Genomic DNA, 55,546 nt, shown 5'->3' with positions numbered 1-55,546 from the left:
GACCGAAAATGAACGCGATCTCGCTCGACGCCACCGATTGCCGTATCTTGACGGTGCTGCAGCACGAAGGTCGAATCAGCAATCTTGATCTGGCGGAGCGCATTTCGCTGTCGCCTTCCGCCTGCTTGCGGCGGTTACGTCTGCTTGAAGAACAGGGTGTCATCGAACGCTACCGCGCATGCCTGAACCGCGAAGTGCTGGGGTTCGAACTCGAAGCGTTCGTGCAGGTTTCGATGCGCAACGAGCAGGAAAACTGGCACGAGCGTTTCGCGGAATCGGTGCGCGACTGGCCGGAAGTGGTTGGCGCCTTCGTCGTAACCGGCGAAACGCATTATTTGCTGCGCGTGCTCGCGCACAACCTCAAACACTATTCGGATTTCGTGCTGACCAAGCTGTATAAGGCGCCCGGCGTGCTGGATATCCGCTCGAACATCGTGCTGCAGACGATGAAAGAAGATTCGGGTGTGCCGGTGAGCCTGGTGCCGGGCGCGAAAGGGTAGGCGCGCGAAGAAGCCGGTGCGAGCCGGTAGCGCAGGGTGCGCGTGGTGCCAGCCGTTCGCCGTGCCGTTTGCCGTTTTCCAGACCGCGGCCGCGCGGCGTCCGCGTCCATGGTCGATCGCGGTCCAGCGGGGCTGCCTAGTCGCTGCTGCGCCGTCGCTCAGATCTCAGAGCGGCTTGAGCGTATGAAATCCGCCGTTCTGAAACACCAGCGGCGCAGCCTCCGCGGTGGCGTCGTGCACGCCGCAGCGCTCCACTTCCCCGACGAAAATCACGTGGTCGCCCTCTTCATAGCGGCTGCGGTTGTGGCATTCGAACCACGCCAGCGCGCCGTCGAGCACCGGCATGCCGCTGTCGCCGGCCGCATGCGACACGCCTTCGAAGCGATCGCCCTTGACGGTCGCGAAGCGTTTGCACAAGTCGATCTGCGACGCGGCCAGCACGTTGACCACATAATGACTGTTGCTCCGGAACACCGGCATCGATGCCGAGCGTGTGGCGAGACTCCACAGCACGAGCGGCGGCGTCAGCGATACGGTATTGAACGAGCTGGCGGTGATGCCGATCAGCGCCCCCGAAGGCGCGCGCGTCGTAATGACGGTGACGCCGGTCGCGAACTGGCCGAGCGCATGACGGAAAGCGGCGGCGTCGAAGTTGGGCGGCTCAGCGCGCTTCATCGTGCGTGATGCTCCTGCGGCAGCGGGTTGACGAAAGAGCGGGCTGCGCCGATGGCAAGAATGGGATGGAAAGTCATGTAGAAATTTGACGAATTGGCCCAATTTTAGCGGAATCGCAGATCGGCCAGGACAGTGACCAGCGCTTGGCATAAGGCGGTTGCAAGCTGCGGGCTATGCGGTAGCGTGCATTGCCGCATGGTATGGATGGTGCATCGGTCGCGAGACGGACCTTATCAAGGAGCGAGCAGCATGAGTCAGACAGTCGAAACCGCCACCCTTGGCGGCGGATGTTTCTGGTGTCTCGAGGCGGTTTATCTGGACGTCGACGGGGTCACCGCGGTGGAATCCGGCTACGCCGGCGGGCAGGTCGATCGACCTTCGTACGAACAGGTCTGCGACGGCAACACCGGCCACGCGGAAGTCGTGAAAGTGGAGTTCGATCCGTCGCGGATCAGCTATCGGGAGATTCTCGATATCTTCTTTGCGATCCACGATCCGACCCAGCTGAACCGTCAAGGCAACGACGTCGGAACGCAGTACCGTTCGGTGATCTTCACGCATTCGGATGCGCAGCGCGATACCGCGTTGCAGGCGATTCGCGAGATCGGCGAACAGCGCATCTATGATGCGCAGATCGTCACGCAGGTGCTGCCGCTGGACGGCAATTACTTTGCGGCCGAAGCCTACCATCAGAACTATTTCGAGCAGCATCCGAACCAGGGGTATTGCTCGTTCGTGGTGGCGCCGAAGGTCGCAAAATTCCGCAAGACGTTTGCGCACCGGATCAAGAGCGCGCGGGCGTGATGCGGGTATGAAGCGGGTATGAGGCCGGCGGCGCGGCGCGAGTGACGGTGGATTTCACCCCGTACGGCGCGGGGTGAGTGGCGGTGGGTTTCACCATGGGGCGAAGCGCGAGTGGCGTTGGTTTTAACGTACCGCGCGGCGTCAGCGGACTCGGATGTGACTAGGCGCACGCGGCTGCAATGGCCGCGGCGCCTTTTTCGTTTTCATCGCCAGGCCGCGCACAGGCTGCGGCGATTTCGCGGGCAAGCTGCACGCAGGACAGCGGCGCCGACCCCTCCGCCTTGTTGTTGACGGCGATCAGCACCGGCTGACCGGCTATCGCATAGCGTGCGGCGAGTTCGGCGAGCGCGGTGCGGGTGGCGGGGTCTTCGTCGACCAGTTTGTCGAACGGCTCGTATTTGGCCTTGGCCTGCTCGTACTTGAAGCCGCTATGCAGACTCCAGCGCACGATCAGCGGCCCGGCGGGCGTTTCGTCGAGTAGCGCCAGCGCCGCGGCTTGCCGCAGCGGGTCGGGCATGCGCGCATGCAGGCCGACGCAATAGCGCACGCCGGCTGCTTTCAACATGCGGATGAAGCGTGGCGTCAGCAGGCAGGCGTCGCGGATTTCGATCGCGTAGCAGGTGCCGGACGACGCAGCGCCGGATGCCCCTTCGGCGGTTCCCCCGGAGGCGCCTTCGGCTAGCGGCGGCAGCGCGGCGAAGAATGCCGCCAGCTGTGCGATGAATTCAGCGGGCCGCGCGAGCAGCGTGTCGGGCAGCGGCGAGAACTGGAACACCAGCGCGCCGGCTTTCGCACCGAGGCCATCGAGGCACGGCCGCACGAATTCGTCGGTGGCCATCTGCGCGTTCAGGAAGCACGGATTCGGCGATACCGGCTCGCCGCGCTCGGCACGCACGGTGGCGTCGGTGATCAGGGCCGGCGCCTTCACGATAAAGCGAAAATGGTCGGGCACCTGCTGCGCATAGCGCAGATATTCGCTCACCGTCAGCGATGAATAGAACGACCGGTCGATGCTGACCGTACGCAATAGCGGATGCGCGCCGTAGGCAGTCAAGCCTTCGCGCGACAGCTTGCTGTTGCTGTATTCGTCGCCATAGACGATGCCGTGCCAGCCAGGAAACGACCAGGTCGACGTGCCGAGGTGGACGTTCGGCGGCAACTGGGCTGCGAGCGCAAGTGCTTCGTCGGAGGGTTCGGCAGCGGTTACGCCCTTGCTGCGGCGTTTCTTTGCGGGCGCGGTGGGTGTGGTGGGTTCTGCAGGTTCGATGGCTGCGGCTGCGGATGTGTTGCTGGCCGTGCTTGTGCCCGGCATCGCTGCGCTTTCAGCCGGCGCAAGACCGGGCGCTCGAAGCGCAGATTCTGCTACAAGGTCGTCTTGCCACAACGAAGCAGTTGCCGCAGCCCGAGCCTTCGGTTCGCCCGCTTCGCGAAGCGGGGCGCTCGCGCGAGGCGATGCTGACGCCTGAGCCTGATCGTGTTTCAGCGGCGGCGTCGAAGCCGCGGCGCTGTCGTCCGCCGGTTCGCCGAACATGTCGAGCTGTTCGGCCGGCACGTCGCGGTTATGATCGCGGCGTTCTTCCATCGCTTCCCTGGGTTGTTCTTCTCAACGCGGCGTTGCGCCCGGCTGCCGCACAGGCAGCCCGCACAACGCCGGGCGCAGGCAGTTTACCGCGGCTGATCGTAAATATAGCGGCGCGACCACGGCAAGGTCGTCGCGCTGCGGCCAGCCTTGCGACAGACCACCTGGTAAATCGACACGTCGTCGTTCTCGAACGCGTACGCGCAGCCGGCCAGATACACGCGCCAGATGCGGAATTTCTCGTCTTCGACCAGCTTCTTCGCCTGTTCCGCCTTGGCTTCGAAGTTGTCGGTCCAGATGTCGAGCGTGCGCGCGTAGTGGCGGCGCAAACTTTCGACGTCGAGCGCCTCGATGCCGCCACGCTGCATCGCCTCGAGCACGAGGCCGATGTGCGGCAGTTCGCCATCCGGGAACACGTAGCGGTCGATGAACTCGCCGCCGCCGAGCGAGGTTTCGCCGCTGTCGGCATCACTGGACGTAATACCGTGATTCATCGCGACGCCGTCGTCGGTCAGCAGCTCGCGGATCTTCTTGAAGTAGCCCGGCAGGTTCTTGCGGCCGACGTGCTCGAACATGCCGACGCTGGTGATGCGGTCGAACTGGCCCTGCACGTCGCGATAATCCTGCAGGCGGATCTCGATCTTGTCGGACAGGCCCGCCGCCTTGACGCGCTCGGTAGCCAGATCGAACTGGTTCTGCGACAACGTGACGCCGACGCACTGCGCGCCGAACTTCTGCGCCGCGCGCAGCACCAGTGCGCCCCAGCCGCAGCCGATGTCGAGCAGTTTCTGGCCGGGCTGCACCTGGATCTTGCGCAGGATATGGTCGATCTTCTTCAGCTGCGCGGTGGCGAGGTCTTCATCGCCGTTCTCGAAATACGCGCACGAATACACCATGTTCTCGTCGAGCCACAGCTTGTAGAACTCGTTCGAGACGTCGTAGTGATACTGGATGGCTTTTTTGTCCGACGACTTCGTATGATTGAAGTAGCGCGTCACGCGGGCGAGCTTGCTGGCGCTGGTCACGGTGCTGCGCGCCAGCGAATAGCTGACGTTGATGATGTCCGAAACCTTGCCCTCGATATCGATCTTGCCTTTGATATACGCTTCGCCGAGATTGTCAAGGCTCGGATTGAGCAGCAACGGCAGCGCCGACGCGCTATTCACCTTCAGTGTGACTTGCGGCTCCGCGAATTGCCCGAAGTCGTGCTTCTGGCCATCCCACAGAACGAGACGGGCGGGCAGGTTCGCGTTGGCCCGGACTTCCTCCACCCATTGCGCCAGCTTTTTCTCCCAGAACATTCGATCTCTCCGTTAATTCAAAAAAATCAAAGCCAAGCCTGGCGAATTGGCGCACCCATTGGTAGTGCTTCGCGTGGCGCGGGTGCGCCGGATCCGTTTGGCGCATGCGGCTCAGCGGAGCCGCGCAGTCGCCGGTGTCGTGCCGGTATTCGGTCTTACGGCGACAGGCGCTCGATTCGCCAGGCGCCGCCTGCGCTGCGTATGAAGCGCAGGCGGTCGTGCAGCCGGGAAGGGCGTCCTTGCCAGAATTCGATTGCGTCGGGTTGCAGGCGATAGCCGCCCCAGAACGGCGGGCGCGGCGGATTTTCGCCGTACTGCGCGCGGATCTCGGTCTCGCGCGTCTCGAGCACGGCGCGGCTTTCAATCACCTGACTCTGCGCTGAAGCCCACGCACCGATGCGCGACGCAAGCGGCCGCGACGCGTAGTACGCATCGCTCTCTGCGGCGTCGGTCTTGTCGATGCGGCCTTCGATGCGCACCTGGCGCTCGAGCTCGACCCAGTGGAACAGCAGGCTTGCGCGCGGATTGACGGCGAGCTCTTCGCCCTTGCGGCTCTCGTAGTTGGTGAAGAACACGAAGCCGCGCTCGTCGACGCCTTTGACCAGAACGATGCGTGCCGCCGGGTAGCCACGCGCGTCGACGGTGGCGAGGGTCATCGCATTGGGCTCCGGCAGCCTGGCGTCGACCGCTTGTGCGAACCATTTTTCGAACTGGCGAATCGGGTCGCGGTCGATGTCGGCTTCATCTAGTGAGCCGAGCGAATAGTTTTTGCGGAGTTCGGCAAGGGAGCTCATGTTCTTATGCAAGCGCTACAGTGGGGCCAGTATAGCGAATGACGCGTTTTCTTGCGCCGGATGTGCGGCGCGCCGGTTGGCGCCATCACACGCTATACGGCCCGGCACGATGGGCCGGACAGACCGGAGGTAGTACGGCAACAAGCTGGCAACTAGCTGGCGGGAAAGCGCCGTCGTGCAATCAGGCAAAATAGAGGCTTCGCTTTTGCGGCCATCGCCGCGCCTGCCTCACCCAAGCCACCCATCATGCAGACCGATCACGCCGCCGCGCCTTTCGATGTTACTACCAGCCACAGCAGGAATGAAGCGGACCGCGCGCGCCGCTTTGGCGGGGTCGCGCGGCTGTATGGGCCGGCGGCGCTCGCGGCCTTCGAGCGGGCTCACGTTGCGGTGATCGGCATCGGCGGCGTCGGCTCATGGGCGGTCGAGGCGCTGGCGCGCAGCGCGATCGGCAAGTTGACGCTGGTGGACCTCGACAATATCGCCGAGAGCAACACGAACCGGCAGATCCATGCGCTAGACGGCAACTACGGCAAGGCGAAAGTCGACGCGATGGCCGAGCGCATCGCGTTGATCGATCCGCAGTGCGAGGTGCACGTGATCGAAGACTTCGTCGAGCCGGACAACTTCGCCGCGGTGCTGGGCGGCGGCTTTGATTACGTGATCGATGCGATCGACAGCGTGCGGACCAAGACGGCGCTGATCGCGTGGTGCGTCGAGCGTGGGCAGCCGCTGATCACGGTTGGCGGCGCGGGCGGGCAGCTCGATCCGACGCGCATTCGCATCGACGATCTGGCGCAGACGATTCAAGACCCGTTGCTGTCGAAGGTGCGCGGACAACTGCGCAAGCAGCACGGCTTCCCGCGCGGGCCGAAGGCGAAGTTCAAGGTGAGCGCAGTGTATTCGGATGAACCGCTGATCTATCCGGAAGCGGCCGTGTCCGACAACGATGCGCAGGCTGACGAGGTGGTTGCGTCACCGGGGCCGGTCGGGCTCAACTGCGCGGGCTTTGGTTCGAGCGTGTGCGTGACGGCGAGCTTCGGACTTGCCGCGGTCGCACATGTGCTGCGGGAGATTGGGCGGCGCGCGGTGGGGTGAGCTTGCGCTCTTTCGTTCGCTTGTCCGTTCGTTCGCGTAAGTGCCGGAAAGGGCCGTTTGCGGAAGCGGTGCGCGGAGATGGTGGGCGGCGGGACCTGCGTAGTGTGGTTATGCGGCCACGCGGCTTTGCGGATATATGCTCATGCAGCCATGCAGCCATGCAGCCATGCAGCCATGCAGCCATGCAGCCATGCAGCCACGCAGTTGCGCAGCCATCCGGACGTGCGGCGCTGCCGGTGTTTCGGCATACGCCGCACGCCTTGCTGCTTGCCAGGCGGCCTGGCCTAGTTCAGCGCCGCGCCCAGTGCGCGCCGCCACTTCGACACGAGCTGCGGATTGTGCGCGGCCAGGTCGAACACCGACAGCATCGTCTTGCGGGCGATATCGTCGCGGTACGTGCGATCGCGCTGCACGATGGCTAGCAGATGCTCGAGCGCGCCTTCATATTTGTGCCGTGCGATAAACGCGCTGGCCAGGTCGAAGCGGGCATCGAGGTCGTCCGGATGCTCGGCGACGCGGGTTTCGAGCGCGTCGGTGGGCGGCAGGTCGGACGCTGCGTCGACCGCATCGATGCGGGTCTTGATCGCGTTAAAGCGTGCGTCGATGCCTTGCGTGGTCTTCGGCGACAGCAGTTCGACCTGCGCTTTCGCTTCATCGATGCGGCTGTCGGCAAGCAGCATTTCGATCAGATCCATGCGAGCGTCGTCGAAGCCGGGGTCGAAGGCGAGCGCTTCTTTAAGTGAGTCGTAAGCGTCGTCGCGCCGGCCCTCGGCCAGTGCCTCGCTGGCGGCTGCGCGCGCTGCATCGGCGCCGTCCGGCACCAGCCGGTCCAGAAACTCGCGCAACTGGCCTTCCGGCAGCACGCCGATAAATTGATCGATCGGCCGCCCGTCGGCAAACGCGACGACGTGCGGGATGCTGCGCACCTGGAAGTGCGCGGCCAACTCCTGGTTCTCGTCGACATTGACCTTCACGAGCTTCCACTTGCCTGCGTATTCAGTCTCGAGCCGCTCGAGCATCGGACCCAGCGTCTTGCACGGGCCGCACCACGGCGCCCAGAAGTCGACCAGCACCGGCGCGAGCGTCGATGCGGCGATCACGTCTTTTTCGAATGTGGCCAGGGTGGTTTCCATTGCAACCTCTCGTCAAACAGTCAGGCGGGGTAAATAAGGGCAGGTGCCGCGAGTTCAATATAAGCGAAGTGCGGATGGAGCGGCGGAGCGAGCAGTGCGGTTAGTGGCAGACCCGCGTCAGCTCATTGCAGCCCGCGGCCGATCACTGCGGCTTGCGTTCCGGCAGCGGGATCCACTCGGTCTCGCCCGGCACCTTGCCCATTTGCTGGTTCGTCCACGCTTCTTTCGCGTGTTCGATCTTGTCGCGCGTGCTGGCCACGAAATTCCATTCTATAAAGCGCTCGCCTTCGAGCTTCTCGCCGCCGAGCACCATCACCCGTGCGCCGTTGCTGCTGGCAAGCGTGACGGTTTCGCCGGGCGTCAGCACCGCCATCGTGGCCACCTCGAGCGGTGTGCCGTCGATCGACAGGTCGCCGTCGACCAGATAGACGCCACGCTCGTCGTGCTCCGGCTCGAGCGCGATCGCGCTACCCGCTGCGAATTCCGCGGCCACGTACAACGTGCCGGAAAAGGTGCGGGCTGGCGCAGTATGGCCGAAGGCGCTGCCCGCGATCACGCGCAGCGTGACGCCGTTGCGCTCCAGCTGCGGTAGCGTGTCGGCCGCATGATGCTCGAACGACGGTTCGGTGTCTTCGTCGGCAAGCGGCAGCGCGACCCACGTCTGGATGCCATGCACGGTCGAGCTGTTGACGCGCTGGTCTTCCGGTGTGCGCTCCGAATGGACGATGCCTTTGCCCGCGGTCATCCAGTTCACGTCGCCGGGGACGATTTTCTGCTCCGACCCGAGGCTGTCGCGATGCATGATCGCACCTTCGAACAGATAGGTGACCGTCGCGAGGCCGATGTGCGGATGCGGGCGCACGTCGATGCCGATGCCGGCGGGCAGCGTGGCCGGACCCATATGGTCGAAGAAAATAAATGGGCCGATCAGACGCGCGGCCATCGCAGGCAGCACGCGCCGAACCGTCAGATTGCCGATGTCGCGCAGATGAGGCTTCAAAACCGCTTTGATCGATGAAGACATGACGAGGCTCGGGGCAAGTGGGGCTGGATGGCCATTCTAACTGCCCGTTGCGAGCGGCGCCTTTTTAGCTGGCTGCGGCGTGCCTGTGGGCACCGTGCCGCGCGGCCGTCAAGGTATGACCGTGCGGTCGAGCCAGCCGATCGACAGATGCGTATGCAGCAGCATGACGGCGAGAATCAGCAGCGTGCAGAGCGATTGCGCAACCACCGCGCGGTGCAGCCGGTCTGCCTGCGCGCGCCACCCGGCCGCGCCGGGCTGCAGGCGTTGCAATGCCGCGCTGGCGGGTTCGCGCACGCGCTTTTCGATGATCGACTCGACCACGAAAACCGCCACGCTCAGCACAAACCAGCCTTGCAGGGCCGCGTGCCAGCCGGCGAGCCAGAACAGCACGAGGCCGGTGAGCAGGACGAGCCAGCCCGACACGTTGTAGCAGGTATCGGTGGCGTCGAGCCCTTTGAGCAGCAGGGTTTGCGTGCCGGGCTCGCAACGCTTCAATCCGGCCGACAGCCACGGCGCGAAGATCAGTGGACCGGCCGCGGCGACTGCGGCCAGCGCATGCGCGAATTTGACGAGAGCGTAGTTCAAGGCATTCCTCTTCAGTACGTGACGAACGTACCGAAGATACCGATGCGGTGTCTTGCCGCACAGCGGGGAACACGACAACGCATCGAATGGGGCCGACAAGCGTGTTGTGCTATGACGCTGGGCTATGGTCGTCGTCATGGGCTTCGACGACACCTGCATCGTTTGCATGATGCGCATCGTGCGTGCCACGCGCCGGTCTCAGACGCTTGCGTACCCGGCTTGGACATTCGTCGCTGAAGCGCCGAAACCAGTGGCCGAACGAATCGCCGGACGCGAAGCCGAGCATCGTCGCCAGTTCTTCGTTCGATGCGCCCTGCGCGAAGCCGCGCCATGCTTCGGCGAGCAGCAGCCGGTTGTGCCATTCGCGAAACGTCAAACCGGTATCCCGGCGCAGCAGCCGGGCCAGCGTGCGGTCGGTCGCGCCGACCAGACGCCCCCAGTCGGCGAGGCTTCTGCGCTGTGCGGGATTGGCGATCAGGCTGTCGGTGACTTTCTTCAGCCGGGCGTCGTGCGGCAGCGGCAAGGTGAGCGTGCTGCGCGGTACGCACTGGAGCTCGCCGAACAGCACGTCGAGCATGCTGTTGCGGCGCGCCGGCGTGAGCGCCGCATGCGGATCGGCGAGCCGTTCGCACAGTGCGACGATCAGCGGCGACGCATCGATCAGCTTGATGCCCGGCTCGAAGCCGTCGCAGGCCGCCGCGGGGATGTACAGCACCAGCAGCTCGACCCGCTCGTGGGCCGCGCCCCAGTGCACCGTTTCGGGCGGAATCCACACGGCCATGTCGCGCTTGAGCAGCCAGCGCGCGTCGCACGTATGGCCGTAGAGCACGCCATTTTTTACCAGCACGAACTGCCCGAGGCGGTGTTGATGCGGTTCGCTATCCTGTTCCGAGAAGCGGTCGAGCGTGCGCGTGACGATTGTGACTTCCTGCTGCCAGTCTTTCCAGTCCATGTGTACCGCTAAGCATGATTCATGTCGTACCGCGCCGGCAGCAGAAGGGCGGCCGCGAGGCCGGCCAGCATCAGCGCACCGAGCATGGTAAAGCATGTCTGAAACGACGCCCCGCCGGCGATGCGCAGTTGCAGCGTGCCGAGCGCGTTGATCCCGAGCGCCGCGCCGAAGTTGCGCAGGAACTGGATGGTCGAGGTCCACGTGCCGAGGCGTGGCGCGGGCGCGCGGTTCTGTGCATAGACGAGCGTGGTGGTGGCGGTGAAGCCCATGCCGAGGCCGATCAGGGCCAGTGCGGCCGCGCTCAGCAAGACCAGCCGATGCGACAGCGCGAGCGGCATCACGAGGCATCCGGCGCCGAGCAACAACATGCCGTACGACGCCATCCTGCGATAACCGGCGCGGGCAAGCCGGCCGCCGCACACGGCAGCGCCGACCACCCAGCCGAGCGCCGCCATCATGATCAGCATGCCGATGGAAAGCGAACCGCCGGCGAACTGCTGCAACGCGAGCGGCAGCAGTGTGACGGACGCGTAAAGCCCGGCACTGGACAACAACACGAGCGCGCTGGCTGCCAGCAGCGTGCGCTGCCGCAGAAACTCGAGCGGTATCGGGCTGAGTTCTGCGCGCGGCCGCAGGCGGGCCACCAGCAGAATGCACGCGGCCGTCGCGGCGACCAGCAGGCCGAAGCGCCACTGCGTGGCGTGAGCCGGTTCGGTGATCAGAAGCAGCGCGCTGCATAGCAGAACCATCAACAACGCTTGCGCGGGAAGATCGATGTGCGTGCTGCCGGCGCGCTTGCCGACTGGCGGCGCGAGGCAGAGCATCAGCAGCGCGGCAAGCCCGACCGGCAGATTGAACCAGAAGATCGCGCGCCAGCCGAACCCGGTGGCGAGCAGGCTGCCGAGCAACGGACCGGCCACCGCGGAAAGGCCCCACACGCTGCTCAGCATGCCTTGCATCTTGCCGCGGCGTTCGGCGTCGAACAGGCTGCCGAGCAACGCATACGACAGCGTGATGATCGCGCCGGCGCCCGCGCCCTGCAGCACGCGTGCTGCGATCAGCAGCGGCATCGACTGGCTGAGCGCGGCACCTGCGGAGGCTATGAGAAACAATGCCAGCGCCGCTTTCAGCACGGTCGAGATGCCGAGCCGGTCCGCACATGCACCGGCTAGCGGCGCAACCAGCGCGACCGGCAGCAGGAAGCCGGACATGATCCACGGATAAAGCTCGGGGCGTCCCAGTTCGCTGCTGATCGACGGTAGTGCCGTGCTGACGATCGTGCTGTCCACCGCAGCGAGGAACAGCGCGACGACGACGGTCGCAACGCTGGATCGGCTGCCCCGGTCGCTGGTTTTCTGGATATCGAGAGCGGCTTCTTTCATGGTCATCGGTCGATATCAGCCTGCATGCACGACGGACGACGACGCAAAGCCTCGCAGGATCGCGGCGGTTTCGTCGTCGAGGTGCTCGTCCACTTTGCGGATCAGGTCGCCGGATTGCACGAGCTTGCGAAACCGCAGCGTGATGTCGAGCTGGGTTTGCGCGGCGGCGTTGTTCTCGGTGTAGTCGAGGTCGAAGGCAGCCTTCACGGTGGCCGCGCTCGCGATGGCCAGCTGCGTATTCAGCGCTTCGGTTTCGTCGATCAGCTGGTGCATACGCGCGCGTTCCACCGTGCTCAACCGGGGCACGATTTCGTCGAACACCGCGTGGTCGCACTGGATGTGGCGTGCTTCGTCGAGACCGTGAAAATGCAGTAGCTGGGTCAGAAAGCGGCGTTGCAGCGGGTCGGCCAGTTTCAGCTTGCGCTCGAATACGGTGATCACCGATTCGCCGACGTACGCGGCCGAGCACAGCGCGGCCAGCTTGACGAGCGGCGCATCGTTGCCGCTGTACAGCTCGACGCGCTGCCGGAACAGGTTGTCCGGCAGCTTGATATCGCGTCCTGCGAGGTGACGTACATATTGATAGAAGCTGTTCGCGTGATTGATTTCTTCGGCTGCGAAGCACGACAGCGCGTGATAGAGACCATCGCCGGCGTTGAACGGCGTGCGCTCGGACTGCAGTTCGCAGGCAACGCGGCACAGCACGGTGGCGACGTGCATTTCGAGCTCCGCCAGCTGCGCTAGCTCCTTGTACAGGTACGCTACCGCCTTGCGTTCCTCACCGGCTTGACCGACCAGCACGCGCGACAGAAAGTCCAGCTCCTCAGGAACGGCTGCGCGTTCCCAGGGCATGCGGTTCGGATGCAGATAGTTCAGGTGCGCGTTCTGGTTGATGTCTCTGAATCGGTTCATGGCAATACCTGCTTGATTTGGGCTCACGAGCGCGCGTACGAAAGCGCGTTGAAAATGCTGCGCGATCGGTCTTCGATCGCGCGCCGGCCGTGCATCACACGTGTGTTGTCGATCAGCACGATGTCGCCCGTTTGCCAGCCGATCTCGGTGGTAAAGCGTTCGCATAGCGCTTCCGTTTGCTCGAGCAGCAGCGCGGGAATCGCGCAGCCGTCGGCAAAGGTGATCACCGGTTTCTCGTAGTGATTCGACGGGCCGAACAGGCTGTTGGCGAAATTGCGGCTTTCGCGCGGGTTGATCCGGCTGGCACGGATTGCCGGCGTGCGAAAGCGGTAGTGAATCGAGCCGTCGTCGTTCGGTACGACCTGTGCGGTGCCGGGCTGCTCGATCAACGCGAGCAGATCGTCGAGGCTTGCGTCTTCGACGCGCGCGAGCGTGCGGCCTCGCGATGCCAGCGCGTGAAACACATAGGTTTTCCAGCGCAGCGCATTGACTCGCCGCGTGTACACGATGTCCTGCGCGCCGAACGCTTCGCGCTGTGTGGCGTTCATGTGTTCATAGACGAGCTTGCCGTCGCAGACGGTGGTTTGCGACCCCTGACTCGGCGCTGACTCGCAATAGAACCAGCACAGGTCCGGCCAGAACGGGCTGTTGCCATTCTCGCAATGCAGGCCGACCGCGTCATATCCGGCGTCGACTTTCTGCGCCGTGTCGCCGTCGAACTGGCGTGCCGGATCGAGACTGATCGTGGTGCTCGTGCAGCGCACCAGCTGCGAAAAATGCCCGATGCCGCGCTGAAAACCGCGCAGCACCAGATAGCCGTGTTCGGCGAGCTGATCGAGCAGATAGGTGGGCGTGAGCCGGCTTGCGTCGCCTTCGTTCAGCGACGTGAGGACGGCACCCGAGCCGGCGTGCGCGGTTTCACGAATGTTCATCGAGTGGCTGGGCCTTGTGGTGAGAGGACAGGAATGAGGCGACCGCATCCCGGCGCGGCCGCCCGGTGACCGTAAAAAGCTGTTCCATCACTTGCGCGGTGTGCTCGACCAGCACCGGCTCCGGGATCTGTTCGATCTCGTTCAGATGCTCGCGGGCGTAGGCGGCGATGGCCTGCTTCGTCTGCTGCTCGTGCGATAGATCCGCGACGACGAAGATGCCGCCGAGAAACTGCTGCTGGTCGCCGTGAACGATCACGTGCAGCACGCCGGGCACCGACCGGTACGCGGACTCCAGCCACTCCGGCGAGATGTTGCGGCCGTTGGCGGTGATGATCAGCGTCTTCTTGCGGCCGGTGATCGTGACGAAGCCGTCGCTGTCCAGCCTGGCGAGATCGCCGGTGTGCAGCCAGCCGCCATCGTCGACCACGCAGCTGCTCGGGTCGTCGTTCGAATAGCCGGCGAAGAGCGAGCTGCTGCGCAGGCAGAGTTCGCCGTCGTCGGCGATGCGCACCTGCACATGCGGCAGAGGTTGGCCGGCGGTCCCGATGCGGTTCGCGCCGCGGCGGTTCCATGTCGCGACGGAGCTGTTTTCGCTAAGGCCATAGCCCTGGTAGACAGGAATGCCGCAAGCCTCGAGCGCGACGAGCGCCGCCGTGCTGACCGGGGCGCCGCCGGCGGCGAGCAGGGGCGCGCTCGGGCGGCCGAACAGCATTTGCATGGGATCGGTTTGCGCCTCAGGCTCACGTACCCTGGTGGCCATCGCTTCGACGAGCGCGGGCGTCAAGGTCAGTGCCGATGCGCGCGCTGCGCGGATCAGTTCGAGCCGATCGGCGGCGACGACGCCCGGGCTGCCGAGCGGCGGCATATCCGCCGGCGGCAGCACCAGTGCACCGCCGGACGTGAGCGGCATGTAGATCGCGGTCACCTGCTCGATCAGCAGGCTCAGCGGCACGAGGTTCAGGTAGCGCTGGTAGTCGTCTCTCGCCGCGCAATGCCACAGCGAACCGACCAGTGCGTCGAGGCCGTGGCGGCGGATCTGTACGCCCTTCGGCTGCGACGTGGTGCCCGACGTGTGCACGATCTTGACGATACAGTCGCGCGCGGCTTGCGGCAGCGGCAACAGTTCGCTAGCCGGCGTGCCGGCGGGTTCGTTCAAGGTCAGGTTCAGGGTGCGCAGCGGCGGGTACGGGCCGGCTTGTTGCCCCGCTTGATGCCCCGCGTGTTGCCCCGGTTGTTGCCCTACTTGTTGCCCGGTTTGCCGCCACTCGTCGATGCGCGCCGCCCCGGCGGCATCGGTGAGTACGATCTTGCAGTGATGCAATAGCCACGCCGCCTGCTGCGCGGAAAAAGCGAGCGGCACCGGAACCTCGATCAGCTCGCCGAACATCAGCGCGAGGTCGGCCAGCACCCATTCGGCGCTGTTGCCGGCCACGAGGCCGATATGCGAATGCGGACCCGCGAGCTTGCGCAGCTTCGCGGCGAGCTGCCGCGCGGCTTCGGTCAGGCTCTGGTACGTGTACATCACATGCTCGTCGAAGCTGCCGTCGCCGCGCGCCTGCAACTGGATCACTGCCGGCGCATGCGGCGTGCGTGCCGCCTGGCGGACGAATTCGTGCAGGACGTTCATGCCGCCGCCTGCGCAAGCAGTGCTTGCGGTTGACCGAAGCGCGCGAATTCGGAAAACACCAGCCGCCCGCAATGCTGGCTGAACAGATGGCCGCAGCGCTCGAGCAGGATCACACCGGTTTGCGGCGCCTGATCGTAATAGCTGCCCCACGCCGCTTTCTCGTCGGCGGAAAGCCGTTCGACTGACGCATTCGACAGGATGTCGAATGGAATCTGATGAAAGCCGAATAGCTTGCGCAAGCGAGATGTAGCGGTGCAGACGATCGCCTCTGCGCCCATATGCCAGACGACGATCGGCAGCAGCCGGATCAGATCCGCAGCGGCCGCCGGCCGGTTCGACGCGAGCGAGCCCACTTCGACGAATTGCTCGCGCGCCAGCTTGCGCTGCGTCAGCTGGAACACGCTGTCGGCGAGCGGCACATCGATATAGCGCTCCGAAAACAACCGCTCGCGCTGCGACGCGAACGAGATGCCGGCGCACGCTGCGAGCTGCCCCGACTCCCTTTGCGTGCTGGCGATAATCACATCCGGGTCTGGCTGGATGCTCGCCCGGTAATTTTCAAGGTAAATGCCCGCGATAAAATCGCAGGCGCTTTGTGCGGCCGTATTTCCCCTGCCGATGACATCGAGTTGCGTGGAATACGCAAGCTCGTGTCGTTGCTTGTGCAGAAAACTGCTCATCTTTTATTGCTCTCCGCGGTTGGCTACTTGATCGCGAGGAGAGACTTTAGATGTGCACGGGAGGCCGAAGAATGTTCGGTAACGACAAAACCCCGAGCAGGACGGACACGCTCGAAGCGGATGACAGAAAGTACAACGGCCGCGTCAGCGGCCGTCGCATCGCTTGTCGGAAGCGCGCGTAACACCTGCGCGCAAAACCTGCGGGTTACGTCATGCGGCTCTTCGCGAGCGGTGGGTTCGCCGCGAAGTAGCGCTTGATGCCGGTCATGATCGCGTCGGCCATGCGCTCGCGGTACGCGTCGTCGTTCAGGCGGCGCTCTTCGTCCGGGTTGCTGATGAACGCGGTCTCGACGAGGATCGACGGAATGTCCGGCGCCTTCAGCACGGCAAAGCCGGCCTGTTCGACCGATCCCTTGTGCAGCTTGTTGACGCCGCCCACTTCCTTCAGCACGAAGTTGCCATAGCGCATCGAGTCGCGAATCTGCGCGGTAGTCGACATGTCGAACAATGCGCGGTTCACTGCTGCGTCGGCGGTCTTCACATTGATGCCGCCGACGCTGTCCGACGAGTTTTCCTTGTTCGCCATCCATTGCGCGGCGGCGCTCGATGCGCCGTGCTCGGACAGCGCAAACACCGACGAGCCGCTCGCTTGCGGCGTGGTAAACGCGTCCGCGTGGATCGACACGAACAGATCCGCGTTCACGCGGCGCGCCTTCTGCACGCGCACGTTGAGCGGCACGAAGAAGTCTGCGTCGCGCGTCATCATCGCGCGCATGTTCGGCTGCCCGTCGATCTTCGCGCGCAGCTTCTTCGCGATGTCGAGCGCGACGTGCTTCTCGTACGTGCCGCTGCCGCCGATCGCACCGGGGTCTTCGCCGCCGTGGCCGGGGTCGATCGCGACCGTCAGCAGGCGTACGGTTTTGCTCTTGCTGCCTTTGGGCGCAGTGAACGAATAGGTGTCGTTGTCGTCGTCGCTATCGTCGTTGCGGGCGATGGCGGGCGGAGCGGGCTGGGGCTTGCCGGTCGGCGTGCGCGGGACGGCCGGAGCGGTGGGCGCGGCGCCTGCATGCAGCGGTGGGCGTGCAACGGGAGCGGCCGGGGCGCCACCTGCGTTGTTGGCGGAATTCGCGCCGGCACTATTGCCAGCGCCGTTGCCCGAATTCGCCGCTGCCTGCGCATCGTTCTGCGCGTACCTTTCAAAGAACGCGTCGCTGCTGTCGCCAGGCGGCGCGGACGGCCCGTTCAGCGTTGCATTGGGCGGCGTGTTCGCTTCGTTGAGCCGCTGTTCCTTGCGCTCGCTTTGCGCGAGCAGGTCCATCAGCGGATCGGGCGCCACTGCCGGATACAGGTCGAACACGAGCCGGTACTTGTACGAACCGACCGGCGGCAGCGTGAACACCTGCGGCTTCACGGAGCCCTTCAGGTCGAACACCATGCGCACCACGTGCGGCTGATACTGGCCGATCCGCACCGACTCGATCTGCGGATCGTTCGGCGCGATCTTCGATACCAGGTCCTTCAAAGCCTGATCGAGATCGAGGCCGCTCAGGTCGACCACCAGCCGGTCCGGACCCTGCAGCAATTGTTGTGTGTTCTGCAGCGGCTGGTCGGATTCGATCGTCACGCGCGTATAGTCGCGCGCCGGCCACACGCGCACGCCGAGCACCGAACTGGCCCACGCGAGGCGCGGCGCGACGAGGCCGAGCACCAGCGTCGAGGCGCCCGCGCGCAGGATCTGGCGGCGCCGCCAGTTGTGCGTGGCGCCGGCTGCGGCTTCAATCGAGCGGAACGGTTTGATCAACATCTTTCGAGACATGCTTTTCCTGATTCGCTATACGCCCGGGCCGTCAGCATGCGCCCCTCGCCGTCGACATCGACAGTGAACACCAGATCCGGCACACCCAGCAGCGTGCCCGCGCGCTGCGGCCATTCGACGAGGCAGATCGCGCCGCTGTCGAAATACTCGCGAAAGCCCGCGTCGGCCCATTCGGCCGGATCGTTGAACCGGTACAGATCGAAGTGATAGAGCTCAAGTTCCCCATCGGACCTCGGTACCGCATAAGGTTCGACGAGCGTGTAGGTTGGACTGCGCACGCGGCCGGCGTGCCCGAGGGCGCGCAAGGTGGCGCGCACCAGCGTGGTCTTGCCGGCGCCGAGGTCGCCGACCAGATGCACCTGCAGCCCCTTGAAGCCCTCTTTGCCGTGGGCGTTGCGCTCGGCTTCGAGCGCCTTGGCGAAGCGTGCGCCGAACGCCGTGGTGGCGGCTTCGTCCGCGAGCGGCACGTGGCGCTCGAGCAGGACTTCGGCGGCGAATTGCGTCGCGTGGTCGGGATGGACAGGCATTCTCGTAAAATGACTTGATGAACCGAAGCCCGCAGCACCCTGTTTCCATGCCCGACTCCACCGGCAAATCGTACGATTCGCACGACGCGCACTCCGCTGCGCCGCTGCACGCGCCGTGTCTTGACGATGCGGCGCTGGCTGCGCTCGCGTCGCGCATCAAGACGTGGGGGCGCGAGCTCGGATTCGGCGACGTGGGTATCAGCGATACCGACCTCGCGGATGCCGAAGCGGGCCTCACTGCATGGCTGGACGCGGGTTGCCACGGCGAAATGGATTATATGGCCAAACATGGGCTGAAACGCGCGCGGCCGGCGCAGCTTGTGGCCGGAACGCTACGCGTGATCTCGGCGCGGATGGCTTATTTGCCCGCCGGCACGGGCGCTGGAAAGGGCCTTGAAAGCGCAGCGGCTGATGTGTCGGACCCGCTGCGCGAGTCGCCCGACGCGCTGCAGCCGGATGATTGGCGCAGGCGCGAGCACGCTCGGCTGGAGGATCCGGCTGCTGCAGTGGTGTCGATTTATGCGCGTGGCCGCGATTATCACAAAGTGATGCGTAATCGTCTGCAGCAGCTCGCCACGCGCATCGAGGCGGAGGTCGGTGCGTACGGCTACCGCGTGTTCACCGATTCGGCGCCGGTGCTCGAAGTGGCGCTCGCGCAGAAAGCAGGGGTCGGCTGGCGCGGCAAGCACACGCTGCTGCTGCAGCGCGATGCGGGCTCGCTGTTCTTTCTCGGTGAGATTTACGTCGATCTGCCGTTGCCGACCGATGCGCTCAGTGCGCCGGAACGCGCGCCGCAAACCGAGGGCGCACACTGCGGCAGTTGTACGCGCTGCATCGACGCGTGCCCGACCGGCGCGATCGTGGCGCCCTACAAGGTCGATGCGCGGCGCTGCATTTCGTATCTGACGATCGAGTTGAAGGGCAGCATTCCGCCGGATCTGCGGCCGTTGATCGGCAATCGCGTGTACGGCTGCGACGATTGCCAGCTGGTGTGCCCGTGGAACAAGTTTGCGAGCGCGGCGCCGGTGGCGGACTTCGACGTGCGGCATGGGCTCGACCGTGCGTCGCTTGCCGAACTGTTCGACTGGAGCGAGGCCGACTTCGATACGCGTATGCAAGGCAGCGCGATCCGGCGCATCGGCTATGAGTGCTGGTTGCGTAATCTGGCGGTCGGGATCGGCAACGCGCTGCGCGCCGACCCGGCGGCCCTTACGCCCGACGCACGCGCCGCGCTCGTCGCTGCGCTGCGGCGCCGCGCGGATGACCCGTCGCCGCTGGTGCGCGAACATGTGCAATGGGCGCTCGATGCCGCGTAAAGTGGCGTAAATTTCCGACGGCTCTGTGGGCTTGTGCGGCAGCCGGTTTTGAAAGGAGATGCAGATGAAGTTCAATGCCGTGATCGATGCGCCGTTCGGCAAGGTCGGCATTCGCGTCGAAGGGGCGAGCGTGCGCGAGATCGTTTACTTGCCCGACTCGATACCCAATGTCGAACCCGACTCACCGCTCGCGAAGCAGGCGGTCGAACAGATCGAGCAGTACTTCGAGCGTGCGTCGGCGAGTTTCGAGCTGCCGCTCGCGGAGATCGGCACTGCGTTTCAGCGGCGCGTATGGCAGGCGATCTGCGAGATTCCGCCCGGCGCCGTGAAGACCTACGGGCAACTCGCGAAGGTAGTCGACAGCCATCCGCGCGCGGTGGGCCAGGCGTGCGGCTCGAACTTCTTTCCGATCGTGATTCCGTGCCATCGGGTGGTTGCATCGAGTGGCATCGGCGGCTTTGCGCATCATGGCGACGACGGTTACTACCGTAACGTCAAGCGCTGGCTGCTCGCGCATGAAGGCGTGGCGGGCTACGCATGAGCGATACGTTGAACGACGATGCACCGGTGAGTTCGCCGCTGCTGGAGGCGAGCGGCGCTTCGATCGACGCGTTCTGCGACGCGTTGTGGCTCGAACACGGGCTGTCGCGCAACACGCTCGACGCGTACCGGCGCGACTTGCGCCTGTTTGCGCAATGGCTGGCGGCGACCCGCAACGGCTCGCTCGATACCGTTGGCGAGGCGGACCTGAATGCCTATAGCGTGGTGCGGCAGCAGGATAAATCGACTTCCGCGAACCGGCGCCTTTCGGTGTTTCGCCGCTATTACGCGTGGGCGGTGCGCGAGCACCGCGCGGTTTCTGACCCGACGCTGCGCATTCGCTCGGCGAAGCAGCCGCCGCGTTTTCCGAAGACGCTGACGGAAGCGCAAGTCGAGGCGCTGCTTGGCGCACCCGATATCGATACGCCGCTCGGCTTGCGCGACCGCACGATGCTCGAGCTGATGTATGCGAGCGGCCTGCGGGTGACCGAGCTCGTGACGCTGAAGACCGTCGAGGTCGGCCTGAACGAAGGCGTGGTGCGCGTGTTGGGCAAGGGCGCGAAAGAGCGGCTGATCCCGTTTGGCGAAGAGGCGCATGGCTGGATCGAGCGCTATCTGCGCGACGCGCGGCCCGCGCTGCTCGGGGCGCGGGCCGCGGATGCGCTATTCGTGACCGCGCGAGGCGAAGGCATGACGCGCCAGCAGTTCTGGAACATCATCAAGCGGCACGCGGCTGCCGCGGACGTGCGCGCGCCGTTGTCGCCGCATACGTTGCGACACGCGTTTGCGACGCATCTGCTCAATCACGGCGCGGATTTGCGTGTCGTGCAGTTGCTGCTCGGACATACCGATATCTCGACGACGCAGATTTACACGCACGTGGCACGCGAGCGGCTGCGGGCGCTGCATGCGGCGCATCATCCGCGTGGGTGAGGGCGGGCGGTGGATGCGTTGTGTGCGCGTGTGCGTTCCTCGTGTGTGTTGCGCAGCATCGGACGTGCTTGCGCATGCACTGGGTGCTGCGCATCACCTGCGCGGGCGGTGTTGCAGCCATGTCGCGCGGCAGAGCGGACCTCGCTTATACGAGCTCCCGTAACTGGTGCTTCAGGATCTTGCCGGTGGACGCGGCCGGTAGCGCAGCCAAGATCCGCACTTCGGCGGGCCGTTTGTAAGGCGCGAGCCGTGCGGCGCTCCACGCGATCAACTGTTCGGGCGACAAGCGCGCGCCCGCCCTCAGTTCGACGAATGCGATCACCTCTTCATTGCCCTCGACGTTGCGCCCGAGCACGGCCGATTGCACGATGTCCGGATGCGCGTTCAGCGCCTGCTCGACTTCGGCCGGGTAGACATTGAAGCCCGAGTGAATAATCAGTTCCTTGCTGCGCCCGACGATGTACAGCGCGCCGTCCGGGTACTGCTGCGCGAGGTCGCCGGTTTTCAGCCAGCCGTCGGGGGTCACGGCGGCCTCGGTTTGTTGTGCGCTCCGATAGTAGCCGAGCATCACATTCGGCCCGCGCACCCATAGTTCACCAATCTCGCCTGGCGCGACGTCGATGCCGTCCGGTGCCACGAAGCGTACTTCGATGCCGGGAATCGGCGTGCCCACCGAGCAATCGGCACGCGGTGCATCGAGCGACGTTTGCGCGACGGTCGGGCTGCTTTCGGTCATGCCGTAGCCGTTGTGCAGCGTGACGCCGTACACGCTTTCGACGCGCGCTTTCAACGCGGCATCGAGTGGCGAGCCGCCGGTGTATGCGAAACGCAAGTGCGGCGCCGACCATGGCAGGCGTTGCGCGTGCAGGTATTCGAGCAGTTTGGCGTGCATGGCGGGCACACCCTGGAAGATCGATACGCGTTCGCTGGCCAGCGCCGTGCGTACTGCTTCGGGCGAGAAGCGCGGCGCAAGTCGCAGCGTCGCGCCGGCATGCAGGCTGCCGAGACACACGGACGCGAGTCCGTACACATGCGAAACCGGCAGCACGGTGTAGACCACGTCGTCGGGCCCGACGCGACGCAGCATGCTGGACGTTGCCGCGATGAACAACAGGTTACGGTGCGACAGCATCACGCTTTTCGGCGCGCCGGTGGTGCCTGTCGTATAGATCAGCGCGGCGCATTGGCGCTGCGGCGCGGCTTCGACCGGTTCGGCGTTCGCCTGCGCATCGAATGTGTACGACCATGCGCCGATGTCGACGACGTCTGATTCTTCTGCCGCCAAGGTGTCGAGTGCCGGCGCGGGTCGTGCGGCGCAGCGCTGTGCATGCTGTGCCGCATCAGGTGAAGTCTCCGTGAGGTACGCGACAATGCGTGGCCGCGCGTGCGTACCGATCGCGTCCAGTTCCGGCGCCGCAAGCCTTGCGTTGCACAGCAACGCCCATGCGTCGAGCCGCGCCGCAGCAAACAGCAACACGATCTGCGCCACGCAGTTTTCCGCGACGATCATCACACGGTCGCCGCCGCGCACGCCGAGCGAGCGCAGCAGCGCGGCGGCGGCGTCGACTGCGTCCGCCAGTTGTGCGTAGGTGAGGCTGCGTGCGTCTTCGATCAGCGCGACGTGTTGTGGGTCGCGCACGGCGCCGAACACCGGTATGTCGGCGATCCGGGCCGACAAGGACGCTTGCAGGACATCGGCATTGACAGCGAGTGCTGCCCGGTTTGGCGATGGTGTCAATGCGATCTCCCTGAACGGCTGTGAAACGTGTGCACAAAGCATGCAGCGGTCCGGCACGTGCATGGGTGGGCGCTTGGTGATTCGCGAACGATCGTGCCACAGCCATGGCGTGCGCACAATCTGCCGTTTGGCGGATGGCGCGCCACGGTGCCCGGACATTACAATGCGCCGATGAGCAAATCCAGACATGTTTCCGAGACGCCCGCCACGCAGTTCCTGCGCCGCCACGGCGTCGCTTTCGGCGAGCACCCGTACGATTACGTCGAGCACGGCGGCACGGAGGAATCGGCGCGGCAGCTTGGCGTCGACGAGCATCAGGTGGTGAAAACGCTCGTCATGGAAGACGAGCACGCCAAGCCGCTGATCGTGTTGATGCATGGAGATCGCACGGTTTCCACCAAGAATCTTGCGCGGCAGATCGGCGCGAAGCGCGTCGAGCCCTGCAAGCCCGAGGTGGCGAACCGGCATTCGGGCTTCCTGGTCGGCGGCACCTCGCCGTTCGGTACGCGCAAGGAGATGCCGGTGTACGTCGAGTCGAGCATTCTCGAACTCGACACGATCTGGATCAATGGCGGCCGGCGTGGGTTTCTCATCAGTATCGCGCCGGGCGTGCTGACCGAATTGCTGGGCGCGAAGCCGGTGCAGTGTGCGAGCGTCGATTGAACACCGTTGCCGCTGCGGGCCGGACCACGCGTACAGACCGGCGCCCGCAGCCTGGTTAAAATGTGCGCCGTCGCGCGCACGACGCTAGAAGCTTCGTCGGTCTGCAACCCATACTTATAAGAGTTTCGACATGGAAAACCTGATTGTCGCCGTCGTGGCCTATCTGATCGGCTCGGTGTCGTTCGCCGTGGTCGTGAGCGCCGCGATGGGGCTCGCCGATCCACGTTCGTACGGCTCCGGCAACCCGGGCGCCACCAATGTGCTCAGAACCGGCAACAAGAAGGCCGCGATCCTGACGCTTATCGGCGACGCGCTGAAGGGCTGGCTCCCGGTCTGGGTGGTCGATCATTTCGGCGCGCGCTATGGGCTGGACGAAACATCGGTTGCGATCGCCGCCATCGCGGTGTTTCTGGGCCACCTGTATCCGGTCTTCTTTCGCTTCAAGGGCGGCAAGGGCGTCGCCACGGCCGCGGGTGTGCTGCTGGCAATCAACCCGATACTCGGTATCGCCACGCTGTTGACCTGGCTGATCGTCGCGTTCTTCACGCGTTATTCGTCGCTGGCGGCGATTTGCGCGGCGATCTTCGCACCGCTGTTCGACGGCTTTCTGTTCGGTGCGAATGTGGTCGCGCTGGCGGTCGTCGCGATGAGCGCATTGCTGATCTGGCGGCATCGCGGGAACATCGCGAAGCTGGTGGCGGGGAAGGAGAGCAGGATCGGCCAGAAGAAGAAAACAGCCGACGGTGAGACGGCGGAAGGCGCGGGTCCGAAGCGCTGAGCGAGGCTTGGGCGCGGCTCGGTGAACTGCGAGAGCTGACGGCGGCCCGAGGGCGCTGCGTGTGCACCCGCCCGCGGGTGGATTGACCGTTGCGGCGATGCCACCCACACCAAGGCTCGGAGGGCTCGTGCGCTTGCAACTGTGGGATGCGTCGCGCCCCGTTGAACGTGCGCAACTGCCGGGCGCGGGCGAGATCTATCGGCCGCCGCTGCGTAGCTGCTCGGGCCGCCGTGCGTAAGCTGTGTGCGCAACGACATGCATAGCGGCATGCGAACGCCGTGCGAAACCCGCCGGCCGCACGCCGCGTCTGAACCGCCGCCTGACTCAGTCGCGGAAATTATTGAAGTCGAGCGGTGTATCCGTCACGTCCTTGCGCAGCATCGCAATCACGCTTTGCAAGTCGTCGCGCTTGGTACCTGTTACGCGTACCGCGTCGCCCTGGATGCTGGCCTGCACCTTGATCTTGCTGTCCTTCACGAGCTTGACGATTTTTTTCGCCAGGTCGCCCGATACGCCTTTTTTCACGGTGACGATCTGCTTCACCTTGTCGCCACCGATCTTCTCGATCTTGCCGTAGTCGAGAAAACGCACGTCGACATTGCGCTTCGCCAATTTGGACAGAAGTACGTCTTTCACCTGGCCGAGCTTGAAGTCGTCGTCGGCGAACATCGTCAGTTCGCGTTCTTTTTGCTCGACGCGGGCGTCGGAGCCCTTGAAGTCGAAGCGCGTCGAAATTTCCTTGTTCGATTGCTCGATCGAATTCTTGACCTCGATCATGTTCGCTTCGCTGACAACGTCGAACGATGGCATTTTTCTCTCCCTTAGTGCCGCGGTGCGGGCGCCGCCCGAAGGGCGCGCAACTGCACTCGCTATAATCATGAACCGGACGCCATTTTACCGGCGCCATATCTTTTGCCCAAGGACCGCACACGACTTGTGCGGTTTTCCGAAATATTGCACCGCGCCGCGGTCTGCCGATACTCCAGCCGATGTCCCTGTCCGTTCCTGTTTCTTTCATTGCTGACTATCCGCTGCGGGCACATAACAGCTTCGGTTTCGATGTACGCGCGAAGTTCGCGTGCCGCATTGAATCCGTGGATCAGTTGCTCGCGGCTGTGCGCCATCCGCACGCGGCAGGTCTTGCGCGGCTGGTGCTCGGCGGCGGCAGCAACGTCGTGCTGACGCGCGATTTTGCCGGCCTCGTACTGCTGGTGGCGCTGCGCGGCCGGCGCGTCGCGCACGAAGACGATGCAGCGTGGTACGTCGAGGCGGCAGCCGGTGAAAACTGGCATGAGTTCGTCCAGTGGACGCTCTCCCAAGGGCTGCCCGGGCTTGAAAACCTCGCGCTGATTCCCGGCACAGTGGGTGCGGCGCCGATTCAGAACATCGGCGCGTACGGGCTCGAAATGGGCGAGCGCTTCGCATCGTTGCGCGCGCTGGAGCTGGCAACCGGCGAAATCGTCGAGCTGGACGCCGCGGCCTGCCGGTTCGGCTATCGCGACAGCTTCTTCAAACAGGAGGGGCGCGACCGCTTCGTGATTACGTCGGTGACGTTCAGGCTGCCCAAAGCGTGGACGCCGCGTGCGAACTACGCGGACCTCGCGCGCGAGCTGGCGACAAATGACACAAGCGGTACAGGCGGTACAGGCGGTACAGGCGGTACAGGCGGTACAGGCGGTACAGGCGGTACAAGCGGTACAAGCGGTACAAGCGGTACAAGCGGTACAAGCGGTACAAGCGGTACAAGCGGTACAAGCGGTACAAGCGGTACAAGCGGTACAAGCGGCGCCGCCGCACCGACCGCGCAGGCGATCTTCGATGCGGTAGTGCGTGTGCGGCGCGCGAAACTACCCGATCCGCTTGAAGTCGGCAACGCCGGGAGTTTCTTCAAGAACCCGGTGGTTGACGCGGCACAATTCGATGCGCTGCGCGCGCGCGAACCCGAGTTGGTCTCGTATCCGCAGCCGGATGGCCGCGTGAAGCTCGCGGCGGGCTGGCTGATCGACCGCTGCGGCTGGAAAGGGCGCGCGCTCGGCGCAGCGGCCGTGCATGAGCGTCAGGCGCTGGTGCTCGTAAATCGGGGCGGCGCGACCGGCGGCGAGGTGCTGGAACTCGCCCGGGCGATTCAGCGCGACGTCGTGCAGCGCTTCGGCGTGGAACTGGAGCCCGAGCCGGTTTGCCTTTGACCCGAATGGCTGGTTGTTGGTGCGGGCAGCGCGCCGCCAAACAAAAAGCGCCGGGCATGTTTCCATGCACCGGCGCCTTTGCAACGCACGCGGCGTGACGCTATCGAGGCTGCTTATCTCGCCCGCTTACTCGCCACGCGTACGGCGCGCCGTTTCAGCAATCCGCATCCGCAACGCATTGAGCTTGATGAACCCGCCAGCATCGGCCTGGTTATACGCGCCACCATCGTCGTCGAACGTGGCGATCGTCTTGTCGAACAGCGTGTCTTTCGAATCGCGCGCGACCACCGACACACTGCCCTTATACAGCTTCACCCGCACCCAGCCGTTGACCTTCTGCTGCGTATGGTCGATCAACACCTGGATCGTGCGACGCTCCGGGCTCCACCAGTAGCCGTTGTAGATCAGCGCAGCATAGCGCGCCATCAGATCGTCTTTCAGGTGCGCCACTTCGCGGTCGAGCGTGATCGATTCGATGCCGCGGTGCGCCTTCAGCATGATCGTGCCGCCCGGCGTTTCATAGCAGCCGCGCGACTTCATGCCGACGTAGCGGTTTTCGACCAGATCCAGCCGGCCGATGCCATGCTTGCCGCCAAGGCTGTTCAGCTCGGTCAGCATGTCGGCCGGCGACAGGCGCTTGCCGTTCAGCGCAACCGGATCGCCGTGTTCGTATTCGATGTCGAGGTATTCCGCCGCGTCCGGTGCCGCTTCCGGCGACACGGTCCAGCGCCACATATCCGGCTCGGCTTCCGCCTTCGGGTCTTCGAGGTGGCGGCCTTCGAACGAAATGTGCAACAGGTTCGCGTCCATCGAGTACGGCGCGCCGCCTTGCTTGTGCTTCATTTCGATCGGAATGCCGGCCTTTTCCGCGTACGCGAGCAGCTTTTCGCGCGACAGCAGGTCCCATTCGCGCCACGGGGCGATCACCTTGATGCCGGGTTCGAGCGCGTAGTAGCCGAGTTCGAAGCGTACCTGGTCGTTGCCCTTGCCGGTTGCGCCATGCGAAACCGCCTGTGCGCCGGTGGCGCGCGCGATCTCGATCTGACGCTTCGCGATCAGCGGACGTGCGATCGACGTGCCGAGCAGATATTCGCCTTCGTAGATCGTGTTCGCACGGAACATCGGGAACACGAAGTCGCGCACGAATTCTTCGCGCAGGTCTTCGATATAGATGTTTTCCTGCTTGATGCCGAGTTGCAGCGCTTTCTTGCGCGCCGGTTCCAGCTCTTCGCCCTGGCCGATGTCGGCCGTGAACGTGACGACTTCGGCGTCGTAGTTGTCCTGCAACCACTTCAGGATGACGGAGGTGTCGAGGCCGCCCGAATAGGCGAGCACGACTTTCTTGATATCGCTCATGATGAACTCGTAGCTGGGAGAACTGGTGCGCGCCGGCCGCCCCGGTGCGCGGAAAAAACGTATTTTGACACCAAACCGCCACGTATCCCGCGTTTCGGGATGACGGCGGGCGGTTGGTGCTCGTGCTTAATGATTCAGCTTGCCGAGCAGCAGAAATTCCAGCAGCGCCTTCTGCACGTGCAGACGGTTCTCGGCTTCGTCCCACACCACGCTCTGCGGGCCGTCGATCACTTCCGCGCTGACTTCCTCGCCGCGGTGCGCGGGCAGGCAGTGCATAAACAGTGCGTCCTTCTGCGCGCGCGCCATCATGTCCGCATCGACGCACCAGTCTGCGAACGCCTTTTTGCGCGCTTCGTTTTCGGCCTCGAAGCCCATGCTGGTCCACACGTCGGTGGTAATCAGATCGGCGCCGGCGCAGGCCTCGTTCGGGTCGTCGAATTCTTCGTAAGCCGATGCGCTTTCAGCCGCCACCATCGCGCGATCGAGCTTGTAGCCCGGCGGCGTGGACAGTTTCAGCTTGAAGCCGAGAATGTGCGCGGCCTCGATCCACGTGTAAAGCATGTTGTTCGCATCGCCGACCCACGCCACGGTCTTGCCGCGAATCGGGCCGCGATGTTCGTAGTACGTGAAGATGTCGGCCAGCACCTGGCACGGGTGATATTCGTTGGTCAGTCCGTTGATGACCGGCACGCGCGAATTTTCCGCGAAGCGCTGGATGATGTCCTGGCCGAACGTGCGGATCATGATGATGTCGACCATCCGCGAAATGACCTGCGCCGCATCTTCGATCGGTTCGCCGCGGCCCAGCTGTGTGTCGCGTGTGCTCATGAACACCGCGTGGCCGCCCAGCTGGAAGATACCCGCCTCGAACGACAGGCGCGTGCGCGTCGAGTTTTTCTCGAAGATCATCGCGAGCGTTCGGTCGTGCAGCGGGTGGTAGGTTTCGTAGTTCTTGAACTTGCGTTTGAGAATGCGAGCCCGCTCGAACACGTATTCGTACTCGTCCAGCGAGAAGTCCTTGAACTGCAGGTAATGGCGGATTTTTTTGGCGGTCATGAAACAAATACGGCGGTCTCACCCGGCCAGGAAGGCCGGACGGCGCCGCCGTCGTTTGTGGTAACTCAAAGCAGCATAAAGGATTTTCCTCTATTTGACGAGTCGGCCGGATGGCCGGTATGCGGCGCAGCCGTTGAGAAAAATTGTTGTCCGCAGCTGCGTGAAAGGCTTGTGTGCAGTGCGGAAAACACCCTGCTGCGCTATAATCCAACGGTTTTTTAAGCCCAGCTTTCAGGCTCAACAGCAGGCGGCGCGCGCATGTGTGGCCTGCAGGGCAATGCCCGGCGCCTGCCCGGCGACCTTTAATGGCCGCATGCGGCACGAGGCTGGCTCGATGCGGCCCACGGCGGCTTGCATGCGTGCGTGCCCGTGTTCAGGTAGCTTTTCCGTACGCGCTCTGCTGGGCGCAGTCACTCAGGGTTTCCTACATGGTCGACACACCCCCAACCGAGTACTTCATTCAAGGCATCACTAGCGCGGGAAGAAAGTTTCGGCCGAGCGACTGGTCGGAACGCCTCGCAGGTGTGATGTCGGGTTTTGGGCCGGGAGCGAGGGGACGGAATGCGCGGCTGCAATACTCACTTTATGTGCGCCCAACCATGCTTGGCGACCTGAAGTGCGTGATTCTGGATTCGCGGCTGCGCGATATCGAACCGATGGCGTTCGACTTCGTGATGAACTTCGCGAAAGACAACGATCTGGTTGTCACCGAGGCCTGCGAACTGCCGGCGCATCATGGAACGCAGCAGGGCAGGTCGCTGTGAGTTGATGCAAGGACTCGATGCAGGGCTTGTTGCAAGGTCCCACGCAAGAAACCCGCTTCGGCGGGTTTTTTTGTGCCCAGGGGCTGGACCTTAAACCTGAATGAACCCCGAACTGAACGACAAAAAAGCCCGCGAAGGCGGGCTTTAATGATGCAGCGGAAACAGGAAGCAACCCGCGCGAGGCGGGTTGACCGGACTCGATTCGAATACGGTGATTACTGTGCTGCTGCAGGCGCTTGCAGCACCTTGAGGGCTGCAGCCAGGCGGCTCTTATGGCGAGCGGCCTTGTTCTTGTGAACGATCTTCTTGTCGGCAATGATGTCGATGGTCTTCGACGATGCACGGAAGATCTCAGCGGCTTTCGCCTGATCGCCGGCTTCAACTGCCTTGCGGACAGCCTTGATGGCCGTGCGGAACTTCGAGCGCAGCGCCGAGTTGTGCGAGTTGGCCTTGGCGGCCTGGCGGGAGCGCTTGCGTGCTTGTTTGGTATTTGCCATGACGTTGGTTCCTTATCCTGTTCCTGTTTCCAGTGCCGGGTGGCTTTGTGCATGCAATCGTGCACGGGGACCCGGCGCTGCTTTTAGATTCGACCTGCGGAAGCGATTGCCCGCAGGCGCTGTATCAAATCTGACGACGACAACTACGCGAACCCGGACCTGCTGGAGAGTCTTCTGGGTGGAAAAGAAGAGCGTCCAGTAGCCATATAATGACTAGCCGAGCTTCGAAACCGGCGATTATAGCAACAAAATCAGGCACGTGCCAATCAAAAGCCTGCACGAGGCGTGAGCCGCAGTCGCGCACAGCCCCCGGCGCTTGGGCGCCTTGTCCCGCCTGCCTGCCATCGGCAATTCCGCCAACCCGGCCCGGAGTACGCCGCAAACCCACGCCGAACGGCACAAATTCGCGCTGAAATCGAACGTCCGGCGCGCGGACAGGTCCGAATCGCATTTTTGACCGATCTTCTGCCCTGGACGCACCCGTATAATAAGCGCCCCATGAATCTATTCCGAGCCCTGCTGACAGTCAGCGGTTTCACGCTGCTGTCGCGCGTGACCGGGCTGGCACGCGAGACGCTGATCGCCCGAGCGTTCGGCGCCAGCCAATACACCGACGCGTTCTACGTCGCCTTCCGGATCCCGAACCTGCTGCGCCGCATTTCCGCGGAAGGCGCGTTTTCGCAGGCCTTCGTGCCGATCCTTGCCGAGTTCAAGAACCAGCAAGGACACGACGCGACCAAGGCGCTGGTCGACGCGACCTCCACAGTGCTTGCGTGGGTGCTCGCGGTCGTGTCGCTGCTGGGCGTGCTGGGTGCATCGTGGGTGGTGCTGGCGGTCGCTTCGGGTTTGCGCACCGACGGCGACGCGTTCCCGCTCGCCGTCACGATGACGCGGATCATGTTCCCGTACATCGTGTTCATCTCGCTGACTTCGCTCGCGTCGAGCGTGCTGAACACGTACAAGCATTTCTCGATGCCGGCCTTCGCGCCGGTGCTGCTGAACGTCGCGTTCATCGGGGCTGCGGTGTTCGTCGCGCCGCATCTGCATACGCCCGTTTATGCGCTGGCGTGGGCGGTGATCGTCGGCGGCATCCTGCAGTTCATCGTGCAGATGCCGGTGCTGAAGAAAATCGACATGCTGCCGCGCATCGGTCTGCGTCCGCTGCGCGCGCTCGCGCATCGCGGCGTCAAGCGCGTGCTCGCGAAGATGGTGCCGGCGATGTTCGCGGTGTCGGTTGCGCAGATCAGTCTGATCATCAATACGAATATTGCGTCGCGCATCGGGCCGGGCGCGGTTTCGTGGATCAACTACGCGGACCGGCTGATGGAGTTTCCGACCGCGCTGCTCGGCGTCGCGCTCGGTACGATCCTGCTACCGAGTCTTTCAAAAGCGCACGTCGACGCCGACCCGCTCGAATATTCGGCGCTGCTCGACTGGGGCCTGCGCGTGACCTTCCTGCTGGCGGCGCCCAGCGCGATCGCGCTGTTTTTCTTCGCCGAACCTTTGACCGCCACGCTGTTTCACTACGGCAAATTCGACGGCCATTCGGTCGTGATGGTCGGGCGTGCGCTCGCGGCTTACGGCGTCGGTCTGGTCGGCCTGATCCTGATCAAGATCCTCGCGCCCGGCTTCTATGCGAAACAGGACATCAAGACGCCGGTGAAGATCGGCATCGGTGTGCTGATTTTCACGCAGCTGTGCAACTATCTGTTCGTGCCGATTTTCTCGCACGCGGGGCTGACCTTGTCGGTCGGGCTCGGCGCTTGCATGAACGCGCTGCTGCTGTTCTTCGGCTTGCGGCGCCGCGGTATCTATCGGCCGTCGTCGGGCTGGTCGGTATTTTTTGTTCAGCTGCTCGGCGCATGCCTCGTGCTGGCCGGCATGATGCACTGGCTCGCGACGAGCTTCGACTGGATCGGCATGCACGACCGGCCGCTGATACGCATCGTGCTGCTCGGCGCGTGCCTCGTTCTGTTTGCCGCGCTATATTTCGGTATGCTGTGGCTGATGGGCTTCAAATACGCGTATTTCAAAAGGCGAGTGAAGTGATCACGATGACGCGGGTTCTCGAATATTTCAGCGCGCTTGTCGTCGAAGACGATAGCCTCCCGCTCACCGAAGCGGCGCTGTCGCTCGCACAGGATGCTTACCCCGATCTCGACCTGCAAGGCACGCTCGCGGAAATCGACGAGCTGGTGCTGCGCCTGAAGCGCCGCATGCCCGAAGATGCGGACGTCAAGCAGAAGGTCACAGTATTGAACCGGTTCTTCTTTCGCGAACTGGGCTTTGCGGCCAACGTCAACGATTACTACGACCCGGACAATAGTCACCTGAACGTCGTGCTGAAGCGTCGGCGCGGCATTCCGATATCGCTGGCGGTGCTGTATCTGGAGATCGCCAGCCAGTTCGACATTCCGGTGCGCGGCGTGTCGTTTCCCGGGCATTTCCTGCTGCGCGTATCGACGCCGGAAGGCGACGTGATGCTCGATCCGACCAGCGGGCATTCGCTGTCCGAGGCGGAGATGGTCGACATGCTGGAGCCGTATGTCGCGAAGGCCGGCGATTCGGTCGGCCGCGCGCTGCGCATGCTGTTGCAGCCGGCCACGCGGCGCGAGATCGTCGCGCGCATGCTGCGCAACCTCAAATCCACGTATCTGCAAACCGAGCGCTGGCAGCGGCTGCTGGCGGTGCAGCAGCGGCTTGTGATCCTGTTGCCGGACAGTATCGAAGAGGTGCGCGATCGCGGCTTCGCGTATGCGCGGCTCGATTACCTGCGGCCGGCGCTCGAAGATCTCGAGCGCTACCTCGGCGACCGGCCCGATGCGGACGATGCGACGGTGGTCGAATCGCAACTGCAGGAGATCCGGCAGCGCACGCAGCACAACGACCGCGATTGACTGCCGTGTGGCGGGGCGGGCGCGAGTGTGGCGCTGCCATGAATCTGCTGCGCGAAACCGCCATCTGAATCCATCACACGAAACCGCTAGCCATTGCGCGACCCGCGCGGCGCACGCGGTTCCCGTTCAGGCTGCAGTGTTGAGCCGCCAGCCTTCAGCCTTCAACCATGGCTGGCGGCTTTGAATGATGGCCAGTAACGCGCCGCCACCAATCTACTTCGGCTGCATCCGGATCGCGCCATCGAGGCGGATCACTTCGCCGTTCAGCATCGTATTGTCGAAGATCTGCTTGACGAGCATCGCGTACTCGGCCGGTTTGCCCAGTCGCGGCGGAAACGGCACCATCGCGCCGAGGGCGTCCTGCACCTCCTGCGGCATACCGAGCAGCATCGGCGTTTCGAAGATGCCGGGCGCGATCGTCATCACGCGGATGCCGTTGCGCGCGAGGTCGCGCGCGAGCGGCAGCGTCATGCCGGCGACACCGGCCTTCGAAGCCGCATAAGCGGCCTGGCCCATTTGCCCGTCGAAGGCCGCGACGGATGCCGTGTTGACGATCACGCCGCGTTCGCCGGCTGCGTTCGGCTCGAGCTTCGCCATCGCGGCCGCGGCGAGGCGCGCCAGATTGAACGTGCCGATCAGATTGATCGCGACGGTTTTGCTGAACATATCGAGCGAATGCGGGCCATCCTTGCCGACGGTTTTCATCGCCGGTGCGACGCCCGCACAGTTGACGAGTCCGCGCAGCGGGCCAAGCTGGCCCGCCGCGGCGACGGCTTGTATCGCATCGTCTTCGCGCGTCACATCGCATTTGACGAACACGCCACCCAGCTCTTTGGCGAGCGCATTGCCCGCGGCTTCATTCAGATCGGCGAGCACGACCTTGCCGCCGTGTTCGGCGACGAGACGCGCGGTGGCGGCGCCGAGGCCCGACGCGCCGCCGGTGATCAGAAATGCGTTGTCGCGGATATCCATGTGTTCTCCTGGCTGAAATTCGGCAAACATCGACGCGCTAAAGCGGATGTCTGCCGATTGTAGCGGCTGGGTTGCCGGCGCGAAAGTGACGGCAAGAGGCTTCATGCAACGCAAGGCAACATGCTTCGGATCGCTGATAATCGAACGTCGGCGAGCGCGTGAATAAAAAAACCGCCTGTAAAGGCGGTTTTCATCGTGCTTGCCGCAGCAGGCTTTAGCGCATCACTTCAGCGCTTCGAACGTACGCGCGCGAATTTCGTCGACCGTGCCGAGGCCCGAAATGCGCCGATATTGCGGCGCCTTCAGCGACGTAGACGCATCGCCGTTCTTCGCCCAGCCGTTGTAGTACTCGATCAGCGGTTTGGTCTGCGCGACATACACATCGAGGCGCTTGCGCACCGTCTCTTCCTTGTCGTCGTCGCGCTGGATCAGCGGCTCGCCGGTCACGTCGTCGACGCCATCGGTTTTCGGCGGATTGAACTTCACGTGATACGTGCGGCCCGAAGCCGCATGCACGCGACGTCCGCTCATGCGCACGATGATCTCGTCGAACGGCACGTCGATCTCGAGCACGTAGTCGATCGCGACGCCGGCCTGCTTCATTGCTTCGGCTTGCGGCAGCGTGCGCGGAAAGCCATCGAACAGATAACCGTTCGCGCAGTCCGGCTCGCGCAGGCGTTCCTTGACGAGGTTGATGATCAGTTCATCCGTGACCAGTTCACCGGCATCCATATAACGCTTCGCTTCGATGCCGAGCGGCGTGCCCGCCTTGACCGCGGCGCGCAGCATATCGCCGGTCGAAATCTGCGGAATGCCGAACTTGTCCTTGATGAAGTTTGCCTGGGTGCCCTTACCCGCTCCGGGGGCCCCCAACAGGATCAAACGCATTGTGATATCTCCAGATCTCTATGTAAATTCTGTTCGGCGCGGGCGCGGTTCGCGCACTTCACGCAGGGGATCGCAGGTTCGTCGTGAGGTTCGCCTGGCCGTTCTGGCAGAGCATGTGTCGTACAGCCGGTCGTGCCGGTAAGCTGAACGACAGCGCTGCAACATGGGCCACCAGGTGAGGTCGATCACCTCGTCCAGCAGCTTGCCCACCAGCGGAGCGAAACCCCGCGAACCCTTGCGCTGCATGGTTCGCGTAATCGCCCGATTATGCCATGGGTTTTTACGCCGACGCCCTGAAAAGAGCCTGTACACGCGCCAGATCGGCCGGCGTGTCGACGCCCGGCAACGGCGCATCGTGCGTGACCAGCACGGCGATGCGTTCGCCATGCCACATCGCGCGCAACTGTTCGAGCGCTTCGACCTGCTCGAGCGGCGACAGCGCCAGCGACGGATAGCTGCGCAGGAACTTCGCGCGATACGCATACAGGCCGATGTGCCGGTACACGGTGGTGGCCGGCGCGGGCATGGCGGCGACGTTGGGCCAGTGCGGCTGCCACGCGTCGCGGGCCCACGGAATCGGCGCGCGCGAGAAGTACAGCGCGACGCTGCGCGCATCGAGCACGACCTTCACCACGTTCGGATTGAACACTTCGGCGGGGTCGGTGATCGGATGCGCGGCGGTTGCGATCGCGCAGTCCGGGTTGGCCGCGAGGTGCGACGCTACGCCGCGCACCAGCGCCGGGTCGATCAGCGGTTCGTCGCCCTGCACGTTGACGACGATCGTGTCGTCGCTCAGGCCGAGTTGCACGGCCACTTCGGCCAGCCGGTCGGTGCCGGACGGGTGATCGGCGCGCGTCAGCAGCGCGTCGATGCCGTGGCTGCGGGCGGCGTCGAGCACCGCCTGCGCATCGGTGGCGATCAGCACCTGCTGCGCGCCGGCCGCGCGCGCCTGCTCGGCGACGCGCACGACCATCGGCTTGCCGCCGAGGTCGGCGAGCGGCTTGTTGGGCAGACGGGTCGAAGCGAGGCGGGCGGGAACGACGGCGATGAAGGGCGGGATGGCAGCAGTCTGGTTCATCGGAGAGACAGGCGATGGAGCCATCGCAAGCGGACCCGCCAGGCGGCGGCGACCGTGCGAAGGGTGCGAAGGTTAAGGCATCGGAGCGGCTACACCCGGCGTTTCAGGTCCGGGCACAGCCGGTGAGTACGGCGCAAATGGAACGCAGCAACGCGCAAACAACGCGCAAACAAGGTGCAAATACGGCAAGAGGCAACACAGAATGCACCGGCAAATTCAACGACGCATGCGGCGCTCAAGCATGTGGCGCCAAAAGACACAGGCAACACGCTGGCACGCTACGGCGGGCACCTTGGCACCCGCCACATGCATCACGCCACCGAACCCGGATTCAGGTCGACTGGCGTGCCCTCGACGGTTTGCCGTGCCTCGTCGACGAGCATCACCGGAATGCCGTCGCGAATCGGATAAGCAAGCTTGTCGACGTTGCAGATGAGCTCCTGCGCGGAACGGTCGTAGCTGAGCGGGCCCTTGCAGATCGGGCAAACGAGGATTTCAAGCAGGCGGGCGTCCACGGACTTTCTCCACAACAGATTCGATGAGGCGATGATCGAGCGCGGCTTCGACCGGGACTACCCAGATGCGCGCATCATGCCAGGACGCCAATTTTACCGCATCCTTTTCGGTGATCAGGATCGCATCGGCTTCGACGTCGGCGAACGGGCTGCTCGCGTACGCATAGTGATCGGGCAGCGCGCGCGTGTTCGGGGTGATACCGGCGGCACGCAGGGTCGCGAAGAAGCGTTCGGGCGCGCCGATGCCGGCGGCCGCGAGCACGCGCGTGCCGGCGAACTGGGCCAGCGGTCGACGCAGATGCGGGCGGTCCAGATGCCAGGCGTCGCCGGGCGTCAGGTGCAGCGCGTAGGTGTTGGGCCACGGCGGCAGCGTGCGTTCATAGGGGCTGTTGATCAACGTCGCATCGCGGCGCCGCGACAGCGGCTCGCGCAGCGGGCCCGCCGGCAGCAAAAAGCCGTTGCCGCCGAGACGATGATCGAACACCACCAGCTCGACCTTGCGCGCGAGGCGATAGTGTTGCAGGCCATCGTCGCTGACGATCACGTCGACTTCGCGATGCGCGGCGCGCAGTGCCTGCGCTGCCGCGACGCGGTCCGGGCAGACCCACACTGGCACGTTGGTGCGGCGTGCGATCAGCAGCGGCTCGTCGCCGGCCGCGGCGGCGCTCGAGGCCGGCGTAACCGGCGTCGGGCCGCGCACGGTCGCGCCATAGCCGCGCGATACCACGCCCGGCGTGAAGCCGGCACTACGCAGCGCTTCGACCAGCGCAATCACCGTCGGCGTCTTGCCGGTGCCGCCGACCGTCACGTTGCCGACCACGATCACCGGCACGCCGACCTCGACGGTCTTCAGCCAGCCGGCCGCAAACGCGGCGCGCCGTGCGGCCGCGATTGCGCCGAATACGCACGCAAGCGGCGTCAGTGCCCATGCGAACGGGCCGCGCCGTTGCCATTCGCGCGCGATGTAGGCCTCGATTCGGGCCCCGAGACTGGATTTCAGTTCACTCATCGAATGAAGGCGTGGCCGCCGGTGCGGCGTGCATGCCCCGCGAGCAAGCAGTGCGAGGGCAACACGGGGAACGGCACGGACATCGGCAAAGGCCTCCGGGAGCGGTCGATCGGATTGAAGCAGAACGGTGGCTGCAAGCGCGGCATGTGCGACACGGCCGTGCAAAACAGACAGGCAGGTGGTCGCCGCGACCCGGCACTCTAGCGCGCGAAGCCGTGCAGCCGCAAGTCGCGATCGCTCGCATGGGCCGCGCCATGCAGCGTGAGGGCATCGTGTCCGGTCTGTGGATAACTTTGTGGAGAACTCGCCCCGCATGCGTTCAAAAGCGCCGCCGCCTAAGCGTGTAGCCGGTATAGGAATTCGTTTAACTGATAAAAAATCAATAAAAATCAATTGGTTACTTCGTAATCAATGGGCTTTCCAAGGGGTTTTCGGGGAGGGCCAGCCTACATCCCGGCATGTGGACACTTTTAACAACCTGACTAACCCGAAGCGCGCAGGCTGGACGCCGCTGGCCGCTCGGTCTATTGTCTGTCCGACCTGATGCAACACCTCATCGAAAAACGCCATCCGACCTCTCGCCGCATGAATTCCGACAGTTCTTTCTCTTCTTCCTTACCCACCGGTGGCGATGCGGTCGTGCCGGTGTCGGCGCTGAACCGCGCGATCGGCACGATGCTCGAACGTTCGTTTCCGCTGGTGTGGGTGTCCGGTGAGGTGTCCAACTTCACGCGCGCCGCGAGCGGCCACTGGTACTTCTCGATCAAGGACGCGCAGGCGCAGATGCGCTGTGTGATGTTCCGCGGCCGCGCGCAACACGCGGAATTCACGCCGCGCGAAGGCGACCGCATCGAGGTGCGTGCGCTCGTCACGATGTACGAGCCGCGCGGCGAATTGCAACTGAATGTCGAAGCGGTGCGCCGCACCGGCCAGGGTCGTTTGTATGAAGCTTTCCTCAAGCTGAAGGCCAAGCTCGAAGCCGAAGGCTTGTTCGCCGCCGAACGCAAGCGGCCGCTGCCCACGCATCCGCGCGCGATCGGCATCGTCACGTCGCTGCAGGCAGCCGCGTTTCGCGATGTGTTGACCACGCTCGCGCGCCGCGCGCCGCACATTCCTTTGATCGTGTATCCGGCGCCGGTGCAGGGCGCCGGCGTCAGCGCGAAGCTGGCGGCGATGGTCGACACCGCCAGCCGCCGACGCGAAGTCGACGTGCTGATCGTGTGCCGCGGCGGCGGTTCGATCGAAGACTTGTGGGCCTTCAACGAGGAAGTGCTGGCCCGCGCGATCGCGGAGAGCGCCGTGCCGGTGGTCAGCGGGGTCGGTCATGAAACCGACTTCACGATCGCCGATTTCGCTGCCGACGTACGTGCGCCCACGCCGACCGGCGCCGCCGAACTCGTCAGCCCGCAGCGCGTGCTGTTGCTGCGCGATCTCGACCATCGGCACGCCACGCTCGCGCGCGGCTTCGGCCGCATGATGGAGCGGCGCGCGCAGCAACTCGACTGGCTGGCGCGCCGGCTGGTGTCTCCAGCGGAGCGTCTCGCGCGGCAACGCACGCATTTGCAGCAGTTGAGCGTGCGGCTCGCGTCGGCCGGCGCACGGCCGGTGCGCGACGCTAAAGCGCGCTTTGCGCTGCTGCAGATGCGCTGGCAGCGCTGGCGCCCCGATGTCGCCCAGCAGCGCGCCGCGGTGAGTCGCCTCGATGAACGGCTCGCACGCGCTTTCACGCATCAACATGACAAACGTGTGGTGCGTGTCACGGCGCTTGCTTCACGTCTTGAAGTGCTGAGTCCGCAGCGCACTTTCGAGCGCGGCTATGCGGCGCTGATCGATGCGCAGAATGGCCGCGCATTGCGCGCGCCTGCGGCGTTGAAACCCGGGCGCCGCCTGACCGTTCACCTCGCCGAAGGCTCCGCGGACATCGCACTGGCCGACGTGCAGCCGCGTCTTACCGAAGGCTTTTGAGCGCGGGTAGTTTTGACAGCACGATGAAACGCGGCACGCGCCGGCCCTTGCCTGCAACATGCATGGACCCGGCAATCGGCCCTGGAGGTTTTACTACGCAATACCGTCGCGATTACAAGATTTGCCGCGCAATTGTTCGGTGCTTTGCTAAAGACCGTGCGTTTGCGGGGTTATCTCAAGTCGCCTACAATCCATTGCTCCAACAAGCTTTATCCGCAGAACTCCCCATAAACAGATAGAAGGAAAGCACCATGGAACATCAGCTCCCGCCGCTGCCGTACGCGAAAAACGCACTCGCTCCGCACATGTCGGAAGAGACGCTCGAGTTTCATTACGGCAAGCACCACCAGACCTATGTGACTAACCTGAACAATCTGATCAAGGGCACCGAATACGAAAGCCTGTCGCTTGAAGAGATCGTCAAGAAATCGTCGGGTGGCGTGTTCAACAACTCGGCACAAATCTGGAATCACACGTTCTTCTGGAACTCGCTGAAGCCGCAAGGCGGCGGCGCACCGACCGGCGCGCTGGCTGAAGCGATCAACAAGAAGTGGGGTTCTTTCGACAAGTTCAAGGAAGAGTTCGCCAAGACCGCAATCGGCACGTTCGGTTCGGGCTGGGCATGGCTCGTGAAGAAGGCCGACGGCTCGCTCGACCTCGTCTCGACCAGCAACGCCGCCACGCCGCTGACGACGGACGCGAAGGCGCTCCTCACGATCGACGTGTGGGAACACGCTTATTACATCGACTACCGCAATGCGCGTCCGAAGTTCGTCGAAGCATATTGGAACATCGTGAACTGGGATTTCGCAGCAAAGAACTTCGCGTAATACGCGCGCAGCGAAATGCGGTGCATGTGCCCGCACGATGCCGGCCTGGCACCGCAGCAGGATTTGCGAAAAGAAGCCCTCCGATGCGAGGGCTTTTTTTATGCCGGCGCGATTCGATCGCAAGCAGCTTGCGTTCGACAGCTATTGGAAAGGTACGCGTACCAGACAATGGCCAGCATCCGATACCTCAATGAAGCAGGCCATCGATGTCGGCGAGGTGTCTCTGACGAGGTAGCTGGCAACCTGGTGCCCACGCGATCGTTTGTGTGTATGTCGGCGTCGCTGTCTTGAATCGAAACGGACTGCGCAACAACTCTGCGGCAGTGCGTATTTGCAGCGATTGCCGCAGCTCGCGTTTCGAAAAGGCGGGATCGCATCGTGGCGCTCGACAATCAGGAGGCCTCCCCGTCGCACGGGCGTCATATTCCTGCGTAACCTTCGCAGCGAAGCCCGATTCGTTGTGCTCGCAAGCGAACGGTGTGGACCGCGATGCTTGCCGTTGTAAACATATGTCAGTACACTCGATCGCGGCATAACGCGGCGGGTTTGCAGGTGTGCAGCGTCTGAAGAGGCCGCATGCGCTCAATCTCGAAGGCTCACAGGGTGACACGGTGGTATGGCTGTCGCCGGGTGTCGAGCAACGCTTGCGAAGGCGGGCGGCAACCAGGTGTTTTGAAAGCGCGAGAGCCACATCGTCTTCGTCGATGCAGCTCTCGCGCGCTAGCGTGCACGGCATTCCTGAACACGTCAGCCGGTTGTCAAACCCTGCAGCAGTCACGCCGCTGCCCGGTTCCGGTGCGCAGGCCATCGAGCTTCCCGTTGCGTTCACAACCAGTTTTCAACAAGTGGCTGCCGCTGCGCTCCCCTATCTATCGTGGCTTGAGTGATGACCCCAGAACTCGATGCGTCCAAGGTGCCCGATTCGCTTCCCGCACTTGTCTGGAACGGCACGCGCGACGGCGCCGCCGATTTCCTGAACGGCGCGTGGACCGATCTGACCGGTCGCCCTTTGGCGGAACTGCTGGGCTTCGGCTGGCAGCGTGTGCTGCATCCCGACGATCTCAGCGACATGCAGGCCTATTGCGCACGCGCACAGCAGCGGCGCGGCCAGGTGCGCATTCTCGATGCGCAAGGCCGGTATCACGTGTTCCTGCTGAGTATCGGTGCGCACGTCGCGCATGACGGTGCGCCAGAGGGCTTTGCCGCTACCGCGATCATGCTGTGCAGCGGCGCGGCCTGCGAAGAAACTGCGGATGCCGCCGCGCGCGAGTTGCAGTTTCCGTGGAGCCACGTGCCGGTGATGGTGTGGAGCGCGCGGGCCGACGGCTATGTCGACTACGTCAACGATCGCTGGGTACACGTCACCGGTCTGCCGCTCGAGCGCGCGCACGGCTGGGGCTGGAAGATCGCCGTGCATCCGCACGATCGCGAGGGCTTCATCTGGAAATGGCTGCATCTGCTGCAGCATGGCGTCGAAGGCTCGATCGAAGGGCGTATCGGCACTGAAGAGCGCGGCTACCGGTGGGTGATGTCGGTGGCCAATCCGGTGCACGATGCGGCCGGGCGAGTGAGCCGATGGTATGGCGCGATTCTCGATATCGAAGACCGCAAACGTGCGGAAGATGCGCTGCAGGACGCACACGACAATCTGATGCATGCCACGCGCGTCGCCACGCTCGGCGAACTGACCGCGACGATCGCGCATGAGGTCAGCCAGCCGCTCGCGGCGATTGCCGCGAACGGCGCGGCGGCGCTGCGCTGGCTCAATCGTGCGGAGCCGAATCTCGACGAAGCCGGGCTCGCCATCGGGCGGATGATCAAGGATGCCACCCGCGCGACCGACGTCGTGCGACAGCTGCACGCGCTCGCGCGCAAGGACGAATCCGCACGCCAGCTCGAGGACGTCAATCACATCATCCAGGAGACCGCGCTGCTCGCGCAGCCGCAACTGACGCGCAACCGCGTGGTGCTGAAGCTCGATCTGGGCGCGGCGCTGCCGCTGGTCGAAGTGCGCGCCGTGCAGCTGCAGCAGGTGCTGATCAACCTGATGACGAACGGCAGCCAGTCGATGAACGAAGTCTACGACCGGCAGCGGCAGTTGTCGGTGAGTTCGGGCGTCAACAGTCGAGGCGGCGTGCGGGTGATCGTGCGCGACGTCGGCATCGGTATTTCGGCAGGAGATCGCGACCGGATGTTCGCGCCGTTCTTCACGACGAAACACGACGGCATGGGCATGGGGCTATCGATTTGCCGGACCATCATCGAAAGCCACGGCGGCACGATTGCCGTGTGCGACAACGAAGGGCCGGGTGTGCATCTGGTGGTCGATTTGCCGGCCGCCGCGCACGCAGGCGGGCGGCTGGCGCGGGCGTAAAGCCTGCGCCGTGCGGGCGCTGGTAGCGCGCTTGCGTCAACCCGCGTCGGAGCTTGCCGCAGCCTTGCTGCGCGAACGCCGTCCACGCGACGACGATTTGCGGGCGGGCTTGCCGGCGGTTTCAACCGCTGGCGCGGTTTCCGTCTCAATCGCAGCAGGCACTTCCTGAAACGCGGCATCGAGCGGCAGTTGTTCGCCGGCGCGCGGGCTGTCCGCTTTATCGTCGCCCGCGGCCTTTTTGCTCTTGCGCGCTTTCTTTGCCGCCGGTTTGCGTGCCGTACGTTGTTTCTTGCGGCCGGTCTCGGCGTTGTCGGCCAGCTCATCGCGCGGTTCAAGCGTCGCTTCGGCCGATTCATCGCCGCTGGTGTGAAGCGCGGCCGGTGCGGCTTGCGTCGACGCTTCTTCGCCGATCCACGAGAAGCTTTGTGCTTCTTCGAGCGATTCTTCGTTCGCCATACCCGCCGGCAAGCGCTGCGCGACACTTGCGATCGGCTCTGCGGCGCTCTCGCCGGCCGCAGCGGCCGCGGCGTTGCGATACACGTAGGTGCCTGACTTCTCGTCGCGTCCGACTTCGAGCAGGCCGCGCGCCTGCGCTTCTTCCAGCAGATTGCCGAACGCGCGGAAGCCGTAATAGGTTTCGTTGAAGTCCGGCTTGCGGCGCTTGATCGCGTTCTTCAGCACCGACGCCCAGATCTTGCCGCTGTCGCCGCGTTCGGTGGCGAGCGCATCGAAGGTCTGCACGGCGAATTCGATCGCCTTGGTCTTGCGTGTATCGAGATCTTCCTTGCGCTGCTTGTCGCCGTCGGGCGCGCGTTTAGCCGCGTTTTGCGCCGGCTGCGGCGCGCGTGCCGCTTCGCGTTTCGCGGCGGCGCGCTGGTTTTCGCGTACGAGGTCGTCGTAGAAAATGAATTCGTCGCAGTTTGCGGTGAGCAAGTCCGACGTCGAGCGCTGCACGCCGACGCCGATCACCTGCTTGGCGTTTTCGCGCAGCTTGGACACCAGCGGCGAGAAATCGGAATCGCCGCTGATGATCACGAAGGTGTTCACGTGCGACTTCGTATAGCAAAGGTCGAGTGCATCGACCACGAGGCGGATGTCCGCCGAATTCTTGCCGGATTGCCGTACGTGCGGGATTTCGATCAGCTCGAAGTTCGCTTCGTGCATCGCGGCCTTGAAGCCTTTGTAGCGGTCCCAGTCGCAGTACGCTTTCTTGACCACAATGCTGCCTTTCAGCAGCAGCCGCTCGAGCACGAGCTTGATATCGAATTTTTCGTATTTCGCGTCGCGCACGCCGAGCGCGACGTTCTCGAAGTCGCAGAACAGCGCCATGCTGACGGTGTCGGAAGACGACGCCATGATTTCTCCAGTGAAATGCGGGCCCGCTGTGCTGCGCGGCGGGCGGAAACAGAGAAAGTATTAGATCAGACCGCGCACCGCAAGCGGCTTCGACAAAAACGCGCAGATTGGCTGCGATGCGTTTCGCGTGGGTGAGGGGTTTGCGGGTCGTGAAAAGGCTGAATGTGCCGTATGAGCCCGCCAGACCCAAAGTGCGGTGTGGGCTGATCGATGAATAGCTTACGGTGCGCTCAGCGTGAAACGGACGCGCCGCACTGCGCGTGCCCGTTCCGTGCCGATCGGCCCCATTCGGCCGCACCTTGCCGGCCGCACCTAGCTACGATGTGCCGCCACTTCCCAGTTGATGTCGACGCACAGCACCTGCATGCCGCGTGCGGATTGCGCGGCAATCGACGCGGTCACGCACAGGTGCGCCTCGTTGATCGACAGATATGGCGGCGTCACATGCACCTGGCCGGGCATGCGTACCGCCTCGATGAAATACGGGCGCCGTTCCCAGCTTGCGCCTTCCGAGTGCAGCAGCGGACGGAAACGCTTTGCGCGTTGCGACGCCCGCACAGACGGCAGCACGTTGTCGCCGATCTGCCGGCCCGATGCATCGAGCAAAAAGCAGCGCGCGGTTTCGCGCAGCGCGAGCAGCGGCTCGCACGCGTCCACCATGGTTGCGCCGGCAACCAGTTGCGCGCTCGCCTGTTCGAGTGCCGCGACGAACGGTGCGAGGCGCTCGGTCTGCGCGCGATCGCGGGCCGCGACCCGCTGGCGCAGCGCCGCGCTCAGGCCGTCCATCAGGCCGACGGTGGCCTGCGGCTTGACCGGATCGACGCTCGGGCACGCGAAAAAGCCGCCTTGCACGAAATCGACGTTGCATTCGAGTGCGATCAGCGCGTCGCGTTCGGTGCTGAGGTTGCCCATCAGCACCAGTTGCCCCGATTCATGCAGCAGCGACACGATGCCCGGCAGCACGCGCTCGATATGCGAATGCTCGCTGGCTTGCGCGAGAATGCCGCGATCGAGTGTCACGATATCGGGACGCAGTGTCCACACGCGGTCGATATTCGAGTGCTTGGCGCCGAAGCCGTCGAGGGCGATCAGGAAGCCTGATTTGCGCAATGCATCGATGATTTCGGCAAAACGCGTGGTTTCGCCGCCGGCCTGCTCGGTGACTTCGAGCACCACCCGTTGCGGCGGCAGGCCCAGGGTCTTCAGGCTCGCCAGCAGCGCGTCGCCGTAGCTCGTGTCCATCAGCGCGGCCGGATGCAGGCTCAGGAAAAGCCATTCGTCGTGACTGTCGAACGCATTGAAGTTGCCCAGATGCAGCGATTCGGCGAGCCGCCCGAGTTCCAGCAGGTCGCCGCGCCGTGCCGCATGCGAGAACACGACGTGCGACGGCACGTGCGCAGCGGTTTCGTCATGCACGCGTAGCGACGCGTGATAGCCGATCGCGCGCCGGTGCGATACCGAAAAGACCGGTTGAAACACGCTGAAAACGGTGTAGTCGCCGTAACGGACGGTGCGTCGGGAGCCTTCCTCTCCCGCGATGGGGCGCGGCGGCTGAAAGCCCGGAGGATCGAGTTCGACCATGCTCATCGTGTCAATCATGATTGGGGACGCGTGGTGCGCGCAGTTTGCTGCCGGGTTCTTTTGCCGAATGGTTTGCTGCGGTTTTGCTGCATTTTTCTTGCCGTACTTTTCGCCGCGTTTTTGCGCGATTTTCACCGTGTGTTTACCGCGGTTTTCATTGCAGAGTCACGTTAACAGCCCCAGTTTACAGGATCATTCAGCAAGAAACATGCGCACGGGCAATCCGACGCGCGTTGCGTTGCGATGCGGGTCCTGCGGTCCACGCGCCACGCCGCGTGTCGGCGCGGCGCGACGGCACGCACATCGATGGTGCGTGGCACGCCCCGTCGCGGTTCGCGTGCCTGCGCAGATGGCGTGGCCGCTCGCCGCGCTGCGCTTCGCTGGACGCACCTTCAGGTGCGTTCCGACGGATCGGTTTTCTTCGACGGCTGGCGGATATCGGGTGCGAGCTGCGCGAAGATCCACGACGTGCCGGCCGTGATGATGCCTACGCACACGAAGGTCGCGTGAAAGGCCGGCAGCGAGTTGGCTTCCGTCACGCGCGGCATCAGGCCGGTGAAGGTAGTCAGCATCGCACCGGCCACCGTCACGCCGAGGCTCATCGCCAGCATCTGTACCAGCGAGAACAGACTATTGCCGCTACTCGCGCCGCCGGTGCCGAGGTCTTTCAGCGTCAACGTGTTCATCGCGGTGAACTGCATTGAATTGACGCCGCCGAAAAATGCCAGCTGCACGAGCCGCAGCCACAGTGGCTGGTGCGCGGACGTCAGGCCGAAACTCGCCATCGCGAGACCCACCAGCACCGTGTTCGTCACCAGCACGCGCCGATAACCGTATTTGAAGATCAGTTGCGTGACGAGCCGCTTCGACGTCATGCCGGCCGCCGCCACCGGCAGCATCATCAGGCCGGCTTCGAACGCGCTGTAGCCAAGGCTGATCTGCAGCAGCAGTGGCAGCAGGTACGGCATCGAGCCGGCGCCGATGCGCGCAAACAGATTGCCGAGAATGCCGACGCTGAACGTATGGATCTTGAACAGATCGAGCGAGAAGATCGGTTGCGGATCGCGCACCGCGTGCAGTCCGTAGGCGACGAAAAAGCCGAGGCTCAGGATCAGCAGCACCAGTACCGTTGCGTGCTCGAAGCCGAATTCGCCGCGGCCGTCGAGCGCCATCGAAATCGCGATCATCGCGACGATCAGCAGCAGGTAGCCTTTCAGATCGAATTTCGCGGTGTCCGGGTTGCGCGAATCGGGCATGAAGATCCCCGTCGCGATGCAACCGATGATGCCGACCGGCAGGTTGATCAGAAAGATCCAGTGCCACGATGCGATCTTGACCAGCCAGCCGCCGAGCGTCGGCCCGATCAGCGGACCGATCAGACCTGGGATCGCGACGAACGACAGCGCCGGCAGATAGCGCTCGGCGGGAAACACGCGCAACACCGCGAGGCGCCCGACCGGCAGCAGCATCGCGCCGCCGACCCCTTGCAGGATGCGCCACAGCACCAGCTGCTGCAGCGTATGCGCGTTCGCGCATAACAGCGAGCCGACGGTGAACACCGCAGTCGCGGCCATGAATACGCGCCGCGTGCCGAGCTTGTCTGCGAGCCAGCCGGATACCGGAATCATCACCGCCATCGTCAGCGAATACGCGATCACGACCGACTGCATGCGCAGCGGCAGTTCGCCGAGGCTCTTCGCCATCGCGGGCAACGCGGTGTTGACGATCGTCGAATCGAGCGTCTGCATGAAGAAGCCGGTCGCGACGATCCATAGCAGGATCGTCAATGCGCGGTCGGAGGGCTTGGCGGGTGTCTCGGGTCGAATCGTTGTATTGGGCATGGCGCGCGGGAGGGGCAGCGGGGCCGGGCGAGCCGGACGGGCGTCATTTTAAGCAAAAACGCCAGGGCGGGGCAGGGGTACGGTGACCGTGAGCTTGTCACGCACAGGTCGCAAAGCGGGTCCTGATCGGCGGCGATGCGGAGTGCATTGCAACGGCGGCACATCGATTGCCGCGATCGATGCCGCAACGCATCTACCCCGGCAGCTTGCTTGCCGCTTCGAAAAACGCCTTCGCGCGCGGTTCGGTCGCGAATGCCGCGTTGATGCGCGTCCACGGGCTCATTTCGCCGTTCGGCCGGAAGTAGTTGCCTGGCACGACTGAAACGCCCAGCGGCTCGCCGCATTCGACCAGCGCAAGCGAATCGCCGACATGCGGCACGCGCGCCCATACGAACTTGCCGCCCAACGGATTTTCGAACACCTGCCAGCCTGAATCTTCGAGGATCTGCACGGCGGCGCCGAATGCCTCGCGCATGCGCCGGCGCAGGCGTTCGAGATGTTTGCGATACATGCCGCGCTCGAGCAGCGCGACCGTCACCGCTTCGGCAAAGCGCGAGCCGCCGATGCTGGTCAGCATCTTGATGTCGGCGAGATCCTTGATGAGCGGATGTTTGGCGATCACATAGCCGATCCGCAACGACGACGACAGCGTCTTCGACAGGCCGCCGATGTACACCACATGCTCGAGCTGATCGAGGGTGGCGAGCCGGTCGGTTGGTTCGGCCTGAAAATCCGCGTAAATATCGTCTTCGAGGATCGTAAAGCCGTGCTCGCGCGCGAGCTGCAGCAGACGAAACGCGACATGCGGCGCCACCGTAGTGCCGGTGGGATTGTGGAACACCGTGTTGATGAAGAACAGCTTCGGCCGATGCAACTGCAATTGCGCATGCAGCACATCGAGATCGGGACCGTTGCGCGTACGCGGAATGCCGACCAGCTTCACGCCGTGCAGCTTCAGCAGACCGAACAGGTTGTAGTAGCCCGGATCCTCGACGAACATCGTGTCGCCGGCCTTCAGCATGTAGCGCATCAACAGGTCGAGCGCCTGGCTTGCGCCATTCGTGACGAGGATCTGCGTGGCGTCCACTTCGAGGCCAAGCAACGCGACGCGGCTGCGCAGATGCTCGCGCAAGGTCGCGTTGCCGAGCGGCGTCGCATAGTCGATCTGGCTCGCCGCATCGGTGCGCGACACATAACGGATCGCCTGGCCGAGGCTATCCATGTCGCGCCACGATTCCGGGATGAAACCGCTGCCTAGTTTCAGCGCTTCGCCCGGGTAGTTGAACTGCTGCTGGATGTGAAACGACTCTTCCTCTGCGCGCCGCGGGTCCGACGTGCCCTGCGATTCCTGTGCCGTGCGATGCCGCTCGGCGACGTAAAAGCCCGACCCGTGCCGCGAATCGAGATAGCCGAGCGACACCAGCCGGTCGTACGCTTCGATCACCGGGAAGCGGCTGATCTGGTGATCGGCGGCCAACTGGCGGATCGACGGCAGCTTGGTGCCGGCGTGCGCGATTCGCGAGCCGATCCACTGCTGGACGCCGCTGACGATCTGCTCGGTCAGCGGCACACCGCTGTCGCGATCGAGTTCGATATCGAGTTTCATGGCGCGGCCTCCAACCGGTACGGACGTCTGCAAGTGCAAAGTGTCAGGTTTTTTGACTGCACAGTTCTGCCGAAAGTGTTCGGTACTGTGCATGTGACTGTTTGCATCGTACGGCAATAATGAACGTACCGAAATACCTGAAGAGGAGCACTGCGATGCGCGAAATCCGTACATTCGAACTCGGACACGGCGAGCCGGCCGCCGCATGGCGCGTCGCGCAGCCGCTAATCCTGCAGGTGCTGACCGGCGAAGTGTGGCTGACGCTCGAAGGCGACCCCGAAGACTACTGGCTGGCGCGCGGCCAATCGTTCTGTTTGCCGCGCGATGCGGTGGCATGGCTGAGCGCGGAACGAGGTGGCGCTCAGGTCGCGGTATCGTCTGCTGGCGGGCGCGGAGCCGGGATGCAACGCGTATCGCGCGCGGGTACCTGGAGCTGGCTGCCGCGCTGGTTGCTGGCAGCGTGAGTGGAGTGCGGCCGGCCTACGCGCCGTGAGCATCGTCTGAAAGCCCTGTGAAAGCGGGCTGCGCGCCGGCCGGTGCGTGTCGTCCGCTTCAACTCGCTCGCTTCAACCATTCCCTTCATATGCGCCGATGTAACGCGCGCGCGGCCGGATCAGCCGGCCATCCGCTGTCTGTTCCATCGCATGGGCGATCCAGCCCGCCACCCGTCCTACTGCAAACAGCGTGAATGCCGCGCCGGCCGGCAGGCCGAGCACGCGCTCGAGCGCGGCTAGCGCGTAGTCGAGCGTCGGCTCGGCGCCGGTGGTGTCGCGCATCGCGGCCGCCAGACTTTGCACGGCCGCGAGCGGCGCACGCGCCGGCGCGCTGTCGGCGAGCATCTGCAGCAGCAGACGCGCACGCGGGTCGCCCGCCGGGTATAGCGGATGGCCGAAGCCGGACAGCAGCGGACGCTGTGGCTGTGCGGTGGCGTGTTCGTCCCGTGCGAGCCGGGTGGCGAGAAAACGGTCGAGGTCGTCGGCGCGCGCCGCTTCGTCGAACAACGCGGCGACGCGTGTGGTCTCGCCGCCGTGCCGCGGGCCTGCCAGCGCGGCGAGACCGCCTGCGATCGCGCCGAACAGATGCGTGCCGGTCGATGTGATGCAGCGCACCGTGAAGGTCGACGCGTTCAGCTCGTGATCGGCGCAGGCGACCAGCGCCGCACGTAGCAAATTGATCTGCACACGGCTGCGTACGCCCCATGCGGTGGCCAGTTGCCGATGCAGCGGTTCGTTCGACGGCGCCGACGAGATCATTGCTGCTGCGACGAGCCGCAACAGCGTGCATGCGGTGTCGAGTTGCGCGTCGCGGCCGAGCGCCCACACGCGCGGCATCTGCGCGGCCGCGGCCGGCAGCAGCACGAGTGCGCGGTCGAGCGGTGTGTGGTCGCCCCACAATTTCAACCACGCGGACCATTGCGCGGCGGCGAGCGGCGCCGCCGGCGCCTGGGCGATGCGCCGCTCGCTGCATTCCCACAGCAGCGCGGCAACTTCTTCGAGCGTCGCGGTGCGGGCCAGTTCGATCGCATCGTGGCCGCGGTAGAACAGGCGCCCGTCGGCAATCAGCGTGATCGCGGATTCGAGGACCGGCACGCCCCAGTCCAGCACCTTCTGCGCGACCTTGCCGGCGCGCTTGCCGTCGGCCTTGCGACGCGCGAGGCGGCGCACTTCGTCGGCGTCGTACAGCCGACGTTTCGATGCGACGTCGGGTGCCGAGCTCAACATGCCGCGGCTCACGTACGCATACAGCGTCGGTACGCTGATGCCGAGCGCCTCAGCGGCTTCGTCAGCGGATAAAAAACGGGTGGCCGGCATAGGAATTCGCGGAAACAGCAGAAATCGATATATGTTGATTTTATAAATCAATATTGATGGTTGCGCGAGCGAAATCTAGACTGAAGGCCATTCGGTTCGCGTGTCGTTGCTTACTTCGTCCTTCCACCTTGCCGCCTTCGCACCTTCCGACCATGACGCCACTTGCCGCTCTCGATCATCTGTGGACCGCCGCCGGCTGCGATGCCGCGGCGCTCGACGCCGTTTCGATCACCGGTAGCGATCCTGCGCTGCCGTCCGTCTATCGGGTCGGCACGCTGGCCGCCGCGACGATTGCCGCGACCGGTCTGGCGGCGGCCGAATGCATGCGGTTGCGCACCGGGTTGACGCAACGGGTCGAGGTCGACGTGCGGCGCGCGCTCGCGGCATTTCGCAGCGAACGCTATCTGCGCGTGAACGACGGGCCGCCGCCGGAACTGCGCAATCCGCTGTTTGGATTCTTCGCGACGCGCGATCACCGCTGGATTCAACTGCATACGAACTTTCCGCATCACCTCGATGGCGTGCTGAAAATTCTCGACTGCGCGAATGAACGCGACGCGGTCGTCGCGGCCATCGGCGAGTGGGATGGCGCTGTGCTCGATCAGACGCTCGCCGATGCGGGACTGCCGGCGGCGTTGATCCGTTCGCCGCGCGAATGGGCGGCGCTCGAGCAGGCGAAGGCGATTGCGAATCTGCCGCTGTTCGAAATCGAGCGGATCGGCGATGCGCCGGCAGAGCCGATTGGTCGTGATGTCGGGCGTACCGCAAGCGCCTTCGGTGCAGCGGGTGCTGAGAATGCCGCAAGTGCCGCAAGTGCCGCAAATGCCGCAAATGCCGCAAATGCCGCGAACGCCGCGAACGCCGCGAACGCCGCGCGGCCGCTCGCGGGTGTACGCGTGCTCGATCTGTCGCGGATCATCGCCGGTCCGGTGGCGGGCCGTGCGCTCGCTTCGCATGGCGCGCAGGTGTTGCTCATCAACGGTCCGCATCTGCCGAACATCGCGCCGCTCGTGATCGACAACAGCCGCGGCAAGCGTTCGGCAACGCTCGATCTGCGCGATGCGTCCGGTTGCGACCAACTGCGTACGTTAGCGAGCGACGCCGATGTGTTCCTGCAGGCGTACCGGCCCGGCGCGCTCGCCGCGCGTGGTTTCAGCCCAGAGCAGCTCGCGCAGTTGCGGCCCGGTATCGTCTGCGTGTCGATCAGTGCGTATAGCCACGCCGGGCCGTGGGCGATGCGGCGCGGCTTCGACAGTCTGGTGCAGTCGGCGAGCGGCATCGCCCATACCGAAAGCCGCGCGGCGGGCACCGATGCGCCGAAGCATCTGCCGTGTCAGGCGCTCGATCACGCCACCGGCTACCTTGCCGCGTTCGGCGCAATGGTCGCGCTGGCGCGGCGCGCAGTGGAGGGCGGCAGCTGGCACGTGCGCCTGTCGCTCGCGCAGACGGGCCGCTGGCTGCAGTCGCTTGGGCAAATCGAAGACGGCTGGCGGGTACCCGATGTGAGTTTCGACGACGTGCAGGATTGTCTGCACAGCGTCGACTCGCCGTTCGGCCGCGTGCTCGGCGCGGCGCCCGCGGAACGGCTATCGCGCACGCCGGCGTTTTACGCGCGGCCGCCGGTGCCGATCGGCACCGACGCCGCGCGTTGGGAAGATTAGTGCCGAAGGCCGACGGTGGAAGGGCGCCGCGAAATGCTGCAGCAACACGCTGCAGCAACAGGCCGCAGCAACAGGCCGCCGCAACAAGCCGCAGCAACAGGCCGCAGCAACAAGCCGCAGCAAGAGGGGCATCGACGCCACGCCTATTTCCGCAATTCAGCGACGAAGTCGTAATAGTCGTTGCGGCAATACGTATCCGTCAGTTCGATCGCACGCTGGTCCGCCGTGTACCCGACCCGCGTGATCAGCAGCAGCGCTTCGTTCGGTGCGATGCTCATCTGCTGCGCGATCTCCGGGCTCGCATTGACCGCGCGGAAATGCTGCAGCGCGCGCACGATCGCGAGGCCGCGGTTGTCGAGGAACGTGTAAAGCGAATCGCCGATCGCCTGTGGATCGGGAATCACCGCAGCCGGGAAGGTGGAGTTTTCGACCGCCATCACGATGCCGTCCGCTAGACGCAGGCGCCGCAAGCGGGTCACGGCAGCCGCCGGCGACAGCCCAAGGCGGATCACTTCGTCGCGATTGGCCGGCACGATCTCACGGGCTATCCATTTCGAACTCGGCGTAAATCCGCGCCGGCGCAGCATTTCGCTGAAGCTCGACAGCCGCGACAGCGGATCTTCGTAGCGCGGCGTGATGAAACTGCCGGCGCCCTGGGTGCGGCGAATCAGCCCCTGCTCGACCAGCAACGCGATCGCCTTGCGCGCGGTGATGCGCGATACGCCCAATGCATCCGACAATACGCGCTCGGACGGCAGCGCTTCGCCAGCGTTCCAGCGGTTGTCGTGAATCGCGTGGCCGAGCTTGCGGGCGAGTTGCAGATAGAGCGGCGTGTCGTTTTCCGGGTCCGGGCGCAAGTCGCGCCAGCGGTCTTCCGAGGCTATGTCCATGAAGTGTGCGCGAGAGGGGCGAGCGGCAATTCTATGACATCGGCGCGCTGCGTTATAGCAGGCTTTTGCCTGGCTTCGTGCGCTTGCGGCTGCACAGACGCTAAACTCGACGCTCGATACGTGCAACGCAACACGTCCATGGAGAAGCCGATGACAACCGATATCGCCACGGTGGCGCTGCCCAACGGCGAGCGCATAGCGAAGCTGGGGCAGGGTACGTGGGAGATGGGCGAGCGCGCGTCGCAGCGCGCCACCGAAATTGCGGCGCTGCGCGCGGGCATCGAACTCGGCATGACGCTGATCGATACCGCCGAGATGTACGGCGAGGGCGCGACCGAGACGCTATTGGGCGAGGCGCTGGCCGGCCTGCGCGACGAAGTGTTTCTGGTCAGCAAGGTGTACCCGCACAACGCCAGCCGGCGCGGCGTGCTGGACGCGTGCGAACGCTCGCTCAAGCGCCTGAAGACGGATCGGCTCGATCTGTATCTGCTGCACTGGCGCGGCTCGGTGCCGCTCGAGGAAACCGTCGCGGCATTCGAAGCGTTGCGCCGCGCGGGCAAGATCCGGCATTGGGGCGTGTCGAACTTCGACGTCGACGATATGGAGGAACTGTTCGACGTGCCGGATGGCGATGCATGTGCGACCAACCAGGTTCTGTATAACGTCGCGCGGCGCGGACCGGAGTTCGATCTGCTGCCGTGGCAACGCGCGTGCAAGATGCCGGCGATGGCGTATAGCCCGGTCGATCATGCGCGTCTGCCTCGGCGTTCGCCGCTTGACGAGATTGCGGCGGCGCATGGGGTGTCGGTGTTTCAGGTGGCGCTGGCGTGGGTACTGCAGCAGCCGGACGTGCTCGCAATTCCGAAGTCAGGCCATATCGAACACGTGCGCGACAATCGCCGCGCGCTCGATCTGCAACTGGGCGCCGACGATCACGCGAAGATCGATGCGCATTTCCGCGCACCGCGCAGCAAGCGGCCGCTTGAAATGTTGTGAGCGTGCGCGGCGCTGTTGTCGCGTGATTGCGTGGCTATGGTTTGACGCTCAGGTGCATGGGTGATGCATGTGTACCGAGCCGAGCAACGCGACTTCGGCCGGCGTTTGCTTCAGCGAAGCGGCATCGACCTGGCTCGCGTCGTGCACGAAATCGTCGACGATCGACGCGACCGGTATGTCGCGCAGGCATAGCGACACGCGCTGGGTTTCGCCCGCAGGCAGCGACGCGCGCTGCGCGAGGAACAACACGCCGTATTGATAGCCGTGAATGATGCCGCGGACCGCGCCGATGCATTGGCCTTGCGCGACGTTATCGTTTTTTTGCTGACAGAGCCGCGCGAGCGATTGCGCGGAGAAGGTCGGATCGACCGGTGGCGCGGCGCGCAATTGTGCAGCTTGTGCGGCTTGAGCGGTTGCCGGTGCGGCTGGGGTTTGCGCTTGCGCCTGCGTGAGCGATGCAGCGCTGGCTAGCGCAGCCAGCAACAGTGTCGATGTGGCGCGCGCGGCAAAGCGGGGGGCGTGTCCTTGCATATCGTTGGCCTCATATCGAACGGTGACACCGGTATGAGGCACTCGATGCTGATTGGTTCCGGCTGTATGTCGAAGCCGTCGCACACGGTCGACCCTGCACACGATGCGTTTGCGGTCCGGGCGGTGACGTCCGACCGGGGGATCGGAACATCACCGCCGCCGCAGGCGCGCTGCTGATGCCGCGCTGCCCGTTGTGCACTCCCTCGGGTGACTGACAGTGCGGGCGCACCGTGCGCCGGATCTAGTGTCCGCCGCCGCCACCGCCTCCGTTGCCACCGCCGCCACCACCGCTGCCTCTGCCGTAGCCACCGCCGCCCTTGCCGAAACCGCCGCCGAACCCTCCACCGAAGCCGCCGCCAGGACCGCCTGCGCCGAAGCCTCCGCCCGGGCCGCCCGCACCGAAGCCGCCACCGGGACCCCCTGCGCCGAAGCCTCCACCGGAGCCTGCGCCGTGACCGCCGCTAGCGCCGGCACTGCCGCCTCCGCAACCGCAGCCACCGCTGGAGCTACCACCGCCACCACCGCCACCGCCGCCACCGCCGCCACCGCCGCCACCGCCGCCACCGCCGCCACCGCCGCCACCGCCACCGCCGCCAC

50 protein-coding genes and 2 pseudogenes are annotated in these 55,546 nt (G+C 64.5%); 19 read left to right on the top strand and 33 right to left on the bottom strand.

All coding sequences use genetic code 11. From position 1 onward, the window contains the following. Window positions 1–8: 8 nt before the first annotated feature. Window positions 9–500: an Lrp/AsnC family transcriptional regulator gene (locus ACYVNQ_RS23025; RefSeq protein WP_460905038.1), complete on the top strand. Its 492-nt coding sequence runs from the start codon at window positions 9–11 to the stop codon at window positions 498–500. A gap of 165 nt (window positions 501–665) precedes the next feature. Here the strand turns inward: ACYVNQ_RS23025 and ACYVNQ_RS23020 are convergent, their stop codons facing one another. Beyond that, complete coding sequence (locus ACYVNQ_RS23020) at window positions 666–1,175, bottom strand: flavin reductase family protein (protein ID WP_460905037.1); 510 nt, start codon at window positions 1,173–1,175, stop codon at window positions 666–668. A 249-nt stretch (window positions 1,176–1,424) separates the two neighbouring features. Here ACYVNQ_RS23020 and msrA point away from each other — a divergent pair, with 249 nt between their 5' ends. Continuing rightward, a complete protein-coding gene (gene msrA / locus ACYVNQ_RS23015; RefSeq protein WP_460905036.1) occupies window positions 1,425–1,979 on the top strand; it encodes a peptide-methionine (S)-S-oxide reductase MsrA in 555 nt (184 codons plus the stop codon). Between the two features lie 160 nt (window positions 1,980–2,139). Here the strand turns inward: msrA and ACYVNQ_RS23010 are convergent, their stop codons facing one another. The 3 genes from ACYVNQ_RS23010 to pdxH form a co-directional block, all read right to left on the bottom strand. After that, window positions 2,140–3,561, bottom strand: coding sequence for a DUF72 domain-containing protein (locus tag ACYVNQ_RS23010; RefSeq protein WP_460905035.1), 1,422 nt, complete (start codon window positions 3,559–3,561; stop codon window positions 2,140–2,142). Window positions 3,562–3,644: 83 nt separating this feature from the next. Continuing rightward, window positions 3,645–4,859 carry a class I SAM-dependent methyltransferase gene (locus tag ACYVNQ_RS23005; protein ID WP_460905034.1) on the bottom strand — a complete coding sequence of 405 codons (1,215 nt, stop codon included), beginning with the start codon at window positions 4,857–4,859 and terminating at the stop codon, window positions 3,645–3,647. A gap of 155 nt (window positions 4,860–5,014) precedes the next feature. Beyond that, window positions 5,015–5,653 carry a pyridoxamine 5'-phosphate oxidase gene (gene pdxH, locus ACYVNQ_RS23000; protein ID WP_460905033.1) on the bottom strand — a complete coding sequence of 213 codons (639 nt, stop codon included), beginning with the start codon at window positions 5,651–5,653 and terminating at the stop codon, window positions 5,015–5,017. A 246-nt stretch (window positions 5,654–5,899) separates the two neighbouring features. Between pdxH and tcdA the strand changes: the two genes are divergently transcribed. Further along, complete coding sequence (tcdA, locus tag ACYVNQ_RS22995) at window positions 5,900–6,751, top strand: tRNA cyclic N6-threonylcarbamoyladenosine(37) synthase TcdA (RefSeq protein ID WP_460905032.1); 852 nt, start codon at window positions 5,900–5,902, stop codon at window positions 6,749–6,751. Window positions 6,752–7,035: 284 nt separating this feature from the next. On the opposite strand, the gene trxA is transcribed toward tcdA, so the two are convergent. The 11 genes from trxA to tsaE form a co-directional block, all read right to left on the bottom strand. Then, window positions 7,036–7,884, bottom strand: coding sequence for a thioredoxin (gene trxA, locus ACYVNQ_RS22990; protein ID WP_460905031.1), 849 nt, complete (start codon window positions 7,882–7,884; stop codon window positions 7,036–7,038). 142 nt (window positions 7,885–8,026) lie between these two features. Continuing rightward, window positions 8,027–8,908, bottom strand: coding sequence for a pirin family protein (locus ACYVNQ_RS22985; RefSeq protein ID WP_460905030.1), 882 nt, complete (start codon window positions 8,906–8,908; stop codon window positions 8,027–8,029). 108 nt (window positions 8,909–9,016) lie between these two features. Continuing rightward, on the bottom strand, window positions 9,017–9,493 hold the full coding sequence (locus ACYVNQ_RS22980) for a hypothetical protein (RefSeq protein ID WP_460905029.1): 477 nt from the start codon (window positions 9,491–9,493) through the stop codon (window positions 9,017–9,019). A gap of 109 nt (window positions 9,494–9,602) precedes the next feature. Continuing rightward, window positions 9,603–10,445: an AraC family transcriptional regulator gene (locus ACYVNQ_RS22975; RefSeq protein ID WP_460905028.1), complete on the bottom strand. Its 843-nt coding sequence runs from the start codon at window positions 10,443–10,445 to the stop codon at window positions 9,603–9,605. Window positions 10,446–10,453: 8 nt separating this feature from the next. Continuing rightward, window positions 10,454–11,827, bottom strand: coding sequence for an MFS transporter (locus ACYVNQ_RS22970; RefSeq protein ID WP_460905027.1), 1,374 nt, complete (start codon window positions 11,825–11,827; stop codon window positions 10,454–10,456). A 15-nt stretch (window positions 11,828–11,842) separates the two neighbouring features. Then, window positions 11,843–12,739, bottom strand: a complete 897-nt coding sequence (locus tag ACYVNQ_RS22965; RefSeq protein ID WP_460905026.1) for a diiron oxygenase — start codon at window positions 12,737–12,739, stop codon at window positions 11,843–11,845. Between the two features lie 23 nt (window positions 12,740–12,762). Next, entirely contained in the window at window positions 12,763–13,671 is a 909-nt protein-coding gene (locus tag ACYVNQ_RS22960) for a TauD/TfdA family dioxygenase (RefSeq protein ID WP_460905025.1), read from the bottom strand. Continuing rightward, the gene (locus ACYVNQ_RS22955) at window positions 13,658–15,298 is read right to left on the bottom strand and encodes an AMP-binding protein (RefSeq protein WP_460905024.1); all 1,641 of its coding nucleotides are present in this window, start codon (window positions 15,296–15,298) and stop codon (window positions 13,658–13,660) included. The genes ACYVNQ_RS22960 and ACYVNQ_RS22955 overlap by 14 nt, the downstream gene beginning before the upstream one ends. Further along, the gene (locus tag ACYVNQ_RS22950; protein ID WP_460905023.1) at window positions 15,295–15,978 is read right to left on the bottom strand and encodes a thermostable hemolysin; all 684 of its coding nucleotides are present in this window, start codon (window positions 15,976–15,978) and stop codon (window positions 15,295–15,297) included. Before ACYVNQ_RS22950 ends, ACYVNQ_RS22955 begins: the two co-directional genes overlap by 4 nt. 205 nt (window positions 15,979–16,183) lie before the next feature. Beyond that, window positions 16,184–17,794 carry an N-acetylmuramoyl-L-alanine amidase gene (locus ACYVNQ_RS22945; RefSeq protein ID WP_460905022.1) on the bottom strand — a complete coding sequence of 537 codons (1,611 nt, stop codon included), beginning with the start codon at window positions 17,792–17,794 and terminating at the stop codon, window positions 16,184–16,186. Continuing rightward, complete coding sequence (gene tsaE, locus ACYVNQ_RS22940) at window positions 17,776–18,321, bottom strand: tRNA (adenosine(37)-N6)-threonylcarbamoyltransferase complex ATPase subunit type 1 TsaE (RefSeq protein ID WP_460905021.1); 546 nt, start codon at window positions 18,319–18,321, stop codon at window positions 17,776–17,778. The genes ACYVNQ_RS22945 and tsaE overlap by 19 nt, the downstream gene beginning before the upstream one ends. A gap of 17 nt (window positions 18,322–18,338) precedes the next feature. Between tsaE and queG the strand changes: the two genes are divergently transcribed. The 3 genes from queG (at window position 18,339) to xerD (ending at window position 21,110) form a co-directional block, all read left to right on the top strand. Next, window positions 18,339–19,637 carry a tRNA epoxyqueuosine(34) reductase QueG gene (queG, locus tag ACYVNQ_RS22935; RefSeq protein WP_460905020.1) on the top strand — a complete coding sequence of 433 codons (1,299 nt, stop codon included), beginning with the start codon at window positions 18,339–18,341 and terminating at the stop codon, window positions 19,635–19,637. 64 nt (window positions 19,638–19,701) lie between these two features. Then, entirely contained in the window at window positions 19,702–20,178 is a 477-nt protein-coding gene (locus ACYVNQ_RS22930; RefSeq protein WP_460905019.1) for a methylated-DNA--[protein]-cysteine S-methyltransferase, read from the top strand. Then, a complete protein-coding gene (xerD, locus tag ACYVNQ_RS22925; RefSeq protein WP_460905018.1) occupies window positions 20,175–21,110 on the top strand; it encodes a site-specific tyrosine recombinase XerD in 936 nt (311 codons plus the stop codon). The genes ACYVNQ_RS22930 and xerD overlap by 4 nt, the downstream gene beginning before the upstream one ends. 145 nt (window positions 21,111–21,255) lie before the next feature. Here xerD and ACYVNQ_RS22920 read toward each other — a convergent pair whose 3' ends face one another. After that, on the bottom strand, window positions 21,256–22,890 hold the full coding sequence (locus ACYVNQ_RS22920) for a class I adenylate-forming enzyme family protein (RefSeq protein ID WP_460905017.1): 1,635 nt from the start codon (window positions 22,888–22,890) through the stop codon (window positions 21,256–21,258). Between the two features lie 129 nt (window positions 22,891–23,019). Here ACYVNQ_RS22920 and ybaK point away from each other — a divergent pair, with 129 nt between their 5' ends. Further along, window positions 23,020–23,511: a Cys-tRNA(Pro) deacylase gene (gene ybaK / locus ACYVNQ_RS22915; protein ID WP_460905016.1), complete on the top strand. Its 492-nt coding sequence runs from the start codon at window positions 23,020–23,022 to the stop codon at window positions 23,509–23,511. Between the two features lie 130 nt (window positions 23,512–23,641). Beyond that, on the top strand, window positions 23,642–24,289 hold the full coding sequence (plsY, locus tag ACYVNQ_RS22910) for a glycerol-3-phosphate 1-O-acyltransferase PlsY (RefSeq protein WP_460905015.1): 648 nt from the start codon (window positions 23,642–23,644) through the stop codon (window positions 24,287–24,289). A 324-nt stretch (window positions 24,290–24,613) separates the two neighbouring features. On the opposite strand, the gene ACYVNQ_RS22905 is transcribed toward plsY, so the two are convergent. Then, on the bottom strand, window positions 24,614–25,099 hold the full coding sequence (locus ACYVNQ_RS22905; protein ID WP_460905014.1) for a YajQ family cyclic di-GMP-binding protein: 486 nt from the start codon (window positions 25,097–25,099) through the stop codon (window positions 24,614–24,616). A gap of 179 nt (window positions 25,100–25,278) precedes the next feature. Between ACYVNQ_RS22905 and murB the strand changes: the two are divergent. Both murB and ACYVNQ_RS22895 read left to right on the top strand, forming a co-directional pair. After that, a pseudogene (murB, locus tag ACYVNQ_RS22900) lies at window positions 25,279–25,917 on the top strand (UDP-N-acetylmuramate dehydrogenase); the annotation flags it as partial. Between the two features lie 156 nt (window positions 25,918–26,073). After that, window positions 26,074–26,475: pseudogene (locus ACYVNQ_RS22895) on the top strand (UDP-N-acetylmuramate dehydrogenase); the annotation flags it as partial. Between the two features lie 126 nt (window positions 26,476–26,601). Here the strand turns inward: ACYVNQ_RS22895 and ACYVNQ_RS22890 are convergent. Continuing rightward, entirely contained in the window at window positions 26,602–27,831 is a 1,230-nt protein-coding gene (locus tag ACYVNQ_RS22890) for an argininosuccinate synthase (RefSeq protein ID WP_460905013.1), read from the bottom strand. Between the two features lie 126 nt (window positions 27,832–27,957). Then, window positions 27,958–28,887: an ornithine carbamoyltransferase gene (gene argF, locus ACYVNQ_RS22885; protein ID WP_460905012.1), complete on the bottom strand. Its 930-nt coding sequence runs from the start codon at window positions 28,885–28,887 to the stop codon at window positions 27,958–27,960. Between the two features lie 428 nt (window positions 28,888–29,315). Between argF and ACYVNQ_RS22880 the strand changes: the two genes are divergently transcribed. After that, window positions 29,316–29,651: a DUF3579 domain-containing protein gene (locus ACYVNQ_RS22880; RefSeq protein ID WP_460905011.1), complete on the top strand. Its 336-nt coding sequence runs from the start codon at window positions 29,316–29,318 to the stop codon at window positions 29,649–29,651. A gap of 215 nt (window positions 29,652–29,866) precedes the next feature. On the opposite strand, the gene rpsT is transcribed toward ACYVNQ_RS22880, so the two are convergent. Further along, window positions 29,867–30,148: a 30S ribosomal protein S20 gene (rpsT, locus tag ACYVNQ_RS22875; RefSeq protein WP_460905010.1), complete on the bottom strand. Its 282-nt coding sequence runs from the start codon at window positions 30,146–30,148 to the stop codon at window positions 29,867–29,869. Between the two features lie 498 nt (window positions 30,149–30,646). On the opposite strand from rpsT, the gene murJ reads away from it, so the two are divergent. Further along, window positions 30,647–32,197 carry a murein biosynthesis integral membrane protein MurJ gene (murJ, locus tag ACYVNQ_RS22870; protein ID WP_460905009.1) on the top strand — a complete coding sequence of 517 codons (1,551 nt, stop codon included), beginning with the start codon at window positions 30,647–30,649 and terminating at the stop codon, window positions 32,195–32,197. A 5-nt stretch (window positions 32,198–32,202) separates the two neighbouring features. Next, window positions 32,203–33,045, top strand: a complete 843-nt coding sequence (locus ACYVNQ_RS22865; RefSeq protein ID WP_460906052.1) for a SirB1 family protein — start codon at window positions 32,203–32,205, stop codon at window positions 33,043–33,045. A gap of 213 nt (window positions 33,046–33,258) precedes the next feature. Here the strand turns inward: ACYVNQ_RS22865 and ACYVNQ_RS22860 are convergent, their stop codons facing one another. From ACYVNQ_RS22860 to lpxK, 5 genes are all read right to left on the bottom strand, one after another. Continuing rightward, complete coding sequence (locus ACYVNQ_RS22860) at window positions 33,259–34,017, bottom strand: SDR family NAD(P)-dependent oxidoreductase (RefSeq protein WP_460905008.1); 759 nt, start codon at window positions 34,015–34,017, stop codon at window positions 33,259–33,261. A gap of 222 nt (window positions 34,018–34,239) precedes the next feature. Continuing rightward, the gene (gene adk / locus ACYVNQ_RS22855; RefSeq protein ID WP_460905007.1) at window positions 34,240–34,905 is read right to left on the bottom strand and encodes an adenylate kinase; all 666 of its coding nucleotides are present in this window, start codon (window positions 34,903–34,905) and stop codon (window positions 34,240–34,242) included. 280 nt (window positions 34,906–35,185) lie between these two features. After that, window positions 35,186–35,983, bottom strand: a complete 798-nt coding sequence (kdsB, locus tag ACYVNQ_RS22850) for a 3-deoxy-manno-octulosonate cytidylyltransferase (RefSeq protein ID WP_460905006.1) — start codon at window positions 35,981–35,983, stop codon at window positions 35,186–35,188. Window positions 35,984–36,294: 311 nt separating this feature from the next. Continuing rightward, a complete protein-coding gene (locus ACYVNQ_RS22845; protein WP_460905005.1) occupies window positions 36,295–36,498 on the bottom strand; it encodes a Trm112 family protein in 204 nt (67 codons plus the stop codon). After that, window positions 36,479–37,507 (bottom strand): tetraacyldisaccharide 4'-kinase, encoded by a 1,029-nt coding sequence (gene lpxK, locus ACYVNQ_RS22840; protein ID WP_460905004.1) that lies wholly within the window; start codon window positions 37,505–37,507, stop codon window positions 36,479–36,481. Before lpxK ends, ACYVNQ_RS22845 begins: the two co-directional genes overlap by 20 nt. A gap of 585 nt (window positions 37,508–38,092) precedes the next feature. Here lpxK and xseA point away from each other — a divergent pair. From xseA to ACYVNQ_RS22825, 3 genes are all read left to right on the top strand, one after another. After that, on the top strand, window positions 38,093–39,472 hold the full coding sequence (xseA, locus tag ACYVNQ_RS22835; protein WP_460905003.1) for an exodeoxyribonuclease VII large subunit: 1,380 nt from the start codon (window positions 38,093–38,095) through the stop codon (window positions 39,470–39,472). A 251-nt stretch (window positions 39,473–39,723) separates the two neighbouring features. Then, the gene (locus ACYVNQ_RS22830; RefSeq protein WP_460905002.1) at window positions 39,724–40,302 is read left to right on the top strand and encodes a superoxide dismutase; all 579 of its coding nucleotides are present in this window, start codon (window positions 39,724–39,726) and stop codon (window positions 40,300–40,302) included. 886 nt (window positions 40,303–41,188) lie between these two features. Beyond that, window positions 41,189–42,676, top strand: a complete 1,488-nt coding sequence (locus ACYVNQ_RS22825; protein ID WP_460906050.1) for an ATP-binding protein — start codon at window positions 41,189–41,191, stop codon at window positions 42,674–42,676. Window positions 42,677–42,712: 36 nt separating this feature from the next. Here the strand turns inward: ACYVNQ_RS22825 and ACYVNQ_RS22820 are convergent, their stop codons facing one another. From ACYVNQ_RS22820 to ACYVNQ_RS22805, 4 genes are all read right to left on the bottom strand, one after another. Beyond that, entirely contained in the window at window positions 42,713–44,032 is a 1,320-nt protein-coding gene (locus ACYVNQ_RS22820; RefSeq protein ID WP_460905001.1) for an NYN domain-containing protein, read from the bottom strand. A 312-nt stretch (window positions 44,033–44,344) separates the two neighbouring features. Then, entirely contained in the window at window positions 44,345–45,619 is a 1,275-nt protein-coding gene (locus tag ACYVNQ_RS22815) for an EAL domain-containing protein (protein ID WP_460906048.1), read from the bottom strand. Window positions 45,620–46,005: 386 nt separating this feature from the next. Then, on the bottom strand, window positions 46,006–47,454 hold the full coding sequence (mdtD, locus tag ACYVNQ_RS22810) for a multidrug transporter subunit MdtD (RefSeq protein ID WP_460905000.1): 1,449 nt from the start codon (window positions 47,452–47,454) through the stop codon (window positions 46,006–46,008). Window positions 47,455–47,647: 193 nt separating this feature from the next. Next, window positions 47,648–49,060: an aminotransferase-like domain-containing protein gene (locus ACYVNQ_RS22805; protein ID WP_460904999.1), complete on the bottom strand. Its 1,413-nt coding sequence runs from the start codon at window positions 49,058–49,060 to the stop codon at window positions 47,648–47,650. 155 nt (window positions 49,061–49,215) lie between these two features. Here ACYVNQ_RS22805 and ACYVNQ_RS22800 point away from each other — a divergent pair, with 155 nt between their 5' ends. Further along, window positions 49,216–49,524: a DUF2917 domain-containing protein gene (locus tag ACYVNQ_RS22800; RefSeq protein ID WP_460904998.1), complete on the top strand. Its 309-nt coding sequence runs from the start codon at window positions 49,216–49,218 to the stop codon at window positions 49,522–49,524. 102 nt (window positions 49,525–49,626) lie between these two features. Here ACYVNQ_RS22800 and ACYVNQ_RS22795 read toward each other — a convergent pair whose 3' ends face one another. Further along, window positions 49,627–50,871 (bottom strand): citrate/2-methylcitrate synthase, encoded by a 1,245-nt coding sequence (locus ACYVNQ_RS22795; RefSeq protein ID WP_460904997.1) that lies wholly within the window; start codon window positions 50,869–50,871, stop codon window positions 49,627–49,629. Between the two features lie 152 nt (window positions 50,872–51,023). Between ACYVNQ_RS22795 and ACYVNQ_RS22790 the strand changes: the two genes are divergently transcribed. Continuing rightward, window positions 51,024–52,532 carry a CoA transferase gene (locus ACYVNQ_RS22790; RefSeq protein WP_460904996.1) on the top strand — a complete coding sequence of 503 codons (1,509 nt, stop codon included), beginning with the start codon at window positions 51,024–51,026 and terminating at the stop codon, window positions 52,530–52,532. Between the two features lie 143 nt (window positions 52,533–52,675). On the opposite strand, the gene ACYVNQ_RS22785 is transcribed toward ACYVNQ_RS22790, so the two are convergent. Continuing rightward, on the bottom strand, window positions 52,676–53,422 hold the full coding sequence (locus tag ACYVNQ_RS22785; RefSeq protein ID WP_460904995.1) for a GntR family transcriptional regulator: 747 nt from the start codon (window positions 53,420–53,422) through the stop codon (window positions 52,676–52,678). 150 nt (window positions 53,423–53,572) lie between these two features. Here ACYVNQ_RS22785 and ACYVNQ_RS22780 point away from each other — a divergent pair, with 150 nt between their 5' ends. Next, window positions 53,573–54,418 (top strand): aldo/keto reductase, encoded by an 846-nt coding sequence (locus ACYVNQ_RS22780; RefSeq protein WP_460904994.1) that lies wholly within the window; start codon window positions 53,573–53,575, stop codon window positions 54,416–54,418. Between the two features lie 48 nt (window positions 54,419–54,466). Here ACYVNQ_RS22780 and ACYVNQ_RS22775 read toward each other — a convergent pair whose 3' ends face one another. Next, window positions 54,467–54,949 (bottom strand): hypothetical protein, encoded by a 483-nt coding sequence (locus ACYVNQ_RS22775; protein ID WP_460904993.1) that lies wholly within the window; start codon window positions 54,947–54,949, stop codon window positions 54,467–54,469. Window positions 54,950–55,190: 241 nt separating this feature from the next. Continuing rightward, a partial coding sequence (locus ACYVNQ_RS22770; protein ID WP_460904992.1) for a hypothetical protein occupies window positions 55,191–55,546 on the bottom strand: 356 nt, incomplete at its 5' end.

The sequence above is a fragment of the Paraburkholderia jirisanensis genome, assembly GCF_054782355.1.
The sequence above is the reverse complement of the archived record's forward strand: the minus strand, read 5'-3'. Positions and strand labels throughout refer to the sequence as shown.

Bases quoted from the DNA above. Each gene is read 5' to 3' on its own strand.
- ACYVNQ_RS23025 (WP_460905038.1), top strand. From the start codon at position 9: ATGAACGCGATCTCGCTCGACGCCACCGATTGCCGTATCTTGACGGTG.
- ACYVNQ_RS23020 (WP_460905037.1), bottom strand. From the start codon at position 1,175: ATGAAGCGCGCTGAGCCGCCCAACTTCGACGCCGCCGCTTTCCGTCAT.
- msrA (WP_460905036.1), top strand. From the start codon at position 1,425: ATGAGTCAGACAGTCGAAACCGCCACCCTTGGCGGCGGATGTTTCTGG.
- ACYVNQ_RS23010 (WP_460905035.1), bottom strand. From the start codon at position 3,561: ATGGAAGAACGCCGCGATCATAACCGCGACGTGCCGGCCGAACAGCTC.
- ACYVNQ_RS23005 (WP_460905034.1), bottom strand. From the start codon at position 4,859: ATGTTCTGGGAGAAAAAGCTGGCGCAATGGGTGGAGGAAGTCCGGGCC.
- pdxH (WP_460905033.1), bottom strand. From the start codon at position 5,653: ATGAGCTCCCTTGCCGAACTCCGCAAAAACTATTCGCTCGGCTCACTA.
- tcdA (WP_460905032.1), top strand. From the start codon at position 5,900: ATGCAGACCGATCACGCCGCCGCGCCTTTCGATGTTACTACCAGCCAC.
- trxA (WP_460905031.1), bottom strand. From the start codon at position 7,884: ATGGAAACCACCCTGGCCACATTCGAAAAAGACGTGATCGCCGCATCG.
- ACYVNQ_RS22985 (WP_460905030.1), bottom strand. From the start codon at position 8,908: ATGTCTTCATCGATCAAAGCGGTTTTGAAGCCTCATCTGCGCGACATC.
- ACYVNQ_RS22975 (WP_460905028.1), bottom strand. From the start codon at position 10,445: ATGGACTGGAAAGACTGGCAGCAGGAAGTCACAATCGTCACGCGCACG.
- ACYVNQ_RS22970 (WP_460905027.1), bottom strand. From the start codon at position 11,827: ATGAAAGAAGCCGCTCTCGATATCCAGAAAACCAGCGACCGGGGCAGC.
- ACYVNQ_RS22965 (WP_460905026.1), bottom strand. From the start codon at position 12,739: ATGAACCGATTCAGAGACATCAACCAGAACGCGCACCTGAACTATCTG.
- ACYVNQ_RS22960 (WP_460905025.1), bottom strand. From the start codon at position 13,671: ATGAACATTCGTGAAACCGCGCACGCCGGCTCGGGTGCCGTCCTCACG.
- ACYVNQ_RS22955 (WP_460905024.1), bottom strand. From the start codon at position 15,298: ATGAACGTCCTGCACGAATTCGTCCGCCAGGCGGCACGCACGCCGCAT.
- ACYVNQ_RS22950 (WP_460905023.1), bottom strand. From the start codon at position 15,978: ATGAGCAGTTTTCTGCACAAGCAACGACACGAGCTTGCGTATTCCACG.
- ACYVNQ_RS22945 (WP_460905022.1), bottom strand. From the start codon at position 17,794: ATGTCTCGAAAGATGTTGATCAAACCGTTCCGCTCGATTGAAGCCGCA.
- tsaE (WP_460905021.1), bottom strand. From the start codon at position 18,321: ATGCCTGTCCATCCCGACCACGCGACGCAATTCGCCGCCGAAGTCCTG.
- queG (WP_460905020.1), top strand. From the start codon at position 18,339: ATGAACCGAAGCCCGCAGCACCCTGTTTCCATGCCCGACTCCACCGGC.
- ACYVNQ_RS22930 (WP_460905019.1), top strand. From the start codon at position 19,702: ATGAAGTTCAATGCCGTGATCGATGCGCCGTTCGGCAAGGTCGGCATT.
- xerD (WP_460905018.1), top strand. From the start codon at position 20,175: ATGAGCGATACGTTGAACGACGATGCACCGGTGAGTTCGCCGCTGCTG.
- ACYVNQ_RS22920 (WP_460905017.1), bottom strand. From the start codon at position 22,890: ATGCTTTGTGCACACGTTTCACAGCCGTTCAGGGAGATCGCATTGACA.
- ybaK (WP_460905016.1), top strand. From the start codon at position 23,020: ATGAGCAAATCCAGACATGTTTCCGAGACGCCCGCCACGCAGTTCCTG.
- plsY (WP_460905015.1), top strand. From the start codon at position 23,642: ATGGAAAACCTGATTGTCGCCGTCGTGGCCTATCTGATCGGCTCGGTG.
- ACYVNQ_RS22905 (WP_460905014.1), bottom strand. From the start codon at position 25,099: ATGCCATCGTTCGACGTTGTCAGCGAAGCGAACATGATCGAGGTCAAG.
- ACYVNQ_RS22890 (WP_460905013.1), bottom strand. From the start codon at position 27,831: ATGAGCGATATCAAGAAAGTCGTGCTCGCCTATTCGGGCGGCCTCGAC.
- argF (WP_460905012.1), bottom strand. From the start codon at position 28,887: ATGACCGCCAAAAAAATCCGCCATTACCTGCAGTTCAAGGACTTCTCG.
- ACYVNQ_RS22880 (WP_460905011.1), top strand. From the start codon at position 29,316: ATGGTCGACACACCCCCAACCGAGTACTTCATTCAAGGCATCACTAGC.
- rpsT (WP_460905010.1), bottom strand. From the start codon at position 30,148: ATGGCAAATACCAAACAAGCACGCAAGCGCTCCCGCCAGGCCGCCAAG.
- murJ (WP_460905009.1), top strand. From the start codon at position 30,647: ATGAATCTATTCCGAGCCCTGCTGACAGTCAGCGGTTTCACGCTGCTG.
- ACYVNQ_RS22865 (WP_460906052.1), top strand. From the start codon at position 32,203: ATGACGCGGGTTCTCGAATATTTCAGCGCGCTTGTCGTCGAAGACGAT.
- ACYVNQ_RS22860 (WP_460905008.1), bottom strand. From the start codon at position 34,017: ATGGATATCCGCGACAACGCATTTCTGATCACCGGCGGCGCGTCGGGC.
- adk (WP_460905007.1), bottom strand. From the start codon at position 34,905: ATGCGTTTGATCCTGTTGGGGGCCCCCGGAGCGGGTAAGGGCACCCAG.
- kdsB (WP_460905006.1), bottom strand. From the start codon at position 35,983: ATGAACCAGACTGCTGCCATCCCGCCCTTCATCGCCGTCGTTCCCGCC.
- lpxK (WP_460905004.1), bottom strand. From the start codon at position 37,507: ATGAGTGAACTGAAATCCAGTCTCGGGGCCCGAATCGAGGCCTACATC.
- xseA (WP_460905003.1), top strand. From the start codon at position 38,093: ATGAATTCCGACAGTTCTTTCTCTTCTTCCTTACCCACCGGTGGCGAT.
- ACYVNQ_RS22830 (WP_460905002.1), top strand. From the start codon at position 39,724: ATGGAACATCAGCTCCCGCCGCTGCCGTACGCGAAAAACGCACTCGCT.
- ACYVNQ_RS22825 (WP_460906050.1), top strand. From the start codon at position 41,189: ATGACCCCAGAACTCGATGCGTCCAAGGTGCCCGATTCGCTTCCCGCA.
- ACYVNQ_RS22820 (WP_460905001.1), bottom strand. From the start codon at position 44,032: ATGGCGTCGTCTTCCGACACCGTCAGCATGGCGCTGTTCTGCGACTTC.
- ACYVNQ_RS22815 (WP_460906048.1), bottom strand. From the start codon at position 45,619: ATGAGCATGGTCGAACTCGATCCTCCGGGCTTTCAGCCGCCGCGCCCC.
- mdtD (WP_460905000.1), bottom strand. From the start codon at position 47,454: ATGCCCAATACAACGATTCGACCCGAGACACCCGCCAAGCCCTCCGAC.
- ACYVNQ_RS22805 (WP_460904999.1), bottom strand. From the start codon at position 49,060: ATGAAACTCGATATCGAACTCGATCGCGACAGCGGTGTGCCGCTGACC.
- ACYVNQ_RS22800 (WP_460904998.1), top strand. From the start codon at position 49,216: ATGCGCGAAATCCGTACATTCGAACTCGGACACGGCGAGCCGGCCGCC.
- ACYVNQ_RS22795 (WP_460904997.1), bottom strand. From the start codon at position 50,871: ATGCCGGCCACCCGTTTTTTATCCGCTGACGAAGCCGCTGAGGCGCTC.
- ACYVNQ_RS22790 (WP_460904996.1), top strand. From the start codon at position 51,024: ATGACGCCACTTGCCGCTCTCGATCATCTGTGGACCGCCGCCGGCTGC.
- ACYVNQ_RS22785 (WP_460904995.1), bottom strand. From the start codon at position 53,422: ATGGACATAGCCTCGGAAGACCGCTGGCGCGACTTGCGCCCGGACCCG.
- ACYVNQ_RS22780 (WP_460904994.1), top strand. From the start codon at position 53,573: ATGACAACCGATATCGCCACGGTGGCGCTGCCCAACGGCGAGCGCATA.
- ACYVNQ_RS22775 (WP_460904993.1), bottom strand. From the start codon at position 54,949: ATGCAAGGACACGCCCCCCGCTTTGCCGCGCGCGCCACATCGACACTG.